Annotated in this window: 44 protein-coding genes (2 of these 44 cut by a window edge); 23 read left to right on the forward strand and 21 right to left on the reverse strand. The window is 72.1% G+C overall.

What is annotated here, in order from left to right:
* The 4 genes in view from FHS29_RS19215 to FHS29_RS19230 are tightly spaced (at most 58 nt apart) and all read left to right on the forward strand, a layout consistent with a single transcriptional unit that may run on beyond the window.
* Positions 1-349: the final stretch of an FAD-dependent oxidoreductase gene (locus tag FHS29_RS19215; protein ID WP_184692205.1), read on the forward strand. The gene continues 890 nt to the left of window position 1, outside the view; 349 of the gene's 1,239 nt are visible here — the last part of the coding sequence; the start codon falls outside the window, past its left edge; the stop codon is at positions 347-349.
* A 30-nt stretch (positions 350-379) separates the two neighbouring features.
* Entirely contained in the window at positions 380-1,360 is a 981-nt protein-coding gene (locus FHS29_RS19220; protein WP_184692206.1) for a hypothetical protein, read from the forward strand.
* Between the two features lie 58 nt (positions 1,361-1,418).
* Positions 1,419-3,281, forward strand: a complete 1,863-nt coding sequence (gene asnB, locus FHS29_RS19225; protein ID WP_184692207.1) for an asparagine synthase (glutamine-hydrolyzing) — start codon at positions 1,419-1,421, stop codon at positions 3,279-3,281.
* Between the two features lie 14 nt (positions 3,282-3,295).
* Positions 3,296-4,684: a UDP-glucose dehydrogenase family protein gene (locus tag FHS29_RS19230; RefSeq protein WP_184692208.1), complete on the forward strand. Its 1,389-nt coding sequence runs from the start codon at positions 3,296-3,298 to the stop codon at positions 4,682-4,684.
* Here the strand turns inward: FHS29_RS19230 and FHS29_RS19235 are convergent, their stop codons facing one another.
* Complete coding sequence (locus tag FHS29_RS19235; RefSeq protein ID WP_312864986.1) at positions 4,685-6,190, reverse strand: MFS transporter; 1,506 nt, start codon at positions 6,188-6,190, stop codon at positions 4,685-4,687.
* Positions 6,191-6,269: 79 nt separating this feature from the next.
* Here FHS29_RS19235 and FHS29_RS19240 point away from each other — a divergent pair, with 79 nt between their 5' ends.
* Positions 6,270-7,604, forward strand: coding sequence for a GAF domain-containing protein (locus FHS29_RS19240; RefSeq protein WP_184692210.1), 1,335 nt, complete (start codon positions 6,270-6,272; stop codon positions 7,602-7,604).
* Between the two features lie 298 nt (positions 7,605-7,902).
* On the opposite strand, the gene FHS29_RS38180 is transcribed toward FHS29_RS19240, so the two are convergent.
* Complete coding sequence (locus FHS29_RS38180; protein ID WP_184692212.1) at positions 7,903-8,460, reverse strand: EF-hand domain-containing protein; 558 nt, start codon at positions 8,458-8,460, stop codon at positions 7,903-7,905.
* 83 nt (positions 8,461-8,543) lie between these two features.
* Between FHS29_RS38180 and FHS29_RS19250 the strand changes: the two genes are divergently transcribed.
* Genes FHS29_RS19250 through FHS29_RS19260 form a run of 3 tightly spaced genes read left to right on the forward strand, consistent with a single transcriptional unit; the run spans position 8,544 to position 11,516 of the window.
* Positions 8,544-9,602: an SDR family oxidoreductase gene (locus FHS29_RS19250; protein WP_246440464.1), complete on the forward strand. Its 1,059-nt coding sequence runs from the start codon at positions 8,544-8,546 to the stop codon at positions 9,600-9,602.
* Positions 9,599-11,278, forward strand: coding sequence for a fatty acyl-AMP ligase (locus tag FHS29_RS19255; RefSeq protein WP_184692216.1), 1,680 nt, complete (start codon positions 9,599-9,601; stop codon positions 11,276-11,278). The genes FHS29_RS19250 and FHS29_RS19255 overlap by 4 nt, the downstream gene beginning before the upstream one ends.
* Positions 11,271-11,516, forward strand: coding sequence for an acyl carrier protein (locus FHS29_RS19260; protein WP_184692218.1), 246 nt, complete (start codon positions 11,271-11,273; stop codon positions 11,514-11,516). The genes FHS29_RS19255 and FHS29_RS19260 overlap by 8 nt, the downstream gene beginning before the upstream one ends.
* A gap of 119 nt (positions 11,517-11,635) precedes the next feature.
* Here FHS29_RS19260 and FHS29_RS19265 read toward each other — a convergent pair whose 3' ends face one another.
* From FHS29_RS19265 to FHS29_RS19285, 5 genes are all read right to left on the reverse strand, one after another.
* Positions 11,636-13,150, reverse strand: a complete 1,515-nt coding sequence (locus FHS29_RS19265; protein ID WP_184692220.1) for an alpha/beta hydrolase — start codon at positions 13,148-13,150, stop codon at positions 11,636-11,638.
* 258 nt (positions 13,151-13,408) lie between these two features.
* Positions 13,409-14,443, reverse strand: a complete 1,035-nt coding sequence (locus tag FHS29_RS19270) for an NAD-dependent epimerase/dehydratase family protein (protein WP_184692222.1) — start codon at positions 14,441-14,443, stop codon at positions 13,409-13,411.
* Entirely contained in the window at positions 14,440-15,444 is a 1,005-nt protein-coding gene (locus FHS29_RS19275) for a 3-oxoacyl-ACP synthase III family protein (RefSeq protein WP_184692224.1), read from the reverse strand. The genes FHS29_RS19270 and FHS29_RS19275 overlap by 4 nt, the downstream gene beginning before the upstream one ends.
* Entirely contained in the window at positions 15,441-17,093 is a 1,653-nt protein-coding gene (locus FHS29_RS19280) for a fatty acid CoA ligase family protein (protein ID WP_184692226.1), read from the reverse strand. The genes FHS29_RS19275 and FHS29_RS19280 overlap by 4 nt, the downstream gene beginning before the upstream one ends.
* Positions 17,077-17,976, reverse strand: a complete 900-nt coding sequence (locus tag FHS29_RS19285) for an alpha/beta fold hydrolase (protein WP_184692228.1) — start codon at positions 17,974-17,976, stop codon at positions 17,077-17,079. The genes FHS29_RS19280 and FHS29_RS19285 overlap by 17 nt, the downstream gene beginning before the upstream one ends.
* Positions 17,977-18,239: 263 nt before the next feature.
* Between FHS29_RS19285 and FHS29_RS19290 the strand changes: the two genes are divergently transcribed.
* The 7 genes from FHS29_RS19290 to FHS29_RS19320 all read left to right on the forward strand — a co-directional run bounded on the left by FHS29_RS19290 (position 18,240) and on the right by FHS29_RS19320 (position 33,679).
* A complete protein-coding gene (locus tag FHS29_RS19290) occupies positions 18,240-19,805 on the forward strand; it encodes a PfaD family polyunsaturated fatty acid/polyketide biosynthesis protein (protein ID WP_184692229.1) in 1,566 nt (521 codons plus the stop codon).
* 223 nt (positions 19,806-20,028) lie between these two features.
* Complete coding sequence (locus FHS29_RS19295) at positions 20,029-25,689, forward strand: type I polyketide synthase (protein ID WP_221456228.1); 5,661 nt, start codon at positions 20,029-20,031, stop codon at positions 25,687-25,689.
* Positions 25,690-25,691: 2 nt separating this feature from the next.
* Positions 25,692-30,650 carry an acyltransferase domain-containing protein gene (locus tag FHS29_RS38185; RefSeq protein ID WP_184692231.1) on the forward strand — a complete coding sequence of 1,653 codons (4,959 nt, stop codon included), beginning with the start codon at positions 25,692-25,694 and terminating at the stop codon, positions 30,648-30,650.
* The gene (locus FHS29_RS19305; RefSeq protein ID WP_184692232.1) at positions 30,647-32,467 is read left to right on the forward strand and encodes a hypothetical protein; all 1,821 of its coding nucleotides are present in this window, start codon (positions 30,647-30,649) and stop codon (positions 32,465-32,467) included. Before FHS29_RS38185 ends, FHS29_RS19305 begins: the two co-directional genes overlap by 4 nt.
* The gene (locus tag FHS29_RS19310) at positions 32,464-32,733 is read left to right on the forward strand and encodes an acyl carrier protein (RefSeq protein ID WP_184692233.1); all 270 of its coding nucleotides are present in this window, start codon (positions 32,464-32,466) and stop codon (positions 32,731-32,733) included. Before FHS29_RS19305 ends, FHS29_RS19310 begins: the two co-directional genes overlap by 4 nt.
* Complete coding sequence (locus FHS29_RS19315; protein WP_184692234.1) at positions 32,730-33,308, forward strand: DUF6230 family protein; 579 nt, start codon at positions 32,730-32,732, stop codon at positions 33,306-33,308. The genes FHS29_RS19310 and FHS29_RS19315 overlap by 4 nt, the downstream gene beginning before the upstream one ends.
* The gene (locus tag FHS29_RS19320) at positions 33,305-33,679 is read left to right on the forward strand and encodes a DUF6114 domain-containing protein (RefSeq protein WP_184692236.1); all 375 of its coding nucleotides are present in this window, start codon (positions 33,305-33,307) and stop codon (positions 33,677-33,679) included. Before FHS29_RS19315 ends, FHS29_RS19320 begins: the two co-directional genes overlap by 4 nt.
* A gap of 47 nt (positions 33,680-33,726) precedes the next feature.
* Here FHS29_RS19320 and FHS29_RS19325 read toward each other — a convergent pair whose 3' ends face one another.
* The 6 genes from FHS29_RS19325 to FHS29_RS19350 all read right to left on the reverse strand — a co-directional run bounded on the left by FHS29_RS19325 (position 33,727) and on the right by FHS29_RS19350 (position 39,900).
* Positions 33,727-34,068, reverse strand: a complete 342-nt coding sequence (locus tag FHS29_RS19325; protein WP_184692238.1) for a hypothetical protein — start codon at positions 34,066-34,068, stop codon at positions 33,727-33,729.
* A gap of 95 nt (positions 34,069-34,163) precedes the next feature.
* Positions 34,164-35,615: a PepSY-associated TM helix domain-containing protein gene (locus tag FHS29_RS19330; protein WP_312864988.1), complete on the reverse strand. Its 1,452-nt coding sequence runs from the start codon at positions 35,613-35,615 to the stop codon at positions 34,164-34,166.
* 276 nt (positions 35,616-35,891) lie between these two features.
* Complete coding sequence (gene sigC / locus FHS29_RS19335; protein WP_312864989.1) at positions 35,892-36,446, reverse strand: RNA polymerase sigma factor SigC; 555 nt, start codon at positions 36,444-36,446, stop codon at positions 35,892-35,894.
* Between the two features lie 233 nt (positions 36,447-36,679).
* Entirely contained in the window at positions 36,680-37,252 is a 573-nt protein-coding gene (locus FHS29_RS19340; RefSeq protein ID WP_184692242.1) for a GNAT family N-acetyltransferase, read from the reverse strand.
* A gap of 366 nt (positions 37,253-37,618) precedes the next feature.
* On the reverse strand, positions 37,619-38,824 hold the full coding sequence (locus FHS29_RS19345; protein WP_184692244.1) for an ATP-grasp domain-containing protein: 1,206 nt from the start codon (positions 38,822-38,824) through the stop codon (positions 37,619-37,621).
* Positions 38,821-39,900 carry a pyridoxal-phosphate dependent enzyme gene (locus FHS29_RS19350; protein ID WP_312864990.1) on the reverse strand — a complete coding sequence of 360 codons (1,080 nt, stop codon included), beginning with the start codon at positions 39,898-39,900 and terminating at the stop codon, positions 38,821-38,823. The genes FHS29_RS19345 and FHS29_RS19350 overlap by 4 nt, the downstream gene beginning before the upstream one ends.
* Positions 39,901-40,295: 395 nt before the next feature.
* Between FHS29_RS19350 and FHS29_RS19355 the strand changes: the two genes are divergently transcribed.
* Positions 40,296-41,501: an MFS transporter gene (locus tag FHS29_RS19355; protein WP_184692246.1), complete on the forward strand. Its 1,206-nt coding sequence runs from the start codon at positions 40,296-40,298 to the stop codon at positions 41,499-41,501.
* 63 nt (positions 41,502-41,564) lie between these two features.
* On the opposite strand, the gene FHS29_RS19360 is transcribed toward FHS29_RS19355, so the two are convergent.
* The gene (locus FHS29_RS19360) at positions 41,565-42,323 is read right to left on the reverse strand and encodes a class I SAM-dependent DNA methyltransferase (protein ID WP_184692247.1); all 759 of its coding nucleotides are present in this window, start codon (positions 42,321-42,323) and stop codon (positions 41,565-41,567) included.
* Between the two features lie 218 nt (positions 42,324-42,541).
* Here FHS29_RS19360 and FHS29_RS19365 point away from each other — a divergent pair, with 218 nt between their 5' ends.
* The 3 genes from FHS29_RS19365 to FHS29_RS19375 are packed head-to-tail and all read left to right on the forward strand — an operon-like array spanning position 42,542 to position 45,980.
* Entirely contained in the window at positions 42,542-43,657 is a 1,116-nt protein-coding gene (locus tag FHS29_RS19365; RefSeq protein WP_184692248.1) for a FecCD family ABC transporter permease, read from the forward strand.
* A complete protein-coding gene (locus FHS29_RS19370) occupies positions 43,654-44,706 on the forward strand; it encodes an ABC transporter ATP-binding protein (protein ID WP_184692249.1) in 1,053 nt (350 codons plus the stop codon). The genes FHS29_RS19365 and FHS29_RS19370 overlap by 4 nt, the downstream gene beginning before the upstream one ends.
* Before the next feature lie 56 nt (positions 44,707-44,762).
* Positions 44,763-45,980 (forward strand): ABC transporter substrate-binding protein, encoded by a 1,218-nt coding sequence (locus tag FHS29_RS19375; RefSeq protein ID WP_184692250.1) that lies wholly within the window; start codon positions 44,763-44,765, stop codon positions 45,978-45,980.
* Between the two features lie 28 nt (positions 45,981-46,008).
* Here FHS29_RS19375 and FHS29_RS19380 read toward each other — a convergent pair whose 3' ends face one another.
* Positions 46,009-46,746, reverse strand: a complete 738-nt coding sequence (locus tag FHS29_RS19380; protein ID WP_184692251.1) for a class I SAM-dependent methyltransferase — start codon at positions 46,744-46,746, stop codon at positions 46,009-46,011.
* 174 nt (positions 46,747-46,920) lie between these two features.
* Here FHS29_RS19380 and FHS29_RS19385 point away from each other — a divergent pair, with 174 nt between their 5' ends.
* Positions 46,921-48,132, forward strand: a complete 1,212-nt coding sequence (locus FHS29_RS19385; protein WP_184692252.1) for a cytochrome P450 — start codon at positions 46,921-46,923, stop codon at positions 48,130-48,132.
* A gap of 116 nt (positions 48,133-48,248) precedes the next feature.
* Here FHS29_RS19385 and FHS29_RS19390 read toward each other — a convergent pair whose 3' ends face one another.
* The 5 genes from FHS29_RS19390 to FHS29_RS19410 all read right to left on the reverse strand — a co-directional run bounded on the left by FHS29_RS19390 (position 48,249) and on the right by FHS29_RS19410 (position 53,143).
* Complete coding sequence (locus FHS29_RS19390) at positions 48,249-49,154, reverse strand: (2Fe-2S)-binding protein (protein WP_184692253.1); 906 nt, start codon at positions 49,152-49,154, stop codon at positions 48,249-48,251.
* A 269-nt stretch (positions 49,155-49,423) separates the two neighbouring features.
* On the reverse strand, positions 49,424-50,122 hold the full coding sequence (locus tag FHS29_RS19395; protein WP_221456231.1) for a hypothetical protein: 699 nt from the start codon (positions 50,120-50,122) through the stop codon (positions 49,424-49,426).
* A gap of 149 nt (positions 50,123-50,271) precedes the next feature.
* Positions 50,272-51,501, reverse strand: a complete 1,230-nt coding sequence (locus FHS29_RS19400; RefSeq protein WP_184692255.1) for an MFS transporter — start codon at positions 51,499-51,501, stop codon at positions 50,272-50,274.
* Positions 51,502-51,511: 10 nt separating this feature from the next.
* Positions 51,512-52,492 (reverse strand): amidohydrolase family protein, encoded by a 981-nt coding sequence (locus tag FHS29_RS19405; RefSeq protein ID WP_184692256.1) that lies wholly within the window; start codon positions 52,490-52,492, stop codon positions 51,512-51,514.
* Positions 52,493-52,528: 36 nt separating this feature from the next.
* The gene (locus FHS29_RS19410; RefSeq protein WP_184692258.1) at positions 52,529-53,143 is read right to left on the reverse strand and encodes a hypothetical protein; all 615 of its coding nucleotides are present in this window, start codon (positions 53,141-53,143) and stop codon (positions 52,529-52,531) included.
* Positions 53,144-53,435: 292 nt separating this feature from the next.
* Between FHS29_RS19410 and FHS29_RS19415 the strand changes: the two genes are divergently transcribed.
* Together FHS29_RS19415 and FHS29_RS19420 are read left to right on the forward strand one after the other, a co-directional pair.
* A complete protein-coding gene (locus FHS29_RS19415; protein WP_312864991.1) occupies positions 53,436-54,215 on the forward strand; it encodes an IclR family transcriptional regulator in 780 nt (259 codons plus the stop codon).
* Between the two features lie 111 nt (positions 54,216-54,326).
* Positions 54,327-54,704, forward strand: coding sequence for a DUF6817 domain-containing protein (locus tag FHS29_RS19420; protein WP_184692262.1), 378 nt, complete (start codon positions 54,327-54,329; stop codon positions 54,702-54,704).
* Positions 54,705-55,064: 360 nt separating this feature from the next.
* Here FHS29_RS19420 and FHS29_RS19425 read toward each other — a convergent pair whose 3' ends face one another.
* Positions 55,065-55,883 carry a lipase family protein gene (locus tag FHS29_RS19425; RefSeq protein ID WP_184692264.1) on the reverse strand — a complete coding sequence of 273 codons (819 nt, stop codon included), beginning with the start codon at positions 55,881-55,883 and terminating at the stop codon, positions 55,065-55,067.
* Positions 55,884-56,497: 614 nt separating this feature from the next.
* On the opposite strand from FHS29_RS19425, the gene FHS29_RS19430 reads away from it, so the two are divergent.
* A protein-coding gene (locus tag FHS29_RS19430; protein WP_312864992.1) for a cytochrome P450 crosses the window boundary here: on the forward strand, positions 56,498-57,671 show its 5' portion. It continues 14 nt past the right edge of the window; 1,174 of the gene's 1,188 nt are visible here — the first part of the coding sequence; the start codon lies at positions 56,498-56,500; the stop codon falls past the right edge of the window.

Raw genomic sequence — 57,671 nt, forward strand, 5'->3', positions numbered from 1 at the left:
CTGGAGCGATCCGATCATCGGCCAGGGCCTGTCCCTTGCCCTGCGCGACGTGCGGACCGTGACCGACATCCTGCGCGGCGAGTCGGACTGGTCGCCTGCGGCCTTCACCGGCTACGGGGAGGAGCGGGCGGAACGACTGCGCCGGCTGCGGACGACCGCTCAGGTGAAGACCGATCTGGTCGCCACGTTCACCCCTGCCGGTGCGGCTCGCCGGCGCGCTTACAACGCCATCTGGGAGAGCGATCCGGAGCTCGCCGGTCCCCAGATCGCCCCACTCGTCGGTCCCGACAACGTAGCGGCGGAACTGTTCTCCCAGTCCGCCAGGGACCGGATCCTCGCGCTCGCCTAGTTCGGGCGCTGACGCACGCGGAGGTGCTTGATGGAACACGAATTCTACCGTGGCGGCGCGCTGCGCGACGAGGTCAGAACGCGTGCCAGAGTGAAGGCCGTGCTCGGCACCGACGTGCCGAGGCGTTGGAACCGCACCACCATCGACTTGCGGCACCAGCTCAAGGCGGGTGCGTGCACGGTCTGGTGCATGCGGGTCCTGGCACGAGCCGGCGTCAAGCGGCACGTGCTCGATGCGCTGGCTCCCGTGCTGTTCCACATCGAGGCACTCGTCTACGTCGGCGACTTCGAGTACGAGAACGCCCAGACCGAGGGCACCGCCGTGGACCCCAGGTGGCGGGAGGGCATCGAGGAGATCCTCCGGGCCTACCAGCTCGACGACCGGGGGATCGTGTCCGCTCTTGCCCGGCTCGTCGACTACCTCGAACTGGAGACGGACATCCTGGCCGGGCGGACGCCGCTGCACCCGGACCTCATACCGCGCACCTGCTACATCCGCTGTTCGGGCATCAACATGCTCGTTCGGATCGGGTTCCGGCTGGCCGGCATCCAGCCTGACGAGGAGTTCTTCGCGCTCCTCGGACAACTGAGTGCCCACGACGAGATCAGCACCGACCTGGCCAGCTACGAGGAGGACCTCGAGGACGGTGCCTTCAACGTCTACCGGCTCGCCAACTGGATCTACGGTCCTCAGGCGGCAGAACACCACTTGAGGCGGCATGGCGACGACATGCTTCGCGCACTACGTCGGGACATCGCGAACGCAGACCGCAAGACCCTGACCCTGTTCGCCGCCGCTCTCCCGCCGATCGTGCCGTTCAGCCCGCAACTCCCGTCCATAGTGCCGAAACTGCTGCCCCGTGCGCCGCTGGCCCGACTGGTCGACCTACGCCTGCACTACCACAGCACCAGTAAGCCGCTGCGCTTTCCCGAGCCCGTCCCGGACACCGCGCCTGCCGCCTCCCGGCAAGTCAGAGCAACGGATGCCGCCCTGTCGGGCAGGTCGCGCTGAGCTGTCTTGTCCGGCCGGAACGGCGGGTTACGTGATCAGATGATCGGAGGGATCGCCGATGTGCGGGATCAGCGGGGTGGTCAGTCGCCAGGCGCAGGTGGACGCCGGAGTCGTGGAGAGGATGCACGGTGCGTTGCGGCACCGGGGTCCGGACGAGGACGGCACGTTCGCGGCCGCGCACGTCGTGATGGCAAGCCGCCGGCTGGCCATCGTCGACACGCAGGGGGGAAGCCAGCCGCTCTACTCGGAGGACCGCTCGGTCGTGCTCGTCGCGAACGGCGAGATCTACAACCACGCAGAGCTGCGCGCGATGTTGCTGGCGAAGGGCCATCAGTTCGCCACGGCAAGCGACTGCGAGGTGATCGTCCACCTGTACGAGGAGTTCGGCGAGAACTGCATCGAGCACCTGCGGGGGATGTTCGCGCTGGCATTGTGGGACGAGCACCGGCGGCACCTGGTCCTCGCCCGCGACCGGATGGGCGAGAAGCCCCTGTACCTGCACTTCGAGCCAGGGTCGCTGCTGTTCGCGTCCGAACTCAAGGCGGTGCTCGCGAGCCGCCGGGTACCGTTCGCCCTCGACGCCGATGCGGTCGACCAGTACTTCCACCAGCAGTACGTCTCGGATCCGATGACCCCCGTGCGCGGGGTGGTGAAGCTGCCTCCGGCGCACCTGCTCGTCTACGACGTCGATCGTGGCGTCGTGACCCAGCGGAAGTACTGGACGATGGACGCCGACGCGGTGGACGACGATCCGGCGCGGGTCCTGCGCCGCGAGCTGGACAGCTTCGCGCCGCTCGTGAGCCAGGCCGACGTCCCGGTCGGCGTCGCGCTGAGCGGTGGCATCGACTCGGCTCTGGTCGCGGCGCTCGTTGCCCGTGCGCGCGGCGGCGACGTCCATGCCTTCACCGTGGGCTACACGGGAAGGCCGGTGAACGACGAGCGGACCCAGGCGCAGTCGATAGCCGACTGGCTGGGCATCCCCTGGCACCAGGTCGAGTTGGACAAAGCGGATGTGGTCGCGGCGTTCCCGGACGTGGTCCGCGCGGCCGACGACCCCATCGCCGACGTATCCGCCTTCGGCTACTCCGCGGTGGCCGGACTGGCCAGGGAGTGCGGCGTGCCCGTGCTGTTCCAGGGCCAGGGCAGCGATGAGCTCTTCTGGGGTTACTCCTGGGTCCGGGAAGCCCTGGACCAGTCGATGCGGCGGGCCGAACGCCGGCAGCGCCTGGCCGGACCCGCCTCGCCGCGCCTCTCCGCCGAGGCACCGCCACAGGCCCGGCTTTCCTTCTACGACCGCAACATCGACTTCCGGCAGGCCAAGCGCGAGCTGGGTCGGCTCTACCACCACGGGTTCACCCGCCTGCTCGATCCGGGCCGCGCTCATCTGGTCACGACCCGTGCGCTGCCGTGGCCCCGGTTGGACCTGGAGATCACCCAGCTCATCTGTGGGTCGTACCTCTTGGAAAACGGCCTGGCACAGGGGGATCGACTCGCCATGTCGCACTCGGTGGAACTGCGGGTGCCCCTGGTCGACCACCGGTTCGTCGAGTTGGTGATGGGTCTGCGGAAGGCACGGCCCGACCACGGCGAGCTGCCGAAGGGTTGGCTGCGGGCGGCGGCCGTCGGGCTGCTGCCGGACGAGGTGCTGAACCGGCCGAAACGTCCTTTCGAGGCCCCGATCGCCGACTGGCACGAGGCGTTGTTCGTCCATTACGGACACACCCTCGTCGACGGCTTCCTGGTCGGTCACGGCATCCTGCGGGGTGAGGCGGCCGAGCTCTTGTCTCACGGCCCGCGGCCCGCCGGAAGCGGCTCCTCGCTCTCTTACAAGGCACTGGTGCTCGAGAACTGGTGTCGTGCGATGGCTCGGGACGGCGACCTGCCCGGGGCGCCGGCTGGTCCGCCGCTTGGTCGGAACTGATGGATGGAGGAACTTTGCGAGTCGCAGTGATGGGACAGGGCTATGTGGGTATCACCGCGGCCACCGGCCTCGCGGTCGACGGACACCAGGTGATCGGTGTCGAGCAGGATGGCTGTCGCCTCGCCGTGCTGGCCGCCGGCCGCGTGCCCGTGTACGAACCGGGCCTCGAAGAGTTGTTCAGCCGTGCGGTCGACGAGTGCGGATTGGTCTTCCGAGGGTCGCTCCTGGATGTCGAGGGACGTCTGGACGCCGTGGTGATCGCGGTGGGTTCCCCGCCGGGACCGGGAGGCGCGGCCGACCTCCGGCAGGTCGAGAACGCGCTGGCGCAGGTCGCGTCGCTCTCCCCGGTACCGGAGCTGATCGTCACGAAGACGTCGATACCGCCCGGGACGAGCGCCGCCTGGCTGGCGCGTCCAGGGCTGGCGCCACTGATGCGGGACCGGTACGTGCACAACCCGGAGTTCCTCAACCAGGGCACGGCGATACAGGACTGGCGGGAACCCGACCGCGTGGTCGCCGGGCTCTGGAACCGGGAGCTCGTCCCCGCGGTGCGCGAGTTGTTCGCCGGGTGCATGTCCCCGTGGGTGGTGACCAGCCCGACCGGCGCGGAAATGATCAAGTACATGAGCAACGCCTACCTGGCCACCCGTATCAGTTTCGCCAACGAGATGGCCAGAGCCTGTGAAGCGGTCGGCGCGCAGGTCGACGACGTCATCGAGGGCATGTCGCACGACACCCGCATCGGCCGCCTGTTCTGGCGCCCCGGGATCGGCTACGGGGACTCCTGCCTGCCCAAGGACGTGGATGCCCTGCTGCGCTGTGCGGACGCCCACGGGTTCGCGATGCCGCTGGTCGAGGCGACTCGGCGAGTGAACCAGGAGCAACGTGGCGAACTGGTCCGCCGGGTGTGCGAGGCCGTTTCGGGAGTGCGCCGACCCCGGGTGGCGGTGCTCGGCCTGGCCTACGAGCCGCACAGCGACGACCTGCGCGCGGCTCCGAGCAGGGACGTCATCCCCGAGCTGCTGTCAGCGGGACTGGAGGTCCGGGTGTGGGATCCGCTGATCGGGCGGTCGGCGGCACAGGCGCAGGGAGTGGTGGACGACCAGGTGCACTGGCAGGAGTCGTTCGTGGCGGCCGTCCGCGGCGCGCACGTCACGGTCGTGCTCACCGAGTACCCGGAGTTGGTGAACGCGGACTGGACGGCGTTGGTGCCGCTGCTGGAGCAGCCCCGCGCGGTCGTCGACGCCAAGAACTGCCTGGTACCGGAGAAGATCGCGGTCGCGGGCGGGCGCTACCGCGGCTTCGGTCGCGTCTCGGCGGAAGCGGAGTTCGTCCACCGCGGGGACTCGCCGGCCGTTCCCGCCGGACGGCCCGGCGCCGGGCCCGCTCGGAGCCTGCCTTGATCAGCGTCGTCGGTCGCCGCTCGGCACCGGCCGAGCGGTGACCGCGCGCTTCCGGCGTGCCTGGAGTACCGCGACCAGCCCGAGTGGGGCGACCAGCAGGATCGCGGCGAGGAAGGCGGCACGATAGCCGCCCGCGTCGTGCGCGTTGTCGGTCGTCATGGCGAGGACGGTGGCGTAGACGGCGATGCCTATCGCGCCGCCGAACACATGGTTGGACGTCTCGAACACGCCGGAGGCCAGGCCTCTTTCGTCGGGATCGATATCGGCCACCGCCTCGTGGATGGCGATGATGTAAATGCTGGGCACCGCGACACCGAGCACGATCAGGGGCGCCAGGATGTCGCTCAGGTAGGCCGCCGGGGACGGCGCGCGGGCGAGCCAGAGCAGCGCGGCGACGATCAGTGCGAAGAACACCGACAATGCCGCCCGTGGGGAACGGCGGGAAAGGGGCCTGGCGGCGGTCACGGAGATGAGAAGCGCGGCGACGTTGAGCGGAAGCAGCGCCAAGCCGGCCTCCAGCGCGCCGTAGCCCAGCGCGTTCCGCAGGTACAGCGTCTCGAGGTAGACGATCGACGTGAAGGCGAGGGCGTTGGCGCCCACCGCCAAGGACGCGGCGCGCAGGCTGCGCACGCGCAGGATTCCGAGGCGCATGAGCGGTTGTGGCGCCCGCCGTTCCCACATGACGAACGCGACGAGCAACAGCACGCCGACCGTGAGCGGCGCGACCGTGCGGACCGCCGCGATCCCGTCGTGCTCCATGCCGGTGAACCCGAACAGGACGGCCATCAGACCCGCGCTGACGAGCACGGCCCCGCCCACGTCGGACCGGGCGGGAGGTTCGTCGGCGCGAGCTTCGGGCAGGGTGCGCGGGGCGGCGACAGCGGCGACGACGGCAGGTGCCGTCATCAGCAGGAAGACCCAGCGCCAGCCCAGCAGGTCGGTGATCGTGCCGCCGAGCAGCAGTCCGCTGATGATGCCCACCGCGGACATGGCGGTGAGCAGGGACAGGGCCCGGGTACGTGCCGGGCCGGGCGAGTACAGGCTTCCGATCAGCGCGAGTGCCGTGGGAACGGCGGCAGCCGCGCCGAGTCCCTGCAATGCCCGGGCAGCGATCAGTACCGGCAGTGCGGGCGCCAACCCGGCCAGCAGCGAGCCGGCGGCGAACACCGCCATTCCGCACACGAGCAGTCGCCGGCGCCCGTACAGGTCGCCGAGGCGTCCGCCGAGCAGCAGGACACCACCGAAGGTCACGCCATAGGCGGTGAGGGCCCATTGCGCGTCGATCGTGGTCGCCCCCAGGCCTTCCTGCAGATTCGGCAGCGCGATCGCCACGGCCAGACCGTCCGCACCGGTCAGGAAATGCGCAGCGCAGAGCGCGGTCAGACCGACCGCGGCCCGCGACCTGCCCCCCGCCGAAGAGGATGCCGACACCCGTCCGTAGTACCCCGCACCGTCGTTCGGTATGCCCCGTCCCATGATCCACAGGACACGCCCTGGCCGATCCATGCCGCAGGGGCGGGCCGTCGCATCGAGACGTGATCCCGATATTACGATTGAGTCCCACGGACGAGGAACGGATCAACCCATGACGGCGGCACCAGGTCAGCACCCCCTCTCCGCGGTTCCCGCAGGCGCCGGGCAGGCGGCCGAGGAGGACCTGCGGGTCCTGTTCGGGCAGTCCATCGCCGTGTTCGCGTCGCTGGCAGGGCCGGCGCACGTGGTGGAGACGGCGAACCCGGCGTTCTTCGCCACCATCGGCGAACACCGGGCGCGTACCGGCGTCCCCCTGGTGGAGCTGGTGCCCGAATTGGTCGGTCAAGGCTTCATCGCCCTGCTCGACCGGGTCTACCGCTCCGGTGAGCCCTACACCGGCCGCGATGTGCGGGTCGTGCTCGACACCGGCCCGCACGCGCGGGAGGCGTTCTTCGACTTCACCTATGAGCCGCGTCGCGACGCGGAGGGCGACGTCGTCGGGATCTCGGTGATCGGCGTCGAGACGACCCAGGTCAAGCACGCCCAGCGGCTGATGACCGAACACCGGGTCCTGCTGGAGCAGATCGCCCGGCAGGCACCCCTGACCGAGGTCCTCGACGGGATGGCCCGCTGCATCGAGAACCTCACACCGGAGGAGGTGCTCGTCTCCGTCCTGCTCGCCGATCCAGACGCCCGGCACCTGCGCCACGGGGCCGCGCCCAGCCTGCCCGACTTCTACAACCAGGCCATCGACGGGATCGCCACCGGAGAGGGCGTCGGCTCGTGCGGCACGGCCGCCCATCGGCGGGAGCCCGTCATCGTGACCGACATCGCCACCGACCCGTTCTGGGACGACTTCCGGGAGCTGGCCGGCCGGGCCGACCTGGCCGCCTGTTGGTCCACGCCGATCGTGGCCCGCGACGGGAGCCTGCTGGGCACCTTCGCCATGTACCACCGGGTTCCGCGCGCCCCGCAGGACTCCGACCTCGCCCTGGCCCGGGTCTTCGCCGGCACCGCGGCCCTGGCCATCGAACGCCACCACGGCGAGCAGGCTCGGCGAGACGCCGAAACCCGCGCCGAAGCGGCCCGTGACGAGCTGGCCAAGGCGATGCGCACGGAGCAGAAACTGCGTGCCGAAGCCGAGGAGCGCGCCGAAGCCGCCGCGGAACTGGCCGACCGGATGCGCGCTGCCGCCGCTGCGCAGGCCGCAGTGCCACACCCCGAGCAGTGCCGGCTCGGCAGCGCCGACGGGTGCACCGCACCGGCCGAGCTCAAGGTCGCCGACTCCTGGGGCGACTCGGCATGGGGCTGCCACGCCCACGCCGAGGAAGCAATCCTCAACGTGCGGTCGGCGTTCATCGCCAACGAAGAACTCGGCGGCCTGGCCGCCTACCTCAACCGCCGGCCCGCCCGAGCACGACAGGTCGAACGTCCCCGCACCGGGTGAACACCCCAGCTTGACGGTGCCGGGTTCGCCCTCCACGGCCCGGCATCCCGCTCGACCTGCCGGTCACGTTCGGCCGCGACATCCGGCCCCGTCCCGGCGGACGACTCGTTCCCCCGCCGACCTACCCGAACCGACCCACATCCCGCCACGGGCCGGGCACCAGGTCCGGCCCGTGCGAGTCCCATGACGACCTCGGCATGCCGTCAGCTCGCCGGGCCGCCGGCCGAGAACTACGTGAGCTGATGGCCTGATCCTGCCGGGTGCGGCTGATCGCGGTGCACACCCGGACAGGTCGGGGTCAGGCCGCGATCGGCCCGAAGATCCAGTTCCCCTTGGCGTTCTCCTCCGTGCTGCGGAAGAACTGCTCGTTGGCGGCGTGCAGTTCGGCGCGGTCGAGCGAGCCGTTGCCGTCCAGGTCGAGCTTGTCGAACGCGGCGTTGCCGGCGTCCTCGGACAGGCGGAAGGCGCTGGCCGCCATGCGCACGTACTCGGTCCGGGTGATCCGGCCGTCGCCGTCGACGTCCATCAGGTCGTAGAAGGCGTCGGCGACCGGTGCGATGTGGGTGCGGTAGCCCTCCTCGGACGTGGTCACGAACCGGTCCATGCCCGAGGAGTACTCCTCGACGTCGACGCGCTCGTCCCCGTCGGTGTCCATCGGGAGGGTGACCGCCTCCCACAACCTGTTGTAGCGGTCGCGGACGAGTTCGCTCTCCGGCGAGCCCGGCGCGTACCCGAACGCGGTGACGAGCCGGTCGGCGGAAGCCGTGTAATCCATCCTGTCGATGGTGCCGTCGTCGTCCACGTCCAGCAGGGCGAAGAGGTGTGCGAGTTTTCGCTTCAGCAGTTCGTTGAGCACGAGGTGCGACCCTTTCTCCGAAGTGCATTACCCTGGCGGCGTGAACGCTACTGTCCACCATGCGACCACGCGAAGGTTGCTGGATGGCTAATCATGTGGTAGACGGGGCAAACGGATTTGTGGCCTCCCATCTCATCGGCGCACTCGTGGCGCGCGGTGACTCGGTGGTCGCTTTGGCGCGCGCCAGCGAGGAAGTCGTCCGGAGAAAAGTTTCCGACGCCCTGGCCACGCTGCACCTGGACCCCGACATGGTAAAGAAGGTGCAGGTCAGAGCGTTCTCGCTGGCCGAACCCGAGCTGGGCACATCGGTGTCCGACGTGTTCGCCGAGCCTTGCACTTATTGGCACAGCGCTGCCCTCATCACGTTCTTCCCGCGTCGCGAGGCCGAGTTGCACGCCGTCAACGTGGTCGGCTCGGCCAACACCGCCGCCGCGTTCGCCAGGCACGCGAAACCCGGTTCCCGGTATGTCCACGTCAGCACGGCCTACCAACACGGGACCACTCACGGTAGAGCGTTCGAGCAATGGCCTGAATACGGCCACCCGTCCGAGTTCAGAAATGACTACGAGCACTCCAAAAGATCGGCTGAGGTGGAACTCTCGCAGACCGGATTAGCTCGGAAGGGCGACGTGCTGGTCACCCGACTGGGCGTCATGGTCGGCCATTCCGGCACCGGTCGGGCGCTGTCCGACCTCGGCATCTACGACTTCCTCAGGGTCATCGCGCTGTTCGCGAGACGCACCCCCGGCGAACGCGTCCGCTTCGTCTGCCACCCGAGGGCGGCTCTGCACCTGACACCCGTGGACGGCACCGTGGACCGGATGCTGGCGCTGGCGGGCGGTCCGCTGGACCGGCCGGTGCGGCACCTCGTGCCCTCGGTCGCGGTGCCGGTGACCGACCTGTTCGCCGCGATCTCCGCCCACCTGCCCGTCGAACTGGTCGCCGTCACCGCCGCGGACGTCGAAGCCGAGCCCTTCGGAAGGTTCGAGGCGATCGTCAACATGCGGTGCAAGTTCACCTCCCCCTACCTCCGCTACGAGTACGAGTTCGAGTCCCACCAGGACGCCGAGCCGCCACCCGTCACGCCTCGAATCCTCGACCTGCTCATCTCCTGGTACGTCCGCGAGGGGCTCCCCGAATGACGGACTTCGTCACCCGCTTCCGCGCCCACCCGCGCTCCGACCGGAAGGTCACCCACCTCCCCGACGGGCGGCCGGCCGCCGAACTGACCCATCTGGAACTCGACCGGAAGGCCAGGGCCGTGGCGTGCCGGCTGACCGGATCCGGGATGGCGGGCAGACCGGTGCTGCTGCTCTACCCCGCCGGACTGGACTTCCTCGTCGCGTTCCTCGGCTGCCTCTACGCGGGTGCCGTGGCGGTGCCCGCGCCGCTGCCCCTGTCGGGCGCCTCGCGAGTGGACCGGGTGGACCGCCTGATCGAGGACTCGGGAGCGCGGCTGGTGCTCACCGACGAGGCGCACGTGACCGTGCTGAGCGGCCTGTCGGCGCGCACCTTCGACGAGACCGCCGCCCCCGACTCCTGGGAGCCACCGGAGGTGGACGCCGACACCGTCGCCTACCTCCAGTACACCTCCGGGTCGACCAGCCGGCCGCGCGGCGTCGAGGTCACCCACGGCAGCCTGACGCACAACCTGGAGCTGTTCGGGAAGATCAGCGGCGACGTCCCCGTCCGGCGGATCGGCGGCTGGCTGCCGCACCACCACGACATGGGACTCGTCGGGCTCCAGTTGCAGGCCCTGCACGCGGAAGCCGACTTGGTCCTGCTCTCACCGGAGGCGGTGGTCGCCCGTCCGATCCGCTGGCTGCGCGCGATCAGCGATCACCGGGTGGACTGGACCGTGTCCCCCGACTTCGGCTACGCGTGGACGACCCGCCGGGTCGGCGACGCGGAACTCGACGGACTCGACCTGTCCTGCCTGACGATGGCGGTCAGCGGGGCCGAGCCGATCCGGATCGCCACGCTGGACGCGTTCGCCGACAGGTTCGCATCCGTCGGGTTCCGGCGCACCGCGCTGAGCCCGGGGTACGGGCTCGCCGAGTCCACCCTGGTGGTCACCTGCACCTCACGTGGCCTCGGACCGACCGTCCGCTCGTTCACCCCGGCGTCGCTGGCGGCCGGCGAGGTCGTGCCCACGTCGGCCGCCGACGGTGTGCCGCTGGTCGGGTGCGGCGAGCCGGGCGACATGCGGGTGCGGGTCGTCGACCCGGCCACGGGCGTCGAGGTGGGCGACGGAACGATCGGCGAGATCAGGGTGGCCGGGCCCAGCCTGGCCGCGGGCTACCACGGCGACCCCGCCGCGACGCGCGCCACGTTCGTCACCGGCCCGGACGGCCGGTGGCTGCGCACCGGTGATCTCGGGTTCCTCCTCGACGGACAGCTCTACGTCACCGGACGGCTCAAGGAACTCATCATCGTCCGCGGCCGGAACCTGTATCCGCAGGACATCGAGTTCTCGGCGCGGGGGGCGCGTCCGGACGCGGGCCGAGGCGCTGCCTTCGGCGTGCGCGACGCCGATTCCGGCGAGCACGTCGTGCTGGTGCAGGAACTGCGCCGCGCCTCGCAGGCAGACGCCGGCGAGTTCGCCGATGCCGTGCTCGACGCCATAGCGAAGCAGTTCGGCGTGGCCGTCAGCATCGTCGTCGTCCGGCCGAGCACGGTCTGCCACACCACGAGCGGCAAGGTGCGCCGAGGGCACATGCGCGAACTGTTCCTCGACGGTGGGCTATCGGCGCTGCACAGCGTGCTGACCCCAGCGGTCGCCGCCATCGTCACAGCGTCGGAGGAAACCCATGTCTGACGAGTCGTTGAGAGCCTGGCTCGTGGACGCCGTGGCCGGATACCTGGAGCTGCCGCCGTCGCAGGTCGGTACCGAGGTGGCGCTGCGCTCGCTCGGCTTCGACTCCGTGCACGCCATGGGGTTGTGCGTCGACATCGAAGAACGCTGGGGCGTCCTCGTGGAACCCACGCTGGCCTGGGACTTCCCGACCATCGACACCATCGTGACGCACCTCGCCCCGCAAATCGACCGGACGTGAGCCCGAGCAGGGCGGGCCGGCCACCGTGCGATGGCCGGCCCCGTCCCGGTTCCACTAACCGCCGATCAGCGAATCAGCCCATGTAGCCGATTACCGGGTGAACCCGCTGCGACGCGCTACTAGAAGTAGGTGGTGGTCAGCGGGGTTTTTGGACGGGCTTGGCTGGTCGGGTCGGGCAGGGGGAGTCCGGGGCAGGTCGAGTCTCTCTCTGGGGTTTTTCCGTCTACCAGGAATGATTCGACCACGTTGTCCACACACGGGTTACCGAAGGCGTATACGCCGTGGTCGCCCTCGTCCGTCACGGTGAGCAGGCGGGAGTTGGCGAACTTTCGGTGGGCTCGTTGTGCTCCCTCCAAGGGAGTTGCGGGGTCTCGGGCCGACTGCACCATCAGGACCGGTGGCACGCCCTTGCCGGTGGCGGGCTTCAGTCGGAGGGGCGGTCGCTTCCAGAACGCGCACGGGGCTGTTGTCTGGTACCAGCCGGCCAGGGGGTACTGCCTGCCGAGGCGTTCTGCTTCCCTTGCCAGGTAGTCGCGGCCTCCGTGGAACTTCGTGTCGTTGCACGAGATGGCGAACGCGGTGGCGCTCGCCGCGTCGGGGTAGCGGACGGGTGCGGCCGCGGCGGTGGGTTGGGTGGTGAGCTGGGCGAGTTCCGAGAACGTCTGCGCGGTGTAGGGGAAGTTGGTCTTGCTGTACAGCCCCTGGATCAGGAGCAAGTCGAGCATGACTCCGTTGTAGACGGTGCCGTCGGGCCGCTGGACCGGGGCCTTCGCCAGTCTTGCCCTGGTCTCCTCGTACTTCTGGCGGACCTGTTCCGCCGTGGTCCCCAGACGGTAGAGGCTGTGGTATTTCGCCACCCACGGGAGGAAGTCGACTCGGAAGCGGCGTTCGAAGCCCGGGCCGAATTCGGCCGAGGAGTTCTGGAACGTGGTCGTGAAGTCGGTGTTCGAGTCGAACACGAACTTGTCCACCCGGTTCGGGAAGTAGGTCGCGTAGTAGGCGCCCGTCCAGGTGCCGCCGGAGTAGCCGATCCAGCTGATCTTGTCCCGGCCGAGCAGGTGGCGGAGCAGGTCGTAGTCCCTGACCGTCTGCTCGGTGTTCACGACCTCGCCGAACTCGCCCGAGTTCCGCTGGCAGGCGGCGGCGTGGAGCTCTGCCGCGTCGTAGATCAGCTCGACGTTCTCCCGGCTCCGGTCCCGAGGGTCGGTCACCGTGAGGGAGTTGGCGTTCGCGCAGGTGACGTTGGTGCTGGCACCGGTTCCGCGCGGGTCGACGCCGACGATCTCGAAGTTGTCGACGAGCTTCGACCTGTCCTGGAAGTGCAGGGGCAGGGTCCGGCCCGGTGCGCCGGGGCCGCCCGGGTTGGTCACCACGCTGCCTCTGGTCCTGCCGGGCTTGGGCTTGAGGCGGCTGATCGCGATGGTGATCGTCTTGCCGCTGCCGGGGCTGCGCCAGTCCTGCGGCGCTGTGTAGGTGCTGCACTCCAGGGTGGGTTCGGGGATGTCGTCGCACGGCGCCCAGGTGAGGCGCTGGGCGTGCAGCGGGGTTCGTTGGTCCTGCTCCCGGGCCTGCGCCGGGGCCGGGAGGGTCGCCACCAAGGCGACTGCGGACACGGCTACCACAACTTTTCTCATGAGCACCCCTCTGGTCGTGGCACCACCTCATATGGGTGGCGGGGTGGAGGACAACCTGGGAAGCGCCGGGCGTTCGGGACCACGAAAGAACCAGGCCGGTCGGCGTCCTGGGAACGCAAGATCGAAGCTCGGGAATGTTCGCACCGTCATGCTCGGCAGCGTCGTACACGGTCGGCAGCGGTCGGACGAGGTGCCCGCAGCGCGAGGACAACCCCGGCGCGGCGGTGCGCTATTGGAGCTTCGGACCAGATCGGCAGGTCAGGTCGTTGCGCCCTCGACCGCTGCGCCTTCGCCTTTCCGACCGGTGGAGGCGATCCAGCCGGCCAGTTCGGCCAGTCCCTCCAGGAGGCCGACCTCGGGGTGGTAGCCCAGGTCGGTCCGGGCGGCGGTGATGTCGAACCAGTGGGCGGTGCCGAGTTGGTCCATCAGGAACCTGGTGATCGGTGGTTCGGCGGCGCGGTTGGTCAGGCGGAAGGCGAGTTCGACCGCTGTGCCCGCGAGACGGGCCGGCGGGCGTGGCACGCGGCGTTGTTCCGGGGGTAGGCCGGCGGCGATCAGCAGGCCGTTGATCACCAGGTCGACCGGGAGCGGGTGGCCCTGGGTGATGAAGTACGCCTTGCCCGCTATCGGCGCGCCGGGGGTGAGGCGTTGCAGGGCGAGCAGGTGGGCCCGGGCGGCGTTGACGACGTGCACCGTGTCGATCTTCTTGGAGGTGCGGCCGAGGTGGCGCAGGCGGCCCGCCCGGGCCTGGGCGGTGAGGCGGGGCAGGAAGTGCGGGTCCTCCGGCCCCCAGATCAGGTGGGGGCGCAGCGCGACGGTGGCCAGGGTGGGGCTGTTGGCGGCCAGCACGTGCTGTTCGGCGATCGCCTTGGAGGCTGGGTAGGGGGAGCGGAACCTGGTGGCGTAGGGGACGGACTCGTCCACGCCGTCGAGGTCGCGTCCGCGGTGCACGACGGCGGGTGAGGAGGTGTGGACCAGGCGGTCCACACCGTGTGCCCGGCAGGCGTCGAGCACGTGGTCGGTGCCGCCCGCGTTGATCTGGTGGTACTCCTCGGCCTTGCCCCAGTGGCCGGCCTTGGCCGCGGTGTGGACGACCGCCGCGCAGCCGTCGACGGCGCGGTGCACGTGGTCTGGGTCGCGCAGGTCGCCGAGCACCTGTTCGACGCCCAGGTGGTGCAGTGCGGGGTGGTGGTGGCGTTGGAAACCGCGCACCGCGTACCCGTGCCGGAGCAGGACGCGGCACACGGCGCGGCCCAGGAACCCGCTGGCGCCGGTGACCAGTACGCGGGTCACCAGCGGACCACCGCGATGCCGATGCTGGTGCCGCTGGCCAAGCCCACCAGTGCGACCAGGTCGCCGCGTCGGACCCGACCGGACTCGACGGCCTTGGTCAGCTGCAGGAGCAGACCCGCGGCGGCGACGTTGCCGTGCTCGGCGACGACGGGCACCATCTGGTCGTCGGTCAGGCCGAGTCGTTCGGCGAACTGCGGCAGCAGCCCGGTGTAGGGCTGGTGCACGCAGACGACGGCGAAGTCGGACAGCACCAGGCCCAGCGGCTCGAACGCCCGGTCCACCAGTCCGGTGTCGATGTCCAGGAACACCCGCTGGAGCCTCATGGCGTCGACCCGGAACGCGCCCAGGCGCGAGGCACCCGGCGTGACGGCGATCGTCGCGGCGGCGGCGTCCCAGGCGCTGGAGTCGGCGTGGGCGGCGGTGCGCAGCACGCCGGGTGCGTCAGCGGCTTCCAGCAGCACGGCGGCGCCCGCGTCGGACACCGTGTGGGACAACGCGACCTCGAAGTAGTCGCGCAGGTCGCCGTCCTTCGCCTGCCACCTGATCACCGGCGACAGCCACTCGCCGCAGGCGATGAGCACGCGGCGGTAGCGGCCGGCGCTGATCATCGCGTCGGCGACCTCGATGGCGTTGAACACGCTGTTGCACGCGTTCTTGACGTCGAAGACCGGGCACGACGCGCCGAGCAGGTTCGCCACGATGTGAGCGGTCGCGGGTTCGATCACGGACATCGAGGTCGCGGCGAAGATGAGCAGGTCCACGTCGGCGATGTCGCGCCCGCAGTCGGCCAGCAGCTTCCCGGCCGCGGCGGCGGCCAGCTCGGCGGCGGTCCACCCCTCCGGCGCGGTGTGCCGGTAGCGCACCCCGCTCATCCGCTCGATGAAGTCGCGCGGGACGTCCAGTCCCGGGTTGAGCTCGGCCAGGCGTGCCTCGATGTCGGCGGAGGAGGTCCGCCGCTCGGGCAGGTGCGCGGCGACGCCGACCATCCTGGCCCAGGTCATGAGGTCTCCCGTGGTGTCGGCGCGGGCAGTCGGCGTGCCGCCCACCGCGCGAGGCGTTCCCGGACGATCTTGCTGCGGTGCCGCGCGTCCACCGGGAACCGCCGGTGGAACAGCACGTGCCGGACGCCGGCGGGGGCGAGCAGGGCGAGCACCTCGGCGGTGATCCGGCGGCGGTCGGCCCCGCGCTCGGCCTCCACGCACAGCACCGGCACCTGCCGACCGGGCTCGCCCACCCCGACCAGCGCCGAGCGGCGAACCCCCGGCACGGTGTCGGCGACCGGCTCCACCTGTTCGGTGCACAGGTCACCGCGCGGCGTGCGGACCCGCTGCGACTTGCGGCCCAGGAACCACAACCGGCCGTCCTCGTCGAAGCGGCCGAGGTCGCCCGTGCGGTGCACCACCCGGTCGCCGTCGCGGATCTTGGCCAGCGCGGTGTGCCGCTCCCGCCCGGGGTAGCGCTCGCTCGTGCTCGGACCGGTGACGGTGATCTCGCCGATGCCGCCGGGTGGGGCCGGCAGGTCGTCGCTCCACGCGTCGATCGGGCCGTCGTCGACGCGGATCACGCGGACGGTGTTGCCGGGCAGCGGGCGGCCGACGCAGGTTCCCTCGCCGCGTTCGGCGGCCCGCGCGGGGCCGTCGAGCAGTTCGCGGCTCTCGATCGCGCTCACCGGCAGGCACTCGGTGGCGCCGTAGACGGAGTACAGCAGCGCGTCGGGGGCCAGGCAGCGGCGCAGGCGCCGGACCGCACGGGGGGTGAGCGAGGCCCCGGCCGAGAGCACCAGCCGCAACGTGCCCAGCACCAGCCCGCGGTCGACGCAGTGCCGGGACAGCCGGTCCAGCGTGGCCGGTGCGGCGAACATCCCGGCCACCCCGGACCGCTCGATCTCCGCGGCCAGCGGGCCGGGCGGCGCCATCGCGGACCGCACGGGATCGACGTCCGGCACGACGAGCTCCAAGCCCAGCAGGGGACCGGCCAAGGCGAACGGGGGGAACGTCGACAGCCACCGCTCGCCCGGCGCGAGGTCGACCACTCCGGCGATCAGTTCCACCTGGGCGGCCAGGTGCCGTCCCAGGAACTCCACGGGTTTGGCCGGTCCGGTCGACCCGGAGGTGAACGCGACGGCCGCCACGGCGTCCAGCACGGGCGCCCGCGGCACCACTGCGGGAGGCGAGCCCGCGATGAGGCCGTCGAGCGTCGGCCCGCCCCAGAAATAGCGCCGCCCCACCGTGATCGGCAGGCGCACGCTGCCGCGTCCCCAGCGGAGCAGGGTCCTCGCGGCGTGGGCGAGCGGGATGCCGATGAAGACCTCCGGGGCCGCCTCCGCCAGGCAGTCGGCGAGCTGCCGCGGGGACATCCCCGGGTCGACCACGACCAGCACCGCCCCGATCCTCGCCAGCGCCAGCAGCAGAGGACCCAGTTGCGGGCCGGGCGGCACCAGCAGGCACACCCGCGTGCCGGGTCCGACCCCGGCGGCGGACAGCGCTCCGGCGCAGGCGTCGGCCCGGTCGACGAGTTGGCGGAAGGTGACCACCGCGTACCGGCCCCGGCCGAGGGCTTGGCGCACGACCGGGGAGTCGGGGTGCCGGCGCGCGTGCTCGGTGAACACCGCGACGAAGTCGGTCGTGGGACGGTCAGGCGAGGAAAGCACGGATCTCACCCACCAGCGCCTCGGTTTCGTCTTCGAGCACGTAGTGCCCGGCGTCGGGATAGGTCCGGCAGACGGCGTCGGGGAATCGCCGCAGCCACTCGTCCAGGAACTCGCGCCGGAACACCGGGTCGCGCCCGCCCCAGCCGATGAACGTCGGGCGGTCGGCCAGCAGCCGGGTCGCCCGGTCGGCGGCCAGCAACTCCGACCACGCCGGGTCGGCCGGGGTCAGCGGGATGTCCTGGACGAAGCGGAGGATCGCCAGCCGGTCCCGCGGGGTCCGGTAGGGCTCCAGGTAGGCGCGGCGGACGGCCGGGTCCAGCCGCCGTTTCACGCCGATGCGTGCCGTGGCGCGAGCGAAGGCGTTGTGGCGCAGGAACAAGTGCCGTGCCGGGGCGGTGTTCTTGATGGCACACAGCGCTGCCGCGAGGTGCCACGGCAGCCGGCCCGAGGGGAACGGATGGGGGAACGCCGCGGTGTTCAGCACGACCAGCCGGGCGACCCGCTCGGGGTGGCGGGCGGCCCACGCCATGCCGATCGGCCCGCCCCAGTCGTGCAGGACCAGCGTCCACCCGGTTTCCGGCACACCGCGCTCGTCGATCAGGTGCGCGGTGAGCGCGTCCAGGTCGTCCACGCGCGAGGCGAGGGTGTAGGCGTACTCGTCCTCGGCCGGCCGGTCGGAGCGCCCCATGCCGATGTGGTCGGGGACCAGGCAGCGGTGGCCGCCGCGCAGGGCGGCGACCAGGTCGCGCCACAGGTAGCTCCAACTGGGGTTGCCGTGCAACATCAGCACCGGCGGGCCCTCGCCGACGTCGAGGTAGTGCTGGCGCACCGAGCCCCGTGAGAACCACCGCGACGGCGTTGCGGTCCGGTCGGTCTCAGGCACTGCGGGCTCCTCGCGAGTGGCGACGACGGGAGGCCCACCGTGGCACGGCGAGCGTGTCGGGTGAAACCACGGCCCACCTGATCGGGTGGTCGGAGCGGGCAATCCACACGATCGAGTAGATCAGTCCTCTGAAGACGTAAGCGTCACCGGAGTTGTGGAATCCTCCATCGGGTTCCCGGACCCGGCCGGCGTGCCGGTGGAGGAGACGACGTGAACGGCCGGACCGCAGTGGGTCGTGCCACCTCAGTGCTTGGAGCAGCGTGATGTCGGTGTCGGCCCCCTCGGACGCCGTCGTGTCCTCCCCCGCTGGGGACGTGGTGGACTGCGCGCGGCGGTTCCGGGAGCACGCGCACGTGGTGACCGACCCGGGCGGTCGCCGGCTCGGCGTGGTCACCGGGCCGACGCCGCGCGAGAACCTCGTCGGGTCGCTGCCGCCGCTGTACCCGGAGTGGTTGGGCGGCCGGGTGTTCTGCGAGGCGCACGGCGTCCGGTTCCCTTACGTGGCAGGGGAGATGGCCAACGGGATCTCCACCACGCGGCTGGTGGTGGCGATGGCGGAGGCCGGGATGCTCGGCTTCTTCGGCGCGGCCGGCCTGGAACCGGGCGAGGTCGAGGACGCGGTGCGGGAGTTGGGCGAGGCGCTGCCGGGGCGCGCGAACTGGGGTGTCAACCTCATCCACAATCCCGGGGAACCCGCCCTGGAGCGGAAGATCGTGGACGTGGTGCTGCGCCGCGGGGTGCCCCGGGTCTCGGCGTCGGCGTTCATGGACCTGACCCCGGCCGTGGTGCGCTGCGCGACCTCCGGCCTGCGGCTCGACCGCGACGGCCGGATCACGCGGCGCGTCCGGCTGCTGGCCAAGCTGTCGCGCCCCGAGGTGGCCGAGAAGTTCCTCCGCCCGGCGCCCGCCGCCCTCCTGCGGTCGCTGGTCGACCGGGGCGAGCTGACCGAGGAGGAGGCGCGGTTGGCCGCGCGGGTACCGGTGGCCGAGGACGTCACGGTGGAAGCCGACAGCGGCGGCCACACCGACAACCGGCCGTTGGCCGCGCTGCTGCCCGCCGTCCTGGCACTGCGGGACCGGCACGTCCGGCGGCACGGCCACCCCGTGCGGGTCGGCGCGGCCGGGGGACTGGGCACCCCCGAGGCGGTCGCCGCGGCCTTCGCGCTCGGCGCCGACTACGTGGTCACCGGCTCGGTCAACCAGGTAGCCGTCGAGGCCGGTGTCTCCGACGCCGCCAAGCGGATGCTGTCCGAGGTCGACGTGGCCGACGTGGCGATGGCGCCCGCGGCCGACATGTTCGAGCTGGGCGTACGCCTCCAGGTCGCCCGCCGCGGCACGCTGTTCGCGGCCCGCGCGGCCAGGTTGTACGAGGCGTACCGGGACCACGCGGGGCTGCACGCGCTGCCCGGTGCGACGACGGCCAAGCTCGAACGCGAGGTCTTCCGCATGCCGCTGGCACAGGTGTGGGAGCTGACCCGCGAGTTCTGGCGGCACCGCGATCCCGCCCAGCTCGAACGCGCGGAGCGCGACCCGAAGCACCGCATGGCGCTGGTCTTCCGTTGGTACCTGGGCAACTCCAGCCGGTGGGCGATCACCGGCGACCCGGACCGGCGCACGGACTATCAGCTGTGGTGCGGCCCGGCGCTCGGCGCGTTCAACCGGTGGGTGGCCGGGTCGTTCCTGGCCGAGCCGGACAACCGGACCGTCGTGCAGATCGCGCTCAACCTGCTCGAAGGCGCCGCGGTCGCCACCCGCGCCCACCAGTTGCGCACTCACGGCGTCGCCGTGCCCGCGGCAGCGGCGGTGTTCCGGCCCGTGCGCCTGGCCTGACCTGACGACCATGCCGAGGAAAACGATGGTCGGGGATCACCCGTCCAAGATGGACCCGGGCACTTCGCGGCGACCGATGCCCGGAACCTCCGCGCAGGAGTCCACATTGGACTCCACCGCGACCGACATCCGGTCGAGTCCCGCCGGGAACGTCGACGGACACCTGGCGTCCGGTCGGGCGGGTCGCCCGGCCACGAGTTCGATTCGAGGAGGAGAGGCCGCAGTGGTTGACCGGTACCGGCAGGTTCCCGTGGCGGTGGTCGGCGTCGGCGCGTTGCTGCCCGGTGAGCCGGGAAGCGGTGGTTACTGGCGCACCCTGGTCCACGGGCGAGACCTGATGGTGGAAGTGCCGCCGACGCGGTGGCTGGTCGAGGACCACTACGACCCCGACCCCCTCGCGCGGGACAAGACCTACGCCAAGCGCGGCGCGTTCCTGCCGGCGGTCGACTTCGACCCGGCGGCCTACGGGGTTCCGCCGCGCACCATCGAGGCCACCGACAGCTCGCAACTGCTCGCGCTGCTCGTGGCCGAGCAGGTGCTCGGGGACCTCGCCGGGACCTCCGAGCCGGACCGGGAACGCGTCTCCGTCGTGCTCGGCGCAGGGGGGACACCGCTGATGATCCAGGTGGGCGGCCGGTCGCAGCGCCCGGTCTGGGTCAAGGCGCTGCGGGAAAGCGGAGTGGCCGAACCACTGGTGCAGGAGATCTGCGAGCGCATCAGCGGCCACTACCCCGAGTGGCGGGAGGCCACCTTCCCCGGCGGCCTGGCCAACGTCATCGCCGGGCGGATCGCCAACCGCTTCGACTTCCACGGCACCAACCACGTCACCGACGCCGCGTGCGCCAGTTCGTTCGCCGCGCTGTCCACCGCGGTCTCCGAGCTGTCGCTGGGCCGGGCCGACCTGGTCCTCAGCGGTGGCGTCGACACCTACAACAACGTCGAGATGTACTTGTGCTTCTCGAAGACGCCCGCGCTGTCGCTCACCGGCGACTGCCGTCCCTTCGCCGCGGACGCCGACGGCACCATGCTCGGCGAGGGCGTGGCGATGTACGCGCTCAAGCGCCTGGAAGACGCGGAGCGCGACTGCGACCACGTCTACGCGGTCATCAGGGGCATCGGCACGTCGTCCGACGGCAGGGGCAGCGCCATCTACACGCCGACCCCGCAGGGACAGGCGCGCGCGCTGCGCCGTGCCTACCAGGAAGCCGGGTACGGGCCTGACACCGTCGAACTGGTCGAGGCGCACGGCACCGGCACCAGGGCCGGGGACGCCGCCGAGTTCGCCGCGCTGCGCGAGGTGTTCGCCGAATCGGGCCGGGACGACGAGCAGTGGTGCGCGCTGGGCTCGGTGAAGTCGCAGATCGGTCACACCAAGGCCACCGCGGGCGCCGCCGGTCTGCTCAAGGCGGTGTTCGCGCTGCACCACCGGGTGCTGCCGCCGTCGATCAAGGTCGAGCGACCCAACCCGGAGCTGGGCCTCGACGGCAGCCCGTTCCACCTCAACACCGCGGCCCGCCCCTGGGTGCGCGCCGCCGACCACCCGCGCCGGGCCTCGGTGTCCAGCTTCGGGTTCGGCGGCACGAACTTCCACGTCACGCTGGAGGAGTACGCCCCGTCGGACGCCTCGTTCGCGCGCCGCGCCCCGCGGGCGAGGGCCGTGCCGACCGAGCTCGTGCTGATCAGCGCGCCCACCGCGCGGGCGCTGACCGAGTGGACCCCCGACCCGTCCCGCCCGCTCGCCGACACCGCCCGGGAGAGCCAGCGCGCCTTCGACCCCGGTGAGCGGGTCCGACTCGCCGTCGTCGCCTCCGACACCACTGACCTCGCGGACAAGCTGGCCCAAGTGGCGGCGGTGCTCGACCAGCGGCCGGACACGTCGTTCTCCCTGCCCGGTGGCGTGCACTGCGCCACCGGCGAGCCGCGTCCCGGGCGGATCGCCTTCCTGTTCCCCGGCCAGGGCTCCCAGCACGTCGGCATGGGCGCGGACCTCGCGATGCACTCGGCCACCGCCCAGGCGGTGTGGGACGAGCTGGGCTCGTGCCGCTTCGACGACCGCGCGCTGCACCGCGTGGTGTTCCCGCCGCCCGCCTTCACCGACGACCAGCGAGCCTCCCAGCACGACCTGCTGACCGCCACCGAGTGGGCCCAACCCGCCCTGGCCGTGGGCGAGTCGGCGCTGCTGGCCGTGTTGCGGGGGCTCGGCCTGGAGCCCGACCACGTCGCGGGGCACAGCTTCGGCGAGCTGACCGCCCTGCACGCCGCCGGGGTGCTCGACGCCGCGTCGCTGGTGCGGCTGGCCCGGGCACGCGGCGAGGCCATGCGCGACGCCGCGGCCGACGCGCCGGGGGCGATGACCGCGGTGACGGCCACCCGCGCGGAGGTCGACACCGTGCTGGAGAGCTGCGGAGGCGGGATCTGGCTGGCCAACCACAACGGGCCCGACCAGTTCGTGCTGTCCGGTACCACCACCGCGATCGAGGCCGCCGAGGGCAAGTGCGCCGCGCAGGGCATCACCACCCGCCGGCTCGACGCGTCGACGGCCTTCCACAGCCCGCTGGTCGCCGCCGCGGCGCGCCGGCTGGAGCGCGTCCTCGGCGAACTGGAGATCGGCGAGCCCCGCATCCCGGTGCACGGCAACGAGGACGCGGCGCCCTACCCGACCGACCCGGAGGTCGTCCGGAGCCGGATCGCCGGGCACCTCGCGGCGCCCGTGTTGTTCGACCGACAGGTCGAAGCCCTGTACGAGGCCGGGGTGCGCACGTTCGTCGAGGTCGGCCCGGGCACGACGCTCACCGGCCTGGTCGAGCGGATCCTGGCGGACCGCGAACACGCGGCGGTGGCCGTGCAACCGCGCGGGCGCGACGGGGTCACCGGGTTGCACGACGCCCTCGGCCGGCTCGCCGTGCGGGGCGTCCCGCTCGACTTCGACGAGCTGTGGCGCGAGTACGACCAGCGCACCGCGCACGCCGACACCCCGACGCCGGCCCTGACCGTGCCGATCGACGGCGGCAACCGCGGCCTGCGCTACCCACCCGAGGGCGGCGCCGCCGCCCTGCCCGCCCCGAACCCACCCCGTGAAGAGACCCCGGTGACGCCCCAGCAGCCCGTTCCACCACCCGCCTCCTCCCTCGCCGCCGGACCCGCGGCGGACAGCGGGTGGCTCGCCGCGATCGAGAGCGCCCAGCGGCACACGGCCGAAGCGCACACCGCCGTGCACCGGATGCTGGTGGAGAGCCACCAGGACTTCCTCCGGGCCTCCGAGGCGACGTTCGCGGCCCTGCTGACCGCGCAGGGCGTCGGGAACGCCGCGTCCCCGACGTCCACCGCGCCGGTTCCGACGGTGGTCCCTCCGGTGGCGGAACCCGCGGTGGCCTTCACCATGCCACCGGCGCCCACGTCCGTTCCTGCGCCCGTGTCCGCAGCCGAGTCCTCCTCGCCCCCCGGCATCGTCCTCGGCAGCCTGTCCCCGGAGGAGACGGCCGACCTGGTGCTCTCGGTGGTGGCGGACCGCACCGGCTACCCGGTGGAGGTCCTCGACCTGGACATGGAGCTGGAAGCCGACCTCGGCATCGACTCCATCAAGCGGGTCGAGATCCTGGCCTCGTTCCGCGACCAGGTCGGGGAGCTGGCCGAGGGGGACATCGCCGAACTGGGGGCCTTGCGGACCCTGCGCGAGGTCATCGACCGGATCAACGGCATGGCCGTCGCGGGCGGCGCGGTCGACGCGGTGTCCTGGCAGGCCGTCGAGCCCGTCGCCGACCACGTCGAGCCCGTCGCCGACCACAAGGCCCTCGGCGCGGATCCCCGGGAAGCCACCAGGCTCGCCGTGCGCATGGTGCCCGTGCCGGCGCCCGACCTGTCCCTCGCCGGTGTCGGCGCCGCCTCGTTCGTCGTGCTCGACGGTGGTTCCGGGCTCGCCGACGAGGTCGTGGCAGAGCTGAACCGGCACGGTGTCACGGCTCGCGTCGCGGACCGGGTGCCCGACGACGCCACCGGCGTGGTGCACCTGGCGGGCCTGGCGGCCGTCGGATCACCCGCCGAGGCGCTGGCCCGGCAGCGCGAGGTGTTCACGGCGGCGCGTGTGGTCGCCGAGCGGTTCACCACCGGGCGCGGCGTGTTCGTGACCGTGCAGGACACCGGCGGCGACTTCGGAACTCGGGCGGACCGGCCGGAACGCGCCTGGCTCGGCGGTGTCGCCGCGCTGGCCCGCACCGCAGCCGCGGAGTGGCCCACCGCCTCGGTCAAGGCGATCGACTGCGAACGCGGCGACCGGTCCACCGAGGCGGTCGCGGCGGCCATCGTGGCCGAACTGCTCCGCGGCGGCGGAACACCCGCGGTGGGGCTGCGCGCCGACGGCACGCGCCTCGTCCCGACCGCGGTGCCCGCCCCGGTCGCCCCGGGGGCCGAAGCCCGGATCACCGAGGACTCCGTGGTCGTCGCCACCGGTGGCGGGCGCGGGGTGACCGCGGCGGCGCTGCGCCGGCTCGCCGAGACCCACCGGCCCAAGCTCGTGCTGATCGGACGCACGGAGCCGGCCGACGAACCGCCCGGCCTGGCCGACGCGGCCGACGAGGCGGCGCTGACCAGGGCGCTGGCCGGGCAGGACGACGGGACCACCGCGCCGAAGGAGCTGGCGAGGCGGGCGCGGCGGATCCTCGCCGCACGCGAGGTGCGCGCGACGCTCGCTGCCCTGGAGCGGGCGGGCAGCCCGGTGCGGTACCTGGCGGTCGACGTGCGCGACGAGGACGCGCTGACCGACGCGCTCGCCGGGGTGCGCCGGGAGTGGGGGCCGATCACCGGCCTCGTGCACGGCGCGGGCGTGGTCGCCGACAAGCGGATCGTCGACAAGACCGACGCGCAGTACGACCACGTCCTGGACACCAAGGTCGGCGGGCTGCGCGCGCTGCTCGCGGCGACCCGGACCGACCCGCTCGACCTGGTCGTGCTGTTCTCCTCGGTCGTCGCCGCCACCGGCAACCCCGGCCAGTCCGACTACGCCGCGGCGAACGAGGTGCTCAACCACGTCGCGAGCGCCGAACAGGCCGAACGGCCGGACGCGCTCGTCCGCGCCATCGCCTGGGGCCCGTGGGACGGCGGCATGGTCACCCCCGCGCTCGCCCGGCACTTCGACGCCGCCGGCGTGCCGCTGCTCGCCACGGACGCCGGCGCGGAGGCGTTCACCCGGGAACTCGCCGCGGGCGGCGACGACACCCGCGTCGTCGTGGTCGCGAGCCCCGACCTGCCCGCACCGCCGGCCGCCCCCGCCGAGGCGCGCGTCACCGGCGCGACCCACCCGCACCTGGTCGGGCTCGACGGCCTGCCCCCGGCGCAGGCGCTGACCTGGCTGGCCGGCGCGGCCGTCGACCGGCACCCCGGCCACCGGCTCGCGCTCCGCGACTTCCGGGTGCTCGGGGGAGTCCCCCTGTCGCGCCTCGACCTGGGCGGCCACGTGTTCACCGCGGTCCGGGCGGGTGACCACCTCGAACTGCGCGACGACGACCACGTGCCCGTGTTCTCCGCCGAGGTCGCCACCACATCGGACAGCGGGTTCGCGCCCGTCCCCGACGACGTGCGGGAGCAGTCGGACGACCCCCGCACACCGGGGTGGCCGCGCGACCTCGGACCGCTCGACGCCGCGGCGGTCGACGGCGCCCTGCGCCTGGCCGCGCGGTGGGCGGAGAGCGAGCTGGACGGCGCGGCGCGGCTGCTCGGCATCGCCGAGATCCGGGCGGACGGGCCCGGCCGCCGGAAGGTGTCGCGGTGCGTGGTGCACACCGGACGTCCGCACGGCGCCGGCACGCGGTGCGACGTCGTGCTGCTGTCGGACGACGGTGCGCCGGTGGTGGAACTGCTGGGGGTCGAGTTCGCGCGGCGGCAGGGATGAGCGTGTCCGACCGAACCCCCCTCGGCGCCGACGACACCCCACCGCGCCTGGTCGTGTTCTCGGGTGAGGACCGGCGTGACGTCCTGGCCGCGGTGGACGCCGGGCGAACCGGCGGGACCGGGCCGGCGAGGCTCGTCGTGGTGGACGACGGCCACGCCGACCGGTCGGCGGCGGCCCGGCGCTGGCTCGCCGAGGGCGGGGTCAAGCCGCCCCGCGTGCACTACCGCGACCACCCGGTCGACGGCGGGATCGCGTTCGTCTACACCAACGGCTCCGCGGCGGACCCCGGCGGCGGTGTGCTCGACCGCATCCGGGCGGCCACCGAGCTGGCCGTCGCGCACACCCGGACGAGCACCTCGCTGGGGCTGGGCCCGCAGGCCGCGATCGGCTACTCGTCGGGCGAGACCACCGCGCTGATCGCGCTGGGCGCGTGGCCCGACGCCGAGCGGTTGTACCGGGACGCCCGCGACAGCGGCCTGTTCACCCACGACCTCACCGGCGAGCTCCGGGCCGTGCGCCGCGCCTGGGCCGCGCTCGGCGTGCCGGGCGAGAGCTGGGCGACCTACCTGGTCACCCTGCCCGCCGACCGGGTGCGGGACGCGTTGGCGGGTGAACGCGCGGTGCACCTGATGGCCGTCAACGCCCCCGACGTGTGCGTCATCGGCGGCGAGGCGCGGGCGTGCGCCGACGTGGTGCGCGGGCTCGGTCCCGCCAACACCGTCCGCGTGGACTACGACCTGGCCGCCCACGCGCCCGAGCTGGCCGAGGTCCGCGACCGCTGGCGGGCCCTGCACCTGCGCCCCACCACCCCGGTGCCGGGCGTCCGGTTCTACAGCGGCGCCACCACCGACTGGTACGAGGCGACCGCCGAGGCCGCCGCCGACGCGGTCACCGCGCAAGCCCTGGGCACCGTCGACTTCGCCGGCACCGTCGAGCGGGCCTGGGCCGACGGGGTGCGGGTGTTCGTCGAGCACGGTCCGCGCGCGCTGTGCACGGGGTGGGCCAAGCGGGTGCTCGCCGGACGCGAGCACGTCGCGGTCGCCTGGGACGCCGGGGCGGGCGGCGCGGTCGACCGGGCACGCGACGCGGTCGCCGAACTCGTCGCCGCAGGCGTCCGCGTGCGTGCGGAGCACCTGTTCGGCGGCGGGATCGCGACCCGGCCGGGAATCGACCCGCGGGTGGTGCTGCCGCCCGCGCCCGAGCTGCCACCGGTCGTCCTCTCCGCCGGCCGGGCGCGGTCGGCGCAGGGGCAGGCGGTCCTGGCCGAGCACCACGCGCGGCTCGTCGCGACCCACCGGGACGTGCTCGCCGCCCACGTCGAGTCGCACCAGGCGTTCCTCGCGGTCCGGCAGGCCCAGGTGACCGCCCTCCGCCAGGTCGCCCCTGCCCTTATCCCTGTCGCTGCCCGGCAGGCTCCCACCCGCCCGAGCTTCGACCGCGCGCAGTTGGAACGCCTGGCCACCGGACCGATCTCGGACGTGCTCGGGCCGCGCTTCGCCGCGCCGGCCGGCCGCGCGGTGCGGACGAGCCTCCCCGCGCCCCCGATGCTGATCCTCGACCGGGTCCTGGACCTCGACGCCGAGCCCGCCGCCCTGGTGACGCCGAGCGCGCGGCCCTCGGGCACCATCAGCACGGAGACCGACGTGCGGCTGGACGGCTGGTACCTCGATCCCGCGGGGCGGATGCCCGCCGGACTCGCGGTCGAGGTCGTGCAGTCGATCGCGTTGCTGGCCGGGTGGCTGGGCGCCGACCTGCGCGTGGACGGCGACCGGGTGTTCCGGCTGCTCGGGCTCGAGGTGACGCACCACGGCGAAGCGCCGCGCGCGGGGGAGACGCTGCGCCACCACGTCACCGTCGACCGCTTCGTCGAGCACGACGGCGTGCTCCTGTTCTCCTTCCGCTGCGACGGCTCGGTCGGCGGTGAACCCCGCCTGACCATCCGCAACGGCCAGGCCGGGTTCTTCAGCCGCGCCGAACTCGACGCCGCCGGCGGCGTCCGGTGGAGCCCGGCGGACCTGGAGCCGGCCGACGACCACCGACCCGGTCCACCACAGGGGCGCCGCGGCTTCACGGCCGAGCAGGTCCGCGCCTTCGCCGACGGGCGACCGGCGGACTGCTTCGGTCCCGACTGGGCGTGGACCCGGTCGCACGTGCGCACACCCCGGGTCGAAGGCGGCCGGGCGCTCATGCTCCACGAGGTCGTCGACCTCGACCCGGCGGGAGGTCCCCTCGGCCGCGGCTACCTCAAGGCCCGGGCGTCGATCAGTCCCGACGACTGGTACTTCGCCGGGCACTTCCCCGGCGACCCCTGCATGCCCGCCAGCCTCATGCTCCAGGGCGGATTTCAGGCCATCGCCTTCCACCTCGCCGGCCTGGGGTTCACGGTCCGCCGCGACGGCTGGCGGTTCGCCCCGGTCACCGACCTCGCCACCACCGTCCGCTGCCGCGGGCAGGCCACCCCGCGCAACGCGGAGATCGTCTACGAGGTCTTCGTCCGAGCCGTGCGCGCGCAGCCCGTCCCGACGGTGCACGCGGACCTGCTCGTCACGGTGGACGGGATCAAGGCCCTCCACGCCGCCGACGTCGGTGTGCGGCTGGTGCCCGACTGGCCGCTGGACCACTGGCGGCACCTCGGACCTCCCCGTGTGCAGACGACGGGTCGGCCCGTGCCCCTGGAACAGCTCGGCGGGCTCGTCGGGCACCGCGAGCGGGTCGCCGTGGCCACCGTGAACGGGGTGGCGCTGGACCACGCGGCCGTGCTGGCCTGCGCGTGGGGCAATCCCGGCGCGGTGAACAGCCTGGCCGGGGACGTCGACGGCACCGCCCACCTCGCGCGGCTGCCCGGACCGCCGTTCCTGTTCATCAGCCGGGTCGTCGCCGTGCAGGGCGGGCTCGGGAGCATGGCGGCCGGGGCGTCGGTCGTCGTGGAGTACGACGTGCCGGACGAGGTGTGGTACTTCGAGCAGAACGACCACCCGGTCATGCCCCTGGCGGTGCTCATGGAAGTGGCGCTGCAACCGTGCGGGTGGCTGGCCGGCTTCACCACCGGCGTGCACAACGTCGGCCTGCGCTACCGCAACCTCGACGGCGCCGGCACGGTCACCGGCGAGATCGGTCCCGACACCCGGACCGTGCGGACCCACGTCGAACTGGTGTCCCTGTTCCGCCTCGGCGGCGTCATCATGACCGGGTTCACGGTGCGCTGCCTCGCCGACGGCGTGCCGGTCTTCACCACCGACCCCGTTTTCGGGTTCTTCCCGGACGCGGCGTTCGACGACCAGCGCGGGCTGCCCGTGACCGACGCCGACCGCCGGCGCGTCGAGGCGCCGGGCGACCACGCCGTCGACCTGACCGTCGACGCGCCGCGCGGGATGCCCGGTCCGATGCTGCTGATGCCCGACCGGATCACCGACCACCGCCCGACCGGCGGCGCAGCCGGGCTGGGCGCGCTGCGTGCCGAGATCGACGTGGACCCCGGCGCGTGGTACTTCAAGGCGCACTTCTTCACCGATCCCGTCCAACCCGGCTCCCTCGGTGTCGAGGCGATGGCCCAACTGCTGCGCTACCACCTGATCCGCGGTGGCGCGGACCTGCCGCCGGGCACCCGCTTCGAACCGGTGCTGCCGGGTCGTGAGGTGAAGTGGAAGTACCGGGGCCAGGTCACCCCCGACAGCAGGCTGGTCACGGTCGAGGTCGAGGTCCGGGAAGCCGGCGAGGACGAACGCGGTCGCTACGTGGTGGGCGACGCCTCGCTGTGGTGCGACGGCCTGCGCATCTACGAGGTCACCGGGCTCGGTGTCCGGGCGGTCGCCGGGGACCGCCCGGAGGTGGTCGACCAGGTGCTCGACCCGGAGGTCGACACGTGGGTGCGGGCGCACACCCCGACCTGGACCACCCCGGTCCTGCCGTTGGCGTCCGTGCTGGACCGCCTCGCCGCCGCGGCCGCCGTGCGCACGGGTCGCGAGGTGGTCGGTGTCCGCGACCTGCTGGTGCACCGCTGGATCGCCGTGCCGGGCCCGCTGCGGCTGCGGACGGAGGCGACGCCCGGACCCGACGGGGTAAGCACGCGGCTGCTGCTGGCCCGCGACGGCGGCTTCGACGAGGTGGCGCGGGCGGTGGTGCTCGTGGACGAGGCGCCCGCCCGTCCCGAGCCGTTGGCGCTGCCCGCCGACCTGGAGCTCCAGCCCGACATCTACGAGTCCGCCCACCAGTTCCACGGCCCCGAGTTCCACTACATCACCGCCTGGTGGGTGGGCGCGAACGGCGCGCGTGCGCTGCTGGACATCGGCCGCGGCCGGGTGCCGCGCGGGCAGCTGCACCAAGGGGTGCTCGACGCGGCGTTGCAGGCCGTGCCGAGCTTCATGCTCAGCCGCTGGACCCCGGCCGCCGCGGGGAAGGTGGCGATCCCGCGCCGGGTCGTCGAACTGGACCTGTGCGACCCGGTCCCCGACAGCGGGACCGCGGAGGTCCGCATCAGGTGGGCGGGCTTCGACGGGGGGAACGAGTCGTGCCCGGTGTTCGACGTGCAGCTGCTGGTGGAGGGACGGGTGGCGGTGCGGATGCGCCAGGCGAGCGTGCTGGTCCCGGCCGGCAGGTACGAGCGGTGCACGCCCCGCCGGGTCCGGGACTTCGCGTTGCGGCGCTCGGTCGAGCCGCTCGGCCCGGCCCGCTCCGAGGGCGACCGGACCGTGCTCACCGCCGGCGAACTCGCGTTGTGGGAAGGACTGCCCGGCACTGCGGCCCGGGTGTTCGACCTGCCGACCGGTCGGGTGCGCGACCACTTGGCGCTCCTGGCGGTCAAGGAGCACGTGGGGCGGTTGGTGGCGGTCCACCCGTCCGCGGTCGCGGTGAGCGCGGACCTGCGCACCGCCACCGTGCCCGGCGATCCCCGCGCACACCGGGTCGAGGTGACCCGGGCCGGTGGCGTGGTCACCGTCCGCTCGGCGGGAGGAGCGTCGTGACGCCCGGAACCGCCAGGTGGTCTGTGCTCGGCCTGGGAGTGCACACCGCCGGGTTCGCCGCGCTCGACGCCTTCGAGCACGCGCTGTCCGAGGGGACCGCCGACATCGTCGGCACCGTCGACGACCGCGACAAGGCCGGAGTCCTCGCGGTCGAGCAGGCCGTCGGCGACGCGACCGGCGTCCCGGTGATTCCCGTGGACCGGGTGATCGCCGCGCTCGACCGGGTACGCGACGACGGCGCGGTGCTGTGCGCCTCCGGCGACTTCGGCGCGGTCGCGCTGCACGTGGCGCCGGGCGCCAGGCCCGACGCCTACGCCATCCTCGAAGCCGCACCGACCGGGGCGGCTGCCACCCCGGAGTTGTCCGCGGGCGTCGGTGGCGAACCGGTGGCGGTCGTGCGGGCGGTCCTGTGCCTGCACCACCACCACCTGCCGTCGGCCCGGGGCGGCATGCGACTGTGGATCGGGTCGCGGCGCACCGCCGTCGTCGGCGACGTGCTGCTGTCGGCCACCGCCCGACCCGTGCGGACTTCCTGGCACCGCGCCACCTCGCTGGCGCTGCTGCCGGTGTGCGGTCGTGACGCGGCCGACCTGGGCCGGACCCTCGTCGGCATCAGGGACGCGGTGGCCGCCGGTGCGGACGTGGTCGACCTCGCCCGACGTCGTGCCGGCGACCTGCCGTCCGCCCGGCTGCGCGCCGTCCTGTGCGTCACCCCCGCGACGGTCGCACGGGAACTCGACCGGGCGGCGTCCACCCTGCCCGCCGTGGTCGGCGGGGGAGCCGACTGGTCCACCCCGGCCGGCAGCTTCTGCGCCACCGCCCCGATCGGCCCGGACCGGGGCGTGGCCCTGGTCTACCCGGGCATGTTCAGCTCCTACGCGGGCGGCAGCCGGGAACTGCTGCGCTGCTTCCCCGACCTGATCCCGGGCCTGGACGCGGTGACCGACGACTCGGCCCGGTACCGCCCCGAGCACGAGGCGGTCGGCCTCCTGGAAGGGGAAGACACGGACGACGTGCTGGCGCGCACCCTGGCGGCCCAGTTCAGCGGCGCGGCGCAGACCGAGGCGCTGCGCGGCCTGCTGCCCGGCAGCCGGTTCGGCGCCCTCGGCTACAGCCTCGGCGAGATCAGCATGGCCGTCGCCACCGGCCGCCGGTCGTGGCGGGCGCCAGACCTGGGACAGGCCCTCGACGTGGTGGCCTCCTACCAGGCGCCGGACCCACGGTCGTGGGGGTCGCGGGTCGTCCTCGCCACCGCGGACGACGTGCGGCGGCTGCTGCCCCGGTTCGCCGGCGTCCACCTCACGCACGTCAACACCCCCGAGGAAGTCGTCATCGCGGGCGACCCGCGGCGGTGCCGGGCGCTCGCCGACGAACTGGGCCGACCGAGCATCGCCACCGCCCGCAGCCACCTGTTCCACACACCGCTGTTCGACTCCCACCGCATGGCACCCCTGTTCCGGGGGGACGACGGGGCCGGCTGGGGAGCGGAGGTGTTCACCGGACTGCGCGCCCGGCTCCTCGACGGACCGATCCGGGACGACCTGCTCGACGGCCTGCGGTCCACACTGGACTTCCCCCGCCTCGTCCGCGCGGCCTACGTGCGCGGCTACCGCTACTTCATCGAGGTGGGCGCGGGTGGGACGACGTCGACCTGGATCGCCTCCACCCTCCGCGGCCGGCCCCACGTCGCGGAGAGCGTGGAACGACGCGGCGCGGCCGGTGCCGCCGGCGCGGCCAGGCTGTTCGCCCGACTCATCAGCCACGGCGCACCGATCGACCCCACGCCGTTCCTACCGACCCATCGGGAGCACCCGTGACCACCGCCGTCCCCACCCACGCCGAAGCGCTGGCCGTCGTGCGCGGTGAGCTCGCCCGGCAGCTGGCGGTGGACGTCGAGCAGATCCCGCCCACCGCCCGCGTCTACGAGCTGCCCGAGGTCGACTCGATGAAGCTCATGGCCGCACTCGTGGCGATCGAGCAGCGGTACGGCGTCACCGTCGAGCACTCGGCGGAGGTCGTGCACCGCACGATCGACGAGCTGACCGCCATCCTGGTGACCACCATCGAAGGACAACGAGCATGAACCCCGCCACGACCCGACGCCCGGTGGGCCGAACCAGCCGACGGCGACTCCTGCTGGCGGCCGCGCCCACCGCGCTCGCCGCCACCGCGCTGCTCACCGGCATCGCCCGAGGCGCGGTCGGTGTCTCGTTCAGCAGCGAAACCCCGTTCACCATCACGCTCGACCGCTTGGAGGCCACCGGCTTCGGCCTCGGCCTGGCCGGGTCCACCGCCGCTCCCGGAACGGCCACCCTGCTGACCCGCCTGGGCAGCGCCGAGATCACCGGCCTGTGCCAGTCGGCGACCGTCGACCTGCCGGTCATCGGCCCGGTGACCACTGTGCTGCGCGCACCGCACGTCACCGCGACCGACCTCGTCCTGGAGACCCAGCACATCGCCGGCACGCTGGACCTCCGGCAGTTCGTCCTGGGGCCGACCGCGCCCAACGCGACCGTCGGCTACCAGGCGGCCACCGTGACGCTGGAGAACGCCACCATCAGGGGCGGGTCCGCCACCGCCGGCACGTTCGAGCTGGACGGCCTCGACATCGGCTACGAGTTCGACGGCGGGGGATGCCGCACCGAGGCCGACCGGTGACCGGCTTCACCCGCTGGCGCAGATCGTGCCCCTTCACCGCGGGCGTGCTCACGACACTCGCCGGTGTCGAACTGATCGCGGTGATCGCCACCTCGACCGGCGTGCTGCGCTTCTCCGGCACCGGAGCCACGGCCGGCTGGGTCCTGGGCGCGCTGCTGGTGGTCGCGGGTCTGACCCTGGTGTGCCAGCCCGCGCTGCGCCACTTCGCCGGCGCCGTCGCCCTCGTGTGCGGCCTGTTGAGCCTCGTGCAGACCAACCTGGGCGGTTTTCTGCTCGGTTTCCTGCTCGCCGCCATCGGCGGAATGCTCGCGCTGGCATGGGTACCTATCCACGAAACGTCACCGCGAGCCGACGAGCCGGCCGAACCATGACCCGGACCACTTGACCGCCGCTCGCCGGCTCGAACCGCTCGATCAGCTCACCACGCACGCGTCACACCTGTCCTCACCACCGCACGAACGTCCCGCACCAGCGATCCGATCCTTTGGTGCCAGTCGGTCCCGGTACCCGACACGGTCGTTCTGACGTATGCGGCCTTGGCGCTGTCGGAGACGTCGAGTCGGCCGCCGTGCGCGTCGAGGTGGGCCATGGACAGCAATGCGAGCAACCCTAACCCTCCAATGTGGATGATCATCAGCCGGTCGCCGACGTCGCCATCGACCAGCACCCGGTCGGCCAAGGCCACCAATCTGGCCGAATAGGGCGGGTCGAACAGCACGCCGGTGGCGCGGCTGAGCCTGACCACCCACTCGCCGCTCACGGCCTCCAGGCGTAGGCCGTCTCGCTCATCCTGGCCGCCGGCTTGCTCAGCGCACGATCGGGTCGCCTTCGAGCCAGGGGCACTCCGGACTCCGCTCAGGCCGTCGTCCGAGCGGTGGCCCGGTCGTCGTTTCGCCCGCCGGTGCGCTTGCGGGCCAGGCCGATCAGTGCGTCGAGGACCAGGAACGCCAGCAGGCTCAGTCCGAGCAGCGGGATGGCCCAGCCGACGGCGATGAGCACGAGCGGTGCGGGGACGACGAACCACAGGGGGAGCTGCCGCCACGTTCCCCTCTTGGGCGCGGTGCCCAGGGGGGCACGCCGGTCGGCGCGGGTGGGGCGGCGCTGCCACCACATCCGGTAGCCGAGCGCGATCAGCGCCAGCAGTCCGGCGGCGAGCAGGAACAGTGCGACCTGGTTGGCCGGCCCGAACAGCCGGCCCATGTGCGCCTGGATGCCCAGCGTCGACAGCTTGGCCAACAGCGGCCGGTCGGCGAAGTCCGCCCGCGCGGTCACGGTGGCGGTCGCCGGGTCGACCGCGACCTTGTCCAGGCGGACCGGCCAGGTGTTGTCGGTCTGCGCGGCCGTCCACGCGGTACCCGGTTCGGCCGCCACGCCGAGTCGCAGCGGTCCGTCCAACCCGGCGCCACGCGCGGCGACGAGGACCCGGTCGAACGTCGTCGGATCCACCGGCTCGGCGTCCTGGGCCGCGTCGCCGTGGCCGGAGTGCCCGTCCGAGCCGGTGCTGCCTGCGGCACCGCCCAGGCTGGTGTCCAGTGCGGGCGCCTTGGCGTCGAGCGCGATCAGCGCGGCGCTGAAGTTCTCCCCGGCGTGGGTGGACCAGGTCAGGCCGGTGGCCGACAGGAACAGCGCGCCCAGCAGCACCCACACCCCGATGCTGCCGTGCCAGGAACGGCTTCTGCGCACGCCCTTCGCACCCTGCTCGGGTGCGATGACCGCGCGGACCTTGCGGCGTGCGGTGCGCTGCCGGACCAGCCACAGCGCCACGCCCACGAGGGCGAGCACCCACAGCCAGCTCGCCGCCAACTCCGAGTACAGGCGGCCGGGTTCGCCCAGGTGCAGGTGCCGGTGGAGGTTGTCCAACCAGGCTGTGACCGGGGTGGAGCCGGACCAGGTGGTCAACTGGCCTTGCACCTGCGCGGTTCGCGGATCGACGTAGACGGTCTGGTTGTAGTCCTCGGCCAGTCCGGGGAGGGTGAACACGACCTGCGTGGTGGCCTCGGGGTCGTCGGCGGCGAGCACGGCGGTGACCGCGCCGTCGGGCAGGGCTGCCTGGGCGGCGGCGACCTGCTCGGCCAGTGGACGCGGCGCACCGGCGGTCGACGACACCTCCAGCACGTCGTCGTAGAGCACGCCGTCCAGTTGCGGCGCGAGCGAATACAGCAGCCCGGAGAATGCCGCGACCAGGAGGAACGGCGCGACCAGCACCCCGGCGTAGAAGTGCAGCCGACGCAGCAACGGCACCACGGACACCCAGGCCGGGCCCAGGGCCTCCTCGGTCCGCACGTCGTCGACAGGGGGAGCGGACACGGAGCACCTCTGGTGGGACGAAGGGAACACCTGCCCACTAGTCGGACACGGACGCCATCGGGTTCCCGTCGATTTCAAACACACCTGGCGCCCCATCGGACCGACTCGTCGTCCGATGATCCCGTCGTGTCGGCGCGTGCCGGTCGTGCCCTTGACGGGCTTCCGTTCCGTGCCCGGCCTCAGGAGCGGTGCGGGCGCCCTGGTCGGTCGGATGCGTGGAGGTCGTGGTTCCGGTGGTTCACCACGTCGGCCGCCGAGCGGTGTGCCGGAGGTCGTTCACCCGACCTCGGTCGATTCGTTGTCGCCCGTGGCGTTGAGCAAGTCGTCGCGTGCCCGTGCGACCCGGGAGCGGATGGTGCCGACCGGGCAGCCGACGATCTCCGCGGCTTCGGCGTAGGGCAGGCCCAGCACCTGGGTGAGCACCAGGGCCTCGCGGCGGTCGGGGTCCAGCGCGTCGAGCAGCAGGTTCAGCGCGACGGTGTCCTCGAAGCCGGTGTCGGCCGCCTTGCGGTCGGCTTCCCGTGCCCAATCCGAGCCGGAGGACAGCCGGGGGCGCGACTGCGCCATGCGGATGTGGTCGACCACGACGCGGCGGGCGATGACCAACAGCCAGGTGCGGGCCGAGGAACGGCCGGCGAAGCGGCGCAGGCTCGGCAGCGCGCGGGCGTAGGTCTCCTGGGCCAGGTCGTCTGCCAGCCCGACATCGGCCAGGTGGGCGACGAAGCGCCACACGTCACGCTGGGTGGCGCGGACGAACCGCTCCAGGGCGGTGCGGTCGCCGGCACGCGCGTCGAGCGCCCAGCGCGTCACCTCGTCGTCGGAAGCTTTCACGATTCCGGATCGTAGCCACACGATGACGGGAAGCGATGAGCCGAATGGAGCGACTACCGGTGTGTGGGCTGCCGGGAGCGCCGGCACGAGCCTTCGCCGGTGGGGCACTCCGGTGCCGTGACGCGATCGGGGACACGCAGGGCGCCGCTCCGGGCGGACGCGGCCACCACCGCACCGCATCGACATGGCCCTGTACCTGGTGTCGCGTCACGGCGAAGGGCGCTCCGGAGCGGTCAGGTCGCACGGTCCAGGGTGAACACGACCAGAGGTACACCGTTGGCATCGGAGAAGGCTCCGCGTTCCACCCACCCCCGCGCCCGGTAGAACCGCCGCGCCGGGGCTTCGGGGTGAGTGCACAGCCAGGCGCGCGGGAATCCCTCGACGAAGTGCTCCAACAGTCGTTCGCCCAGCCGGTGTCCCCGGTGTCGCGGGGCGACCATCAGTTCGACGACCTCGATCGCGGGTGGGCGGAGCCGGTACCGCTCGCCGGGATCGAGCGCGGTGTAGGCGCCGGTGTAGAAGGGCGTGCTCGGAACCTCGGGCGCGGACGGCCAGCCGTACACGACGGCGGCGGGTTCGTCGTCGGACCAGGCGACGAACCCGCGCAGCGCCGGCTCGGCCACGTGTCGGGCGAGGCGGTCGGCGAACCCGGCGAAGTGGGTCTCGTCCTCGTTCCACGGCGGTGCGGCGAAGCAGGCGCGGTAGAGGCGTTCCAGCGGCTCCGCGAGCGCGAGCAGACGCGGGGCGTCGACCTCGGTGAGCACGTGCTCCCCGGTCGGGCCGTGCTGCGAGACGTCGTCGGTCATCGCACGGCCATCAGTGATCCGGGGCACTGGTTATGGCAGAGAAGGCTTTCCGGAGCGTCCATTGCCGCGTTCGGAGCCCCCACGCGTGGTCCCCCATCGCCGATGACTGATACCGGTGAAGCGTACTGCAAATCTCTTGCAGCAAGGTGGGACGTCGTGAGTCCCGTGTCATGGGTGCTCGCCCAACCTGGAGGCGGTAGACGACCTTCGGTGCCACTGAGGAGCGAACGCCACCTCGGACCCCGCCGCTCGCCGGGATGGCCTCGCCCGCGGATGACCGCACCGGTCCTGCGCTCCTCTGGCGATGCACACCACGGGACCAGACGTGCCGTCCGGCGCGGCTTCCTGCGGCCGTGGGTGTCGCCGTCACACCGCCGCGTCGATGCGCTCCACGACCCGCACCAGCGGGATGACGCCGCCCGCGGCGGCCTGGGCACGGTGCAGGGCGAGTTCGGCGGTGGGACCTTCGGCGAGCACGATGCCGGTGCCGGAGCGTTGGTCGGCCAAGTGCTCCAGCACGTCCCCGGGGCTCGCGGTGGGGTACCACTCGGGGTTTCCGGGCAGGTCGGGCAACCGGTCGAGGCCGGTCCAGCCCTCCAGCACGCCGGCCGTGCGCGGGTAGACCACCACGAACCCGGTCGCGGTGCCCCCATCGGCGGCGTGGTCGAGCAGGTCGGGCCGCGTGTCGAGGGCGATCCGGACCATCGCGTCGTAGACGTTGACGCCCAGGGCCCGGCACAGGGCCTCGCCGACGAGGGCGCCGCCGATGCGGGCGTTGACCTCGACGACCTCGGGACCGGTGGCGGTGAGCACGAACTCGGTGTGCGCGAAGCCGCGCTCGTGCCCCGCCGCCGCCAGCACCCGGCCGATCCAGTCGGCCAGTTCGGCGTGGTCGGCGTGCGGGAAGGCGACCGGGAAGCCGGAAGCCTCCTCCCGGCGCAGCGGCTCGGGCGACATCACCCGGCTGAGCACGCCGAGCAGCCGGGTCTCGCCCTGCCAGGTGATGGTCTCGACGCTGTAGAGGGGGCCCTCGAAGTACGGCTCGGCGATCAGGCGGCCCTTGAGCGGCGTGTCGGCGGCCTCCAGGAGGGCGGCGTCGCGTTCGGCGGGGGAGCGTGCCAGCCACACCGCGCGGGACGAGGTGCCCGCGGAGTCCTTGAGCACCAGCGGGAGCACCTCCGTCGTGGTCGGGTCGAGCGGTCCGCTGCGGCTCAGGCCGCGTTCGTGCAGCCTGGCCCGGACCGCGGCCTTGTCGCGCAGGGTGCCGACCGCGGCGGGCGAGGGGCCGGGCAGTCCCAGGCGGGCGGCCAGCTCCGCGCCGGGCAGCGCCCAGGTGTCGGTGGAGCCGATGAGCCCGGCCAGGCCGGGCGTCGCCCGCAGGACGCGCTCGCACGCGGTGACGTCGGTGGTGTCGACGTCGACCACGCGCAGCCGGTCACCGCACCGGGACAGCTCGTGGCGGTAGGTGGAGCGGTCGCCGGTGAGCAGGACCAGGTCGTGGCCGGCGGCCCGGGCCGCGTCGGTGAGGCGGCCGAGGCCGAAGGTGAGGGCTTCCAGCAGCACGATGGTCACGGCACGACGTCCTTCCTGAGTTCGCGAGGGCGTTGCCGGGCGGGGACGACCGGCCAGTACGGGCGGCGCGCCCAGTCGATCGCGGCCCACGGCGGGGCCGGCTCGACCGGCGAGGTGATCTCGACGGGCTCGAGCAGCGCGGGGTCCAGGGCTTCGCGGTGGCGGTTGAACACGCGCTCGGTGTAGCGGTGGCCGGTGTCGGCGCCGATGACCACGTGCGTGCGCAGCGGGTCGCGTCCGGCTTCCCAGGTGGCGGCCAGGTGCGCGGCGCCGGTGGACAGCCCGGCGAAGACGGCGTGGTCGCGCATGAGGCCGACGGTGGCGGCCATGGCGTGTTGGAAGTCCAGCCAGTGGATGCGGTCGTAGAGGTCGTGGTGGACGTTGTCGAAGTGGATGGCGCTGCCGATGCCGGCGATGATGGCGTCGGGATCGGTGAAGCGCTCGCTGCCGAAGGTGACGCTGCCGAAGGGTTGCACGCCCACCAGCCGCACGCGCGGGTCGTGCTCGCGCAGCGACCGGGTCAGGCCGCCGGTGGAGGCACCGGTGCCGACGCTGCCCACCACGGTCAGCGGTTCGTCGGGTAGCGCGCGCAGCAGCAGCTGGGCCAGTTCGGCGTAGCCGAGGTGGTGGACGGGATCGTGGTACTGCCGCATCCAGTGCATGTCGGTGCGCTGCGTCAACAGCTCGCGGACCCGTGCCACGCGGAGGTTCTGGTCGAGTCCCAGATCGTCCGATGGCGGCATCTGGTCCACGGTGACGCCGAGGATCTCCAGCTGGGCGCGCATGGTGTCGTTGACGGTGGTGGAGGCGACGATGTGGCAGTGCAACCCGTAGCGGTGGCAGGCCATCGCCAGTGCGAGGGCGTAGATGCCGCTGGAGCTGTCCACCACGGTCTGCCCGGGGCGGATCACCCCGGTGTCGAGCAGGTGGCGCACCGCGCCGAGCGCGGCGTAGACCTTGAGCGTCTCGAAGCGGATCAGCACGGTGTTGGGTGTGAGCCGGATGAGCGCCGGCGTCTTGATGGCGTCGGTGACGTGCTCGTGGATCGGCGGCGCCACGGCGTGGTGGTCGAGCACGGTCCTCACCTCCCGATCTCGCGCGGGCAGCGGGTCGTGCCCGGTGTCGCCGTCGTGCGTGTCAAGATCATGGTCGAGCCCTTCCGGATGTGGCCGAGTACGGGTCGGAGACGCTCGGGACAACAGCAGGTGTGCGTCCCGGCGCCCGCGAACCGGGGATGGGCTTGAGGGTCTTCGTGCCGGCGCATGTCCCCTCCACGCGGTCGGCCCGCCGTTCGGCGTCGCACCGCTCCCGTCCTACTGGTCGTCGGCGAGGTGTCGTCGGTTCCCGCGACGGTGGAATCGGTTGCGGGCGCCCGGGAACTTCCTCGGGCGGTGCGACGACCAGTTCTGTGCCGAGCCCTGCGGACCGGTCGGTGTGGAACGCGGCCGGAGCGGGGAGTCAGGGGTGGTCGATGGGAATCGGGACATCGCGTCGTGCGGGCGACCGAAGGGGTTCCAGGGCGGGGCGGGGTCTCACCGGCGCCCAGTCCGCGCTGTTGGTGGGCGGATGCCTGGTCAACATCGGCACGTTCGCGGTCTACCCGTACCTGGCCGTCCTGCTGCGCGACCGACTGGGTGTCGGGATGGCGCAGGTCGGTGTGGTGCTCGGCGTGGCCACCTTGGTGCAGTTCGCGAGCGCGCCGTTCACCGCGGCGTTCGCGGAGCGGATCGGGTTGAAGCGGTGCCTGCTGTCGGCGACGTTCGTGTACGGCCTGGCTGCGGTTACCTACCTGGTGGGGGCCGACGACCCGGTGTTGACGGTGCTCGCGCTGTTCTTGAGCTGTGGCGCGGGGGCGCTGTACTCGCCGGCCTACCGCGGCTACCTGGTGCACTCGGCGACGGCCGGGCAGCGCCCGAAGCTGCTGTCGGCGGGCAACGCCGCCGGCAACCTCGGCATCGCGCTGGGACCGGTGGTCGGGGCGCTGTTCCTGCACGAACCGGGGCGGTTGTTCGCGATGACCACGGCGCTCTACGCCCTGCTGGCGGTAGGCCACTTCTTCCTGCGCCCGGAGGGAACGGGGGCGACCGACGCCGAGGTCGAGCCGTTCCGGCGGGTGTTGCGGGGCTTGGCCGCGTTGCCGTTCGCGGTCACCGTGCTGACCCACTACCTGTACATGCAGTTCTACCAATACCTGTCGACGTTCACCGAAGGCCGTGTGCCCACGACCGTCTACGGGGTGGTCATGATGGGGTACTCGATCGGCCTGGTCGCGGTGCAGCCGTTGGTGGCGCGGCGGGTCGGCCGTGTCGGCTACCCGGCGGCGATGGCGGTCGGTTTCTGCTGCATGGCGTTGGGCATGGTGTCCTTCGCCGGCGGCCGGGCGAGTGGTCTGGTGGCGGGCGTCGTGGTGATGAGCGTGGGCACCGCGGTGTTGTTCCTCAAGAACGACCTGGAGGCGTTGGCGGGGTCGACGCGGTCGGCCACGGTGACCTTCGGGCAGCAGCGGTTGGCGGTCGGAGTGGGTTCGCTGCTCAGCGGCGTGGTCGGCGGCGCGGTGTACGGGCTGTTCGAGCGGGCGGAGTTGTTGTCGGGGTTCTGGTTGACGGTGGCCGCGCAGTGCCTCCTGCTGCCGCCGCTGGTGCTGATGGTGGCCCGCAAGGTGTCCAAAGTGGAGTGACGTGCGGTCGGGGAGGCATCCTGCTTGCGATGTCCTCGACCGCGCGCGGCGGCTCGTGCGGGATCACGAAGTCGACGTCGTGGGCTTCTCGTACACGGTGATGTAGTCGCCCTCGGCGCGGAACGGCTCACGACGCCAGCCGCCCCACCGGTGCACGCGCCGCATCCCCGCCAGGCGGGCCATCAGGTCGAGTTCGGTCGGCCAGGCGTAGCGCATGAACGCCGGCGCCAGCTTGATCCCGTGCTCGGTGATCAGCACGTGGTGCCCGTCCAGACGCTGTTCGACCGGGTCGTGGCGGACGGCGGCCAGCCGCACCCGGTCAAGCCCGACCTGATGGGTTTCCAGGGCCTGGTTGCGCTCGTAGCGGGCGACGTCGGGCATCGGGCACTCCAGGACGAACCGGCCTCCGGGCAGCAGGCGCCGTGCGGCGTTGGCGAAGCAGCGCACCTGTTGCTCCTGGTCCTGGAGGAAGAAGAAGGTGGAGAACACGACGAAGACCATGGCGAACAGGTCGTCGGTGCCGTCGTCGACGTCGGCCATGTCACCGATGACGACGGGGATCCGGTCGCCGCCGGGCTTGGCGCGCATGCGGGCCACCATCGCCTCCGAGGCGTCCACACCTCTCAGGTCGACACCCAGCGCGGCCAAGGGGATCGTCACCCGTCCGGTGCCCGTCGCGAGTTCGAACACCGGCCCGGCCGGTCCTTCCCCGATGAGTTCGGCCAAGCCCCGCACCGCGTCGGCGGGATCGTGCGCGGCGTGCCACTCGTCGTAGACGTCGGCGTTGAACTCGCCGTAGGTCTCCGGTCCCACGTTCTGCACGAGATCCCCTCCCGAGGGCCGGTTCCAGCGGCCGGGCGCATCACGCGGCCACGACACGTCCAACAGGTCGGCCGGCCGATCGGTGGAGTTCCCGGCTCCTGCCGAATCGCCGCCGCAGGAGCTTTTCCGCGATCCCGGGAACCGGACGGCGGTGCGACACGACTTGTGTGGTGGTGGCCGGTTCGGCAGCGGTCGGACAGGAAGGAACAGGGTGCGCGGTGTCGAGTAGGGGCACAGATGTCGAGGACGCGGTCGACAGCGAGGTCGCCGCACCGGCACGCGGGACCGGGACGCGCCGGCGCGTCGGGTACGTGGCGGGGTTGTTCGGGCTGCTGCTCCTCCTGCTGCTGGGCGCGGTGGTGGTCCTCGTCGCGCAGGGATCGATCGCCATCCCGATCGGCGAGGTGCTGCGCGTCCTGACCGGTCAGGACGCGCAGTCGCAGCTCAGTCGCACGATCGTGCTGGACGCGCGGCTGCCCAAGGTGGTGGCCGGGCTGCTGGCCGGGGCGGCGCTGGCGGTGGGCGGGGCGCAGATGCAGACGCTGTTCCGCAACCCGCTGGCGGACCCGTTCGTGCTCGGCGTCAGCTCCGGCGCGATCCTCGGTGCCTCGATCGTCATCCTGGGGACCAGCGGCGTGGGCTGGCTGTCGGGGCTGGGGCTGGTCAGCCAGCTCGGCGTCACCGGCGCGGCGGTCGCGGGGGCCGCCGGGGTGCTGCTGATCGCCCTGGGCATCGCCCGCCGGGTGGGCGACCCGGTGGTGGTGCTGGTCGTGGGCGTGATGCTGGGCTACCTGGCCGGGGCAGTGGTGGACATGCTGGTCTACTACACCGATCCGGACCGGTTGCAGGCGCTGGCCACGTTCACCCGCGGTTCGGTGCGCAACGTGACGTGGAACGAGTTGCAGGTCATCGCGGTGTCGTGCGCGGTGGTGCTGGTGCTGTCGGTGTTCCTGGCCCAGCCGCTCAACGCGCTGCTGCTGGGCGACCGGTACGCGGGCAGCCTGGGCGTCAACGTCCGGCGGGTGCACTTCCTGTCGCTGGCGAGCGTCGCGGTGCTGTCGGGCATCACCACCGCCTACTGCGGGGCGATCGCGTTCGTCGGTCTCGCGGCGCCGCACCTGGCCCGCGGCCTGCTGCGCACCGCCGACCACCGGGTGGTGCTGCCCGCGAGCGCGTTGATCGGGGCGGTGATCGTGCTGGTGGCCGAGTACGTCGCCGGCGGCAACGGGCTGACCAAGACCTCGCTGCCGCTGAACTCGGTGACCGCGTTCGTCGGTGCGCCGGTGATCCTGTGGGTGCTGCTGTCCGGCCGGGCGAGGAGGCAGGCGGGATGACCGAGGACCTCCGGCCGGCCCTGCAGGCGGTCGCGCTCGCCGCCGGCTACCGGCGGCGTCGCCGGCACCCGGCGGTCACCGTGCTGCGCGACGTGCACCTCGCCGCCCGGCCCGGTGAGCTGATCGCGTTGATCGGTCCCAACGGCGCGGGCAAGTCGACTCTGTTGCGCACCCTGGTCGGGGCGCAGCCCCCTCTGTCCGGCCATGTCCTGCTCGACGGCCGCGACCTCGCGACGCTGTCGCCGCGGCAGCGGGCGCGGCGACTCGCGGTCACGTTGACCGAACCGGTCGACGTGGGGCAGATGAGTGTCGAGGCGGTGGTGGCACTGGGACGGATGCCCTACCGGTCCTGGATCGGCCGGGAGACGGCCCGGGACCGCACGGCGGTGGACGGGGCACTGGTCGACGCCGGGGTGGCGGAGTTGCGCGACCGCCCGTTGACCGACCTGTCCGACGGCGAGCGGCAGCGGGTGATGGTGGCCCGCGCCTTGGCGCAGGAACCGGCGGTGCTGGTGCTGGACGAGCCCACCGCGTTCCTGGACGTGGCCCGCCGCATCGAGTTCGCGGCGATGCTGACCCGGCTCGCCGCGACCACCGGTGCCGCGATCGTGCTGTCCACGCACGATTTGGGGTTCGCGCTGCGCCGCGCCGACCAGGTGTGGCTGGTCGGCGGCGACGGAACGGTCACCGCCGGCGCGCCCGAGGACCTCGCCTACGGCGACGCCGTCACCCGCACCTTCACCGGCGAGAACATGTCCTTCGACGACGCCGCGGCCACCATCGTCGTGGCCGACGACTCCGAACCCGGCGCCACCGTGCGGGTGATCGCCGACGGACGGCTGCGGCAGTGGGCCGAACACGCCGTGCGCCGTGCCGGGTGGGAACCCGCCGCGGACGACGCGGACCACGTCCTGAGCATCGAGCACGGCACACCGTGTCATTGGCACGTCGACGGTGCACACAGCGCGCAAGGCGTCGGCTTCGACTCCCTGGTGACCCACTTGCGTGCCCGCACCGTGCCGCTGCCCGAAGACGCGCGGACCGGGTGACCGCCCGACTCCCTTCCTCCACCGGATCCACCACGGACACGCAGGAGAGCACCACCGTGAACACACTCATCCGTTCGACCGTCGCGCTGCTCGCGCTGCCTCTCGTCCTGGCCGGATGCGGCGGATCGAGCCCCGACGCGTCGGGCGGCCAGGCGGGTGCCGACGGTTGCGTCACCGACTACGCCGAAGGCCGGGACTACTTCCCCGACAAGAGCACCGTCACCGAGTCCGAGCTGTGGAAGATCACCTATCACAACTCCTACAAGACCATCACGCTCACCGACACCGAGAACACCGACGGCCCCGAGCTCAAGTACGTGCTCTACCAGTGCGGCACACCCCGACCCGAGGCCACCGGCGATCTGGAGGGCGCGCTGGTCGTCCAAGTACCGGTCACCAACGTGTCGGTCACCTCGTTCAACGCACTCGCCATGGTCGACCGGCTCGGCAAGAACAAGACCATCACCGGCTTGAGCGGCCAGCTGCTGGGCAACGCCGGGAAGGACGAGTGGTACGCCGGGGTGGCCGAGGCCGCCGGGAAGCCGATGTCGATCGGCGAGTACACCGACCTGGACAAGGAAGCGGTCCTGGGCCTGGGGAACCAGGTCATCCTGATGTCCGGGTTCGGCAAGGGCTTCGACGACATCAGCAACGCCCGCGCCGCCGGGATGCCCGGCGTGAGCGTGTCCAACCGGCTGGAGCGCCACGCACCGGCGTCCGCGGAGTGGATCAAGATGGTCGCGGCGTTCTACAACGCCGAAGCCACCGCCAACACCGAGTTCGACAAGATCAAGGGCAAGTACGACGAGGTCGTCTCCACCGTCTCCGACAAGATCGACAACCGCAGGGCCGGCTACCTGTGCATCGCGCCCGAGCGCGGCTGCGAGTTCCTCCACGGCCACGGCTCCGAAACCCTCGTCGGCCGCCTGCTCAGCCGGCTTCGGGTGGACAACGTCTTCGCACCCGACAACCCCGCCCCCAACGGTCGGCCCTACGACTTCGAGAAGGCGGTCGGCACCGCGGCCGACGCCGACTTCTTCATCGTCTACGACCCCATGAAGACGACCCGGGCAACCCTCGCCGGCGACCCGCGCACGAGCCAGTTCCGGCCGTTCCGGGAGAACAACTTCATCGCCGGCGTCGACGAGAACTTCGAGGAGTGCCGCGCCAAGTCCTACCTCGACGTCGACGTGCTCGTCCGCGACTTCGCCCTCGGCCTCGCACCCGAGTTGTTCCCCGGCGCCAAGGGCACCTGCTTCGCCCGCGCCTCCTGACCGTCTCGTCCGGACCCGACGCGGTGCCTCAGGCGCGGGTGCCCCGCACGATCAGCCGCCGGGCGTGGTTGTCATAGGGGGAGAGGTCGAAGTCGCCGAAGCACTCCACCCCGGTGAACCCCGCCTCCTCGAACAGCGCCTGCAGTTCGGCGGCGCTGTAGAGGGTGGAGTGCAGCGACGTGCGCCTCACCTCGTTCCCGCGCACCCATGTCCAGTCGCTGCGCACCCGCGTCCAGTCGTCCAGGACGGTATCCCGCATGAACACCGTGCCGCCGTCGACGTCCACCGCCTGCGGGCGGCCCACCCAGCCGGCGAAGACCTCCTTGCCCATCACGTCGACCAGCAGCCGCCCGCCGGGGGCGAGGCTGATACAAGCGTTGCGGAGCACGGCCAGGTTCTCGCCGGGGTCGGTGAAGTAGCCGAACGACGTGTACATGTTGATCACCAGGTCGTAGGTGTCCGGCTCCACGTGTTCGCGCATGTCCGCCCGCACCAACCGCGCCTGGACTTCCGCGCGCTCGCACGCCTCGCGTGCCCGCGCGAGCATCGCCTCGCTCAGGTCCACCCCGGTGACCACCGCTCCCCGTCGGGCCAGCGGCACCAGGTGCGTCGCCGGACCACACGCCAGGTCCAGCACCCGATCACCGGGGGCGACCTTCAACAACGGCGAGGTGGCCACCACCCGTTCCGCCTCCGCCGCGCGGCGCGGCGGGAACATCACCTCGGCGAATCCCGTCCAGAGGTCGTCGTCCTCGTACCAGTCCATGCCGCTCCAACCGCGTCGTGCTCGTGCGGAATCGCACCGCTCCGGTTCTATGGTCGGCGGCGGATGCCCGTGGGTTCCCGCCACCTGTGATCCGCTGTCGACCTCGCGGGAACTTCCTTGTGTGCTGCGACGACCACTGGGATGACAAGCCGGCCGTCGGGATTGGGGACACCGATGCGACCCACGCAGGCAGCCCGCTCCTACCCGTTCCGCGAGCCGACCGCGCTGGCGCTGGAGCCGGAGTACGCACACCTCCGAGAGCACGAGCCGCTCAGCCGCATCTCCCTGCCCTACGGCGGCGACGCCTGGCTGGCCGTGCGGCACGCCGACGTCCGGACGGTCCTCGGCGACCCCCGGTTCAGCCGGGCCGCGCTGCTGGACCGCGACGTGCCCCGCGCCTCACCCCGCAGGCACACCGACGCCACGCTGCACACGGTCGACCCGCCCGAACACACCCGGTTGCGCCGCCTGGTCGCCGCCGCGTTCAGCCCCCGGCGGATCGCACGCCTGGCCGAGCACGCCCAGCGCACCGCGGACGAGCTGCTCGACCGGATCGAGCAGCAGGGACCGCCCGCGGACCTGATCGCCGGGTTCGCGGTGCCGGTGCCGGTGGCGGTGATCTGCCAGATGTTGGGTGTGCCGGTCGCCGACCGGGACCGGTTCGCCGGTTGGATCGACGTCGCCCTGGCCACCACCGCGTTCTCCAGCGAGGAGATCCACGACGCGTTCGCGAAGTTGAAGGACTACGTGGCCGGGCTCGTCGCCGCCCGCCGTCGCGAACCGAGCGACGACCTGCTCGGCGCCCTGGTCGAAGCGCGCGACACCGGTGACCGGCTCAGCGAGGACGAGTTGGTCGTGCTGGGCGTGACCCTGCTCTACGCGGGCCTGGAGACCACGACCAGCGAACTCGGCAACGGCATCCACACCCTGCTCACCCACCCCGACCAGCTCGCCGCACTGCGCGCCGACCCGGCGCTGGTCGACCGGGCCGTGGACGAACTGCTGCGCTTCAACCCCCTGGTGACCTCGGCGGGCTTCACCCGCATCGCGCTGGAGGACGTCGAACTGGGCGGCGTGCTCGTCCGCGCCGGTGACGCGGTGATGGTGCACCCCGACGCCGCCGACCGCGACGAGCGGGTCTTCGACCGCCCCGACGAACTCGACGTCACCCGCAGGCCGAACCCGCACCTGGCGTTCGGGTTCGGCCCGCACTACTGCGTCGCCGCGCAGCTGGCCAAGGCCGAACTGCGGGTGGCCGTCGGGTCCTTGCTGCGCCGCTTCCCGGACCTGCGCCTCGCGGTCGGGGTGGAGGAGCTGTCCTGGCGGCACGGCCGGATGGCGCGCGGCCTGGACCGACTCCCCGTCACCTGGTCGTCCACATCCTGACGGCGAGGAAGAACGACACGCTCCTCGTCGAAGCAGGACCCGCCGTGCCACCCCCAGTCGGCGTCGGGTGGGTCGTGAACAGCCGCAGCGCCTTGTTCTCGACGGTTGCGTGTTCGTCAGGCGTGGTCTTCTCCCCGTTGTGTGACGATCGCACCGACGAGCGGGCAGGCGCGGCACGTGTGGCCTGTGGGTGTGCGGTAGAACAGGCAGCAGCTGCGGCGGGTGCCGTCGGGTGACAGCGCGCCGCGCAACGACGGGGCGGTCAGCAGGCGGTCGCCGAGGTCGCCGAGGTCGCCGAGGTCGGCGGGCAACGGTCGCAGGGCGCTGCGCAGGGCCGCGGCGGCGTTGCCCCACAGCAATCCCGCAGCGACCTTGGTGACGGCGCGCAACCCGGTGTGGAACGGCTTCAGGTGCCCTTCGACCACCGCCCGCAGCAGCAGCGGCGCTGGATCGCCGGTGGTGATCCAGCCGCCGGGCTCGGGCAGGGACAGCCGTACAGAGAAGTCCTCGCCGATGCGGTAGCGCAGCCGGTCCAGGTCCGGTACGACTCCACTGGCGGCCAGCGCGCCGAGGGCTACCGACCAGAGCCCGGCCGCCACGACGAATTGCAGGGTCGAGGCGGCCACTCGCGCCTCCGTCATCGCGAACCGCGCACCGACCCGTCGCACGGCTTCGGCCATGGCTCCAGGGTCGTCGTAGAACAAGCGCAGCAGCTCGCCGTCGCGGTCGTCATCGACCGTGACGTACGGACCGATGCTGGACACCGAGGCCACCGCGGCGGCGACATCGGCGGGATCGGCTCGTCGGATCACGCGCGGCCCGGTGGGCAACATCCACGCCCACCGGGATACGGCCGCGAGGTCGGGCAGGTCGGTTCGCCGGCCATCGGCGAACCCGACGTAGCCGCCGGCGGCAGACCGGATCTCGACGTCGGCCGGTCCCGCGCCGGCGATGCTGATACCGGCACGGGTCAGGGCCGGTTCGAGCACCGCGGAGTCGGAGCCTGGGATCCGACAGGTCATGGTGTCGGGTGGTCGCGGCGCGACGGTGCCTGCGGTCCTGGCGGCAGCCCGCTCGTCGGTGTCCGATGTCGCGAAGACCGGCACCACTGACCTCACAAGCGCCTCCGGAAGTAGGTGGTGGCGTGAACCGGCGGCGTGTCGTGCCGTGCAGCGGAGACCGGGTTTCCTCGCCCTGATGTCCGCTGCCGTCCTGCGATCGGGCTCGCCGTGGAAGGCCCGTGTAGAGGTGGTCGTTCAAAGCCCGGGATCGGTTCCCGTACCGAGGCGGCTCATGTTGGGAGCCGGGGCAGGGATGTGACGAGGGCGTCGAGCAGGTCGACCTGGGTCCGGTTCTTCCTGGCCGGTGGAAGTCGGCGCGGGATGCCGTCGGGTGGCAGGTTCCAGATGCCCCGGCCTGGATCGAGTCGGTCGACGGTTGTGTACCACTGGCGCAGGGAGTCGCCGAGCCGGGCGTGCAGGTCGAAGTGCCGGCGGCGGCGCGTGGGGTCGGCGTCCTTGTGCTGTCTGAGCACTTCGAGGGGCGGGATGCTCACGAAGACGGCGTCGGCCAGGCCCAGAAGGCCGGCCGCGAATGCGGTGCGGGTTGCGGCGTAGTCGTGTTCCCATCGCGCTCGGGGGGCGGCGCCGATCATGCTCAGGCACCAGCTGTAGTGCAGTTTCAGCGGATCGCTGTCGCAGATCGCGCGTCCGGTCGCGGCCTCGACCGCGAGTGCCCGCGCCCATCGCCGGCTGTTGACGGCGACCCAGTAGTCGGCTTGGGACCGAAGGTCCGCCTCGTCCGGCTCGGTTCCGGTGGGCGTGTACTCCGGGACGAGGCCGGTGCCCGCGTGCCGACGGCACCATGTCGTCTGCCCGCCGCACTGGGCCCCTCGATCACCACGATCACGCGGCACATTCTCGCCTGAGTGCCCGGCTTCGTCGTGTTTGGAAGGCTGATGACGGTACGCCCGTGGTCGATCACAACGCACTCGTAGTCAGTCATTCACCTGGGTGCTCCGGTTGTCGCTGTTCGCGTTGTGCGACCTCGATGGCCACCCGCGCACCCGCCACCACGACCTCCGCTCGGTCGAGTGGGACTGGTAGCCGTCATGAGGGACTTCCAGTGGCACGTCCGGGACTACCGCCGGCGTGGAGCGGTCTCACGGATCAGCAAGGACACCAGGACCAGCACGATCGGTGTCGCGCCGTACAGCAGCAGCGCGTTCGCGAGGTCGTGCGTGGCGTCGGCGACCGCGCCGCCGATCTGTGGGCCCAGGGTTCCGCCCACGGTCTCGCCGACCGCGATCTGGAGGGCGAACGCGGTGGCCATCAACTCAGGCGGGACCGATTCGCCGGGCACCACGTAGGTGATCAGCGTGAGCCCCCCTCCCGCCATCAAACCGACCACCAACGACACCAGGAGCAAAGGCACCGAATCCGCGAACAGCACGAAGAACACCGGCAATAGTCCGCCGCACACCGCAGCGGCGCACAGCGCGGGTCTGCGCCCGAACCTGTCCGATACCGCGGGCGCGACGATGTTGCCCAGTGCGATGACGAGGCCGTACACGGTGAGCACCAGGGTGGAAGTGGCGGGGGAGTGCCCACGGGCGGCGAGGAACACGGGCGCGAAGGTACCGAAGCCGATGCTGGAACCGATGCAGACCGTCGTGCCCACGAGCGCCAGCAGGACGTTGCGGTTGGCCAGGACCAGGCGGAAGTCGCGTGCCCGGACCCGGTGGGTTCCCGCGGCGGACCGCTCGTCGCGCATGAACACTGCCACGAGGAGCGCCACGACGATACCCGGAACGGCGACGAGGGCGAACGCCGGTCGCCAGCCCACCGCAGTGGCGAGCCCGACCATGATGCCCGGTGCCAAGGCGCTGCCGATGACCAGCGTCCCGGCGATGACGATGCCGAGGTTGCGCCCGCGCCGTTCCGGTGACGAAGCGCGCGCGACCGCCCCCTGGATCAGCGGTAGCGCAGGACCCTCGCAGAAGCCGATGATCGCGCGGAACAACAGCATCGTCCGGTAGTCCTCGGCCAGGCCGATCAAGGCGACGGCGCTGGAGAACAGCACCAGGCTCGCCACGATCAACCACTTGACCCGGCCGCCGAAGCGGTCCGACAGGACCGAGAAGATCAGGCTCGAGACGGCCCACGTGACGGCGGTGACGGAGACCAGCGAACCGAGTTGGCTGTTGGTCAGGTGGAGTTCCGCGCCGATCTGCGGGAAGAGGAAGGTGATGCCGAAGCGGTCCAGGAACACGATCCCGGCGGCGAAGAACATGATCGTGACCAGGGTGTTCTGCCCGCTCGCGCCGGTCAGGTCACGGTCACGTCCTCGAAGTGGTCCAATGGTCGACATGGCCGGCTCCTCACAGGTCGGTCGAACCGGCGATCCGCCGTGCCGCTTCGGGGAAGAGGTCGAGTGCGCGGTCCCGCACGCCGTCGGCTTCTCGCGGGGACAGCGCTCCGCATTGCCCGAGACCCGACCGGTTCGCCTCGGCGGAGGCCTCGGTCGTGCACGGCGCACCCCAGTCGCTGCCGTAGACGATGTGGTCGGCTCCGACCGTCGCCACCGCGGGGAGCAGGGACTGCGCGACGGCCGTCGCCGCCGTGTCGACGTACAGGGTTGAGACCTGCGCGTCGACATCGTCCGCGGTGATCCTCTGGGGAACCCAGGATTCGTTGCCCAGCAACCGGAGTCGCCCGGTCAACGCGGGGAATGCGCCACCGCAGTGGGCGATCACGAACGTGATCCCCGGATGGCGCGCGAACGTCTTCCGGAACACCATGTCGAAGACCGTCCGGGCGGTGTCGAAGGCCACCTCGTACAGCGGCGCCGGGTGGTCGAGCGTCGGTGGTCGGCGGGCGTCCGGGTGGACGAACACCACGGCGCGCCACGCGTCGAGCTGTTCCCACAGCGGGGTAAGGGATTCGTCGCCCAGGTGGACGCCGTGGTAGTTCGTCGTCACCGCGAAGCCGTCGGCGCCGAGGACGTCACGAGCTCTGGTGGCCTCCGCCAGCGCGGCCCAGATGTCGTCCGTGGGCAGCGCCGCCAGCAGGCCGAACCGCGACGGGTGGTCCGCCACGAGCGTTGCGCCGTAGTCGTTCGACGCCCGAAGGGCGGGCAGGCTGTCCGGGACGTTGCTCAGCAACTGCATGGCGGTGCCCGAACTGTCCATGTAGGACAAGGTTCGTTCCACCGACCATTCGTGCGGTTCGGGGAAGTAGATGCCCCGCCCCAGCATGGCCTGCCAGGCGCGCACCCGTTCGTCCGCTGTACTGGGCAACGCGAAGTGCGCGTGGATGTCCACGTACCGTCTGGCGCTTCCCGTGTTCGCGGCAGTGCTCATCTCGTCGTTCCCCTCGATAGGTGCCGGCACACGGGTTCACTCGTCCCGGAACGAACGGAGTCCGTCTTCGATCTCCGAGAGGGGGCTCTGGACCAGGTAGGGAGCCAGCGCCTCACGGGCCTGCGCCGGGGAGACGAGCGCGGACCGGGGGACCTCGTCGACCCGCCAGCTGCCGCTGTCGTCGTACACGAACTCGCCGACCAGCCGCCCGTCCCGGTAGGGCCAGGCGGCGGCGAACCGGTGCGAGACCTGGTAGACGCCGTCCGGATCGGCACCCTCACCGGCGAGTGCCGGATCGGTGCCGCGCACGACCTGGGCGAAGACGGCCTCGATGAAGATCCCGTAGTCCGACACGGCGACTTCCTCTTGCAGCGCGCCGAAGACGTTCACCCCTCGACGCACGATGTCGGAGTAGAAACCGCGCACCTCGTCCATGCCGTCGAGCACCGTCGTCCGCCCGCGTTCGGTGAGCCGGTAGACCGGGTGCTCGACGGTCATCGCGGGGATCAGGATGTCCTGCCACAGACCCGAAACTTCCAGCAGCGCGTGCCGGCGGTAGTTCTTCAGCACGTGCCGGTGCTTCGGGTTCTCCACCACCGCGAGCGCGGCGTCGACTCCGGTCGGGATGTCCCGCACGTCGAATACCTTCATTCCGCACTCCTCGAAGACGTTCGTGGCCACGTCGCCACGAGTGGTGGCCCAGACTCTCCGCGACGACCCGCGGTCCGGGCATCGTCGTGTCCGTTGAATGGACACCGGCGCTCAGGAGCGCGATCCTCGGTGTTCCGATGGTCGGTCGGGCATCTCGGGCTCCTGCGGCCTTCTGTGCTTCCCGGTTGACCACCTGGTGCTGCCTGGCAGAGTGGGATGGACTGGCACGACCGGCCATCCTATGGACATACTCGGTTGCCACCGGACCGGTCGCCGACAGGGAGGACGTGCCGTGCCCCGCACCAACGAGCCCGGCCGGAGCGTGAGTTCCCGGCTGCTGCAGGTCCTGTTCTCGTTCGGGCCCGACCAGAGCGCGCTCAGCCTCACCGATCTGGAGCGCAGGACGGGACTGCCGCACGCGACCGTGCGCCGGCTGGCCATGGAACTGACCGACGTGGGCGCGTTGAGCCGGAACCACGACGGCCGCTTCACGATCGGCCTGCGGCTGTGGCAGCTGGGGACGCTGGCACCCCTCACCGAGTCGCTGCGCACCAGCGCCCAGCCGTTCATGGAAGACCTCTACACGGCCCTGCGCCAGCACGTGCAGCTGGCGGTGCGGGAAGGCGCGGAGGCCGTGATCATCGAGCGGCTGTCCGCTCCACGCGCGCCGGGGCTGGTCTCCCAGGTGGGCGGGCGCCTGCCGCTGCACTGCTCAGGTGTGGGCAAGGTGCTGCTGGCGCACGGCGGCGGCGACCTGATCGACGGTGTGCTGTCCGGCAAGCTGCGGCGCTACACGCCCCGCACGGTCGTCGACCCGACAGCTCTGCGCGGCGAACTCGCCGAGTGCCGCCGCACCGGCACCGCGAGCGTGCGGGGTGAACTGACCACCGGCGCCGATTCGGTGGCGACCCGGATCGTGGACGGTGACGGCATGGTGGTGGCGGCGTTGTCCGTAGTCGTGCGCACCGGCTCGGTGAAGCACCAGGCGGCGCTCCCGTCGTTGATCGCCAGCGGCCTCGGCATCTCCCGAGTGCTCGGGTGGCGTCCGGGGATCAGGATCCGCGACGTGTGAGGCCGGCAGCCGGTTGTCCGTTGAACGGACACCACGCTGGGCAGGGCCCACCTCACGCGGTGACAATCCGGTCGACGGCGGCTGCGCTCCGGGAACGCTGAGCGTGCCCTCGTGTCGGCGGCGGGGGGAGAAGCACCGACGGGACGGACAGCAACCCTGCGGGGCCTCATCGGGGAGTCGGCAGAAAGGTTGGTTTACCTGTACTGCGCTTGTGACCGCGACCTCTCCTGGCCGCGGCTGGCCGACACCGGTGAGGTCTGGAACCGCTTCACGGGTGCGAGCGAGCGCCTGAACCGCGACTGGCTGCGCCCTTTCGTCGACCTGAGCATCGTCAACGAGCTGGACGTGGTCGAACAGGATCCGACGCTGGCGCAGAAGTACGGCGCCCACTTCCGGTCGCTGTTCACCTCGTGGGCGCGGGTCGCCTCCGTTCAGGTAACAGCCGAGGCCGAGCGTGTTCTGGACTTCGATACCGCCCGGTCGGACTGACCCCCACCACGAAACCACGCCGATGACCGCCGCCCGAATGACGGTGCTGCCCGGTACCGGGGACGCGGCTATGCCCACCTGCTGCACGACGCGCGCCTCGCCGACCGCCCCGAACCACGTGCCGCGCTCGTGGTTCGGGGCGGACAACGCCGTGCTCTGCTCCGCCTACCGCGCTTGGGGCTGGACCACGGTCGGAGACATCCGCCCCGGGCCGGACTCGCCCACCTACCACGCGATGCTGCACGACCTCCCGCTCGACGTGTCAGACCATGCAAGGGGAAAGTCCGGATTGGACCACCGTGGAACCGGTGAACCACAGGATGGACACCCGGCGACATCATGGATCGAGGGAATCGGCGATCAGGGCAGGTTCTTCTCCAAGGCGGTCACGTACGCCTTCATCAGGTGATCGCGCATTCCGTCGCCGGCGGGGGCGAACGGGTCGGCGACCATGCCCTTGCCGCGGTCGAGCAGGTTGGACACCGCGGGCAGGTTCTCGCGGACCTTGCCGGAGGAGTCGATGTAGCGCAGGGCCGCGACGTGGTGGAACACCGGCTCCGGCGGGACCTGGGCGACCACGTCGTTGTTGTTGACCACCCGGAACGTGCGCCCTGCCAGTGCCTTGTCGTAGGCGGAGGCCAAGGTGCGGTCGCAGGTGCGGGGTTGGCCGAAGGTGTAGACGCCCTGAGCCGAGAGCCGGGGGTCTTCGAAGTGCAGCCAGGCCGCGGCCAGCATCGCCAGCGCTCCGCCGAGGCTGTGCCCGGTGAACCACACCGTCTGCTCGGCGTCCCGCAGCTCCTCGACGGCCGCGAGCACTGACGGCATCACCGCCCGCAGCGCTTCGGCGAATCCGTAGCGGACCAGACCGGTGCCCGCCGGACCGGGCCACGGCGGAGTGGTCGTGTCCGACAGCCAGTCCCGCAGCTGGACCGGCTCCGTGCCGCGGAAGGCGGTGACGATCATCGTCGGACTGGCCATGGTGTAGGCCTGGGTGTCGCTGAGCGCGAACGGCGGGCTGAACGTCGAGTGGTGGTGGCGGACCCGGTCGAACCCCCACTCGCCGGCGGTCGTCTCGATCTGCTCGCGGTCCTGGTAGGCCAGTTGGGCGGCCTTGGCCATGCAGTACGCCTGGCGGGCGTCGTAGCCGGTGGCCTGGTGGTTCAGCGTCGGCGCAGACATCATCCATCCTCACGAAGACAACAGGTCGCATGGCGGCGACGGTCCCCGCCCGTGCTTCCTGCCTACCTGCGCCGTCGCCCGCTCCACCACCGCACACCCGGTCCATCACCCCACCGAGGCGCTCTCTCCCTGTTCGTGTGCAACAAGCGCAATCCGAACCGGTCGGCGGGACGCCGTTCCAAGCCGCCTTCGCGTCGTATCCGTCGACAACGTGGTCGAGTGGAACCACGATCGGGTAGAGCGGGCGAGGCGGCGCGATTCTCACCGCGGGACAGCAACCTGATTGACGCTCCGGGTCGACAACTCATGTGGGCTGGGCATTGTCCGGGGCCTGCCGTTGAGAGCGACCAGGGTGCGGGCCGGCTGCGGCCTGGACACCGCCACCCGCCTCGGCGAGGCGTTCGCATTCGTCCTGTGGGGGATGGCGGGGGAGAGGATTCGGCGACCGTGTGAGGCGATCGGCCCCTGGTCGAGTGGTGTCGCTCCTCGTTCCGGTGGTGACCGGCCGGTGTCGGTGCGCCTTCCACTCCGGGTGGGAAGTCTCTGATGAGCGGAGGCGTCCGCCGGGTGAGTCGGCGGCCGGGGTCGAGGCAGTTCACGGAGGGCATGGCGTGGTGAGGATCGGGGACAGGCGTCGGTTGCGGGGCGATCCGCTGGAGTACGTCGATGACCTCCGCCGGCGCAGCGCGACGGGGGTGATGCGGTTGCCCGGGGGTGGTTGGTGCCTGGGTGAGGCGGAGCCGGCGCACGTGTTGTTGCGTGGTCGGGAGTTCAACGCGGGCAGGTCGGGCTTCTTCGGCGACCTGCTGCCGACGCGGGCGGTGCAGGTCGAGGTCGGCCACGCGGTGCGTGATGTCCTTCGCGCCGGTCTGCCGGACTACCGCGCGGCGTTGGCCTCGGCGGTGGCCGGGCTGCCGTCGGTCAGCCGGTGGCCGGAGGCGGGGAACCGGCTGGTGTACCGCTGCCTGGCGGACCTGTTGCTGCACCCCGGCACACCGGCCGGGGCGCGGCGGTGTGCGGACCGGGCCGCGGACGCGGGCGTGGTGTTCCGCTCGCCGCGGGTGTGGCGGCGGGCGCGGGCGGAGGTGGCGCGGGCCAGGGTGATCGCGGCCCTGACCGAGCAGGTGCGGCGCCGCCGGCAACAAGGCGTCGGCGAGCCGCGCGATGTGCTGGACGCCGTGCTGGGCGCGTGCCCCGACGATCTGGCGGACCGGACGGTGGCCCGGGTGCACCTGATGATGTTCCGGGCCGTCGCGGCGCCGGTGGCCGCGTCACTGGCCTGGTCGGTGCTGCTGGCCTGCCTGCACCACACCCCCGGTTCCCCTTGGCCGTGGCCCGCCGACCAGATCGTGCGGGAGGCGTTGCGGCATCGGCCGATACCCTGGATGCTGCGCCGCACCGTCCCCCGCACCACCACCTTCGCGGGAACCTCTGTGCACGCCGGCGATCTCGTCTCGGTGAGCCCTCATCTGCTGCATCACGACCCGCGCCACTGGGCCGACCCCGACGCGTACCGACCCGAACGCTGGGCGCGGTCCGGCGGGCACGGCCCCTACATCCCGTTCGGCGCGGGCCCTTTCGCCTGCCCCGGCGCCTCGGTGGCGCAGACGCTGGTCACCGAGGCGCTGACCGCGCTGGCCGAGGGTGTCCACCTGTCGGTCACCGGAGGCGACGCGCGTGCGGTCATGTCCGAGGGCATCGTCCCCCGGCCCTTCACCCTGCACCGCACGCGGACCGAACGAGCACCACGACACCGGGAGGAGGTGAGCGACCATGGCCGCGATGCTG

It is taken from the genome of Saccharothrix tamanrassetensis, assembly GCF_014203665.1.
Classification (GTDB): domain Bacteria; phylum Actinomycetota; class Actinomycetes; order Mycobacteriales; family Pseudonocardiaceae; genus Actinosynnema; species Actinosynnema tamanrassetense.

What these genes read in the sequence shown, in the direction of transcription:
- FHS29_RS19290 (WP_184692229.1), top strand. Translation starts at nt 18,240, where the DNA reads ATGTCGGTGTCGGCCCCCTCGGACGCCGTCGTGTCCTCCCCCGCTGGG.
- FHS29_RS19390 (WP_184692253.1), bottom strand. Translation starts at nt 49,154, where the DNA reads ATGACCTGTCGGATCCCAGGCTCCGACTCCGCGGTGCTCGAACCGGCC.
- FHS29_RS19425 (WP_184692264.1), bottom strand. Translation starts at nt 55,883, where the DNA reads ATGTCTGCGCCGACGCTGAACCACCAGGCCACCGGCTACGACGCCCGC.
- FHS29_RS19260 (WP_184692218.1), top strand. Translation starts at nt 11,271, where the DNA reads ATGTCTGACGAGTCGTTGAGAGCCTGGCTCGTGGACGCCGTGGCCGGA.
- FHS29_RS19400 (WP_184692255.1), bottom strand. Translation starts at nt 51,501, where the DNA reads ATGTCGACCATTGGACCACTTCGAGGACGTGACCGTGACCTGACCGGC.
- FHS29_RS19255 (WP_184692216.1), top strand. Translation starts at nt 9,599, where the DNA reads ATGACGGACTTCGTCACCCGCTTCCGCGCCCACCCGCGCTCCGACCGG.
- FHS29_RS19340 (WP_184692242.1), bottom strand. Translation starts at nt 37,252, where the DNA reads ATGACCGACGACGTCTCGCAGCACGGCCCGACCGGGGAGCACGTGCTC.
- FHS29_RS19240 (WP_184692210.1), top strand. Translation starts at nt 6,270, where the DNA reads ATGACGGCGGCACCAGGTCAGCACCCCCTCTCCGCGGTTCCCGCAGGC.
- FHS29_RS19410 (WP_184692258.1), bottom strand. Translation starts at nt 53,143, where the DNA reads ATGAAGGTATTCGACGTGCGGGACATCCCGACCGGAGTCGACGCCGCG.
- FHS29_RS19405 (WP_184692256.1), bottom strand. Translation starts at nt 52,492, where the DNA reads ATGAGCACTGCCGCGAACACGGGAAGCGCCAGACGGTACGTGGACATC.
- FHS29_RS19235 (WP_312864986.1), bottom strand. Translation starts at nt 6,190, where the DNA reads ATGGATCGGCCAGGGCGTGTCCTGTGGATCATGGGACGGGGCATACCG.
- asnB (WP_184692207.1), top strand. Translation starts at nt 1,419, where the DNA reads ATGTGCGGGATCAGCGGGGTGGTCAGTCGCCAGGCGCAGGTGGACGCC.
- FHS29_RS19315 (WP_184692234.1), top strand. Translation starts at nt 32,730, where the DNA reads ATGAACCCCGCCACGACCCGACGCCCGGTGGGCCGAACCAGCCGACGG.
- FHS29_RS19370 (WP_184692249.1), top strand. Translation starts at nt 43,654, where the DNA reads ATGACCGAGGACCTCCGGCCGGCCCTGCAGGCGGTCGCGCTCGCCGCC.
- FHS29_RS19220 (WP_184692206.1), top strand. Translation starts at nt 380, where the DNA reads ATGGAACACGAATTCTACCGTGGCGGCGCGCTGCGCGACGAGGTCAGA.
- FHS29_RS19355 (WP_184692246.1), top strand. Translation starts at nt 40,296, where the DNA reads ATGGGAATCGGGACATCGCGTCGTGCGGGCGACCGAAGGGGTTCCAGG.
- FHS29_RS19265 (WP_184692220.1), bottom strand. Translation starts at nt 13,150, where the DNA reads ATGAGAAAAGTTGTGGTAGCCGTGTCCGCAGTCGCCTTGGTGGCGACC.
- FHS29_RS19250 (WP_246440464.1), top strand. Translation starts at nt 8,544, where the DNA reads ATGGCTAATCATGTGGTAGACGGGGCAAACGGATTTGTGGCCTCCCAT.
- FHS29_RS19385 (WP_184692252.1), top strand. Translation starts at nt 46,921, where the DNA reads ATGCGACCCACGCAGGCAGCCCGCTCCTACCCGTTCCGCGAGCCGACC.
- FHS29_RS19380 (WP_184692251.1), bottom strand. Translation starts at nt 46,746, where the DNA reads ATGGACTGGTACGAGGACGACGACCTCTGGACGGGATTCGCCGAGGTG.
- FHS29_RS19275 (WP_184692224.1), bottom strand. Translation starts at nt 15,444, where the DNA reads ATGACCTGGGCCAGGATGGTCGGCGTCGCCGCGCACCTGCCCGAGCGG.